Below are 55,417 nucleotides of genomic sequence, written 5' to 3' on the forward strand. Positions count from 1 at the left end.
TGCAGGCCCTTGAATTCATCGCAATCAACGAAGGGGACAGGATCGCCCGCAACCTTGGAAATCGATTTATCGTCGCGCTTGCTTATACGGACCGGCAAGTTTTCACACCAGACGACAGGTTCGGGGATACTGCTGACCTGCCGATGCTGATGACGGCTTGCGGCACCTACATGTTTCCAATCGGGGAAATCACCGACTTGAGCGGGCGTTTTTTGTTAGAAATCTTCGACGGGGACGGCGACCCTGCCGAAGAGGCGGCAGTCTTCGATCGGTACCTGCGCGGTTCTGGACTTTACTGACCCCTAAACGAAAAACGCCGCCCCCAAGGGAGCGGCGTTTCTAATTCGAACTGTCGTAAGCTTAGAAGCCCAGACCTTCGTATTTTTTCTTGAACTTGGAAACGCGGCCACCAGTGTCCATCAAGCGGGAGTTACCGCCTGTCCATGCGGGATGCACGGTTGGGTCAATGTCCAGCTGCATAGAGTCGCCTTCGGCGCCCCAAGTTGTTTTCATCTGGTACGGAGTACCGTCTGTCAGTTTGACTTCGACGATGTGGTAATCTGGGTGAATGTCTTTTTTCATCTCGATAATCCTTACGCGTCTGCGCCGCTGGAGAGCGGACGGTAGTTTGTCTTTTCAGCGATACGCGCGGACTTACCACGGCGCTCACGAAGGTAGTACAGCTTGGCGCGACGAACGCGGCCACGGCGGACGACTGTAATGCTGTCGATGTTGGTGGAGTGCAGCGGGAACACACGTTCTACGCCTTCACCAAAGGAAATTTTGCGAACAGTGAAAGAACCAGCGATGCCGGAACCGTTCTTACGGGCGATGCAGACGCCTTCGTAGTTCTGAACACGTGTACGAGTGCCCTCAGTAACACGGAAGCCAACACGGATTGTGTCACCGGCTTTAAAGTCTGGGATGTCTTTGCCCAGTTCGGCGATTTGTTCCGCCTCGAGTTGTGCGATCAGGTTCATTGACCGTCTCCTATTTTCGTCGCGGTTGATCCGCGGTGTGATCGGCGCCAGAGCTTCGGTCTTCATCGGGTCGATCAAAGTCGCCCACCGGAGATTTAACGGCCTCATAATGCTAATTGGCGGGTTCGCGGTGAAGAGGTCACGGCCATACCAAAAAGGTCCAACGACTCATTTGGGCCGTAGACTTGGGCCGTATAGGGGCATGCGCTGTTTATAGCAAGTGTTTGCGCTGTGGTTTGACGGGTATTGACGTGTGGCGTCTTTGGCCGAACACTTCCGTATAGGAGGCATCTCAAATGCGATCAGTTTTGACAGCACTTTTGTTGGTCCTGCTTAGTGCGGCACCCGCCATAAGCGAACAGTTCTTGGGCCGCACCGTGACAATATCGGATGGGCGTTCTGACAGGTCGGTTGCTGCGCCCGTGATCATTGCAATGCACGGTTTTCTGGGCACCTCTCGTAATATGCAGCGTAAGACGTCGTTCGACCAGTTGGCGAGGCAGAACGGGTTTGTTGTGGTTTACCCGAATGGCGAAGGGCGTAGATGGAATGATGGGCGTTCGCCAGACAATCCTGTGGATGACGTGGCCTACTTGTCCGCATTGATTGGATCACTGGTGTCTGATGGCCGCGCCGATCCGCAGCGGGTTTATCTAACGGGGCATTCAAATGGCGGCGGGATGGCTATGCGCATGGCCTGCGACCGGCCTGACCTGATCACCGCGATTTCCGTCGTCGCGACGAAGCTGCCGACGGCCTACACTTGTGCAAACGGTGCAGCGGTGCCCGCGATTTTCTTTCATGGCACAGAAGATCCGATCGCACCTCATGCGGGCAGACCGGAGGGGAGCCGCTTAGGGGCCACCCTTTCAGCGCAAGATACGCGAGCAGTTTGGGTACGTCGGAATGGATGTTCCGGTGCTGTTGCGACACAAGAGTTTGATCGCGCCAATGATGGAACCGAGGCGCAGATTTTTCAGTATGCGCCGTGTGCCGCGCCGCTGACTTATGTCCTGATCCATGGTCACGGCCATGACTGGCCCGGACTTGGCCAGCGCAGCACTCGCTTGCAAGGGCCCGCGACCAGAGAAGTCGATGCCGCTCAGCTTAGCTGGTGGTTTTTCAACGCGCTCTAGCCGCGTGTAACCGGATCAAAGAAAAGTGCTGCCCAGCAATACAATGCTGGTGACGATCCCCAATACTGGTACGACCATTGGAACCGAGAAATGATCCCCCGTCGAACTATCGCGTCGTTTGATCATGATCAGCGCGACATTCACAAAGACGAAGACGCCCAAAACGATCTGTGACGTCCATCCCGCAAGGCTTTCGATGGGGAGGAACAACGCCAAGCCCATGATCGCCAAAGCAACAAGTAGCGTGGCCACCCATGGGGTCTGTGTGCGGGGTGACAGGCGGGCAAGAGCGATCGGCAGCTGGCCGCGGTCCGCCATGCCGTACAATACGCGCGAGGCCATGATCATCTGGATCAGCACTCCGTTGACCGTTGCGACGACAGCAACCGCCGCAAACCCGACCTGAATACTGGAGGGCGCATTGGCAAACACCAGCGTCAACGGCTCGGTTGAAGCCGCAAGGTCATCGGTCGGAACAGCCATCAACACGGCGATAGAAACCGCGACATACAGGATCGTTGCGGCGATCAGCGTTAGGATAATCGCGCTTGGTATTGTGCGGCGCGGGTCAGCGACTTCTTCAGCGACGTTGACCATGTCCTCAAATCCGATGAAGGCGAAGAACGCCAGCAGCGAGGCAGCTGCGATGCCGCTCCAATGGGGACCTGTTAAGGGCGGGATAAGTTCGGCAGGCGTCACACCGCCATTCTCGGACATTCCGAAACCCCAAGAGATCACAAAGATCAGCCCGCAGATTTCAATGACGGTGATTAAGGCCGCGACGGTGACGGATTGCGTAATACCCCACCACGCCAAGACCCCCATAGACACGACAACTGCGATGATTAAGGCGGGTTGCGACACGGCAATGAGGCCCCCAAGATACCCCGCCGCGCCGACCGAAACAGCCGAAGCGGACACCATGCCCGAGGCCACGACCAACAGGCCCACCAGCCGCGCGAGGTTGGGGCTGGCAAACCCTGCTTCGACATAAGCAGCCTCACCGGCGCTGACAGGAAACCGCGTCGCGAGTTCTGCATATGAGAAGGCAGTAAAGGCCACAACGATAGCCGCCAGCAGGAAGGATACCCAAGCAAAAGCGCCCGCTTGGGCCACGGTTGTTCCGATCAACACATAAATGCCCGCGCCAACAGTCACGCCCAGCCCATAAAGGGTCAAAAGTGGGAGCGTTAATGTCCGACGAAGTGCCGGCGGGTCAGATGCACCCTGACCGCTGTGTTTGATATTCAATTTGGGACCTAACTTGCGTTGGTTTGCGGCACATGGCGTCTGTTCTTAGGCTAAAGTCTCACATGCATACTAACCATCCATGCGCTCGGCTACGCATTGATCAGGATCAAGAGCTATAGCGGATCTTCCGCTTCCGGCATTTGACGACGACGGATGATCTGCGTGATGTCTTTTATGTTTTGTCTTGCTTCGCCCATAAATCGGGCCGCCGTTCCTGCGTGATCTTCTCGGACATATCGCGCCGCCATTTCGCGACCTTTTTATGATCCCCCGACGTCAGAACCGGCGGAATTGTGCGGCCTTCCCATTCGGCGGGGCGGGTGTATTGCGGGTGTTCGAGCAGCCCGTTGGAATGGCTTTCTTCAACGGCGCTTTCTGCATTGCCCAAGACACCGGGCAGCAAGCGCACGCAGGCGTCGATCAGTGTCATCGCGGGCAGTTCGCCACCTGTCAAAACGTAGTCGCCCATGGAAACTTCCATGATCTCGTAGTGTTCTAGAACCCGTTCATCAACGCCTTCAAACCGGCCACACAACAGGGTCACGCCGTCCTGTTCGCTCAGGTCTTGGGCTATTTTTTGTGTGAACGGCACGCCGCGCGGGCTGAGATATAGCAACGGCATCCGGCCACGCGCCTTGCGGCGGGTGTCGCCGATCGCGTTGGCCACAACATCGGCCCGTAACACCATGCCCGCGCCACCACCCGATGGCGTGTCATCGACGTTGCGATGCTTGCCGACGCCATAACGCCGCAGATCAGTCGCCTGTAGCTGCCAAATCCCGTCTTTTAGCGCCTTTCCCGTCAGGCTTTCGCCCAACAACCCCGGAAAGGCGTCGGGGAACAATGTGATGACCTGCGCCGTCCACGCATTGGCAAGCTGGGGCTTGTCGGTCATCAACTCTTGTGGCTTGGCGCTGACCTGCACCGACTTGCGACCGATAGATTTGGTGGGTTTATCCGTCATCTTCTTGTGCCTTTCCAAGCAAATCCATCTTCGCCGCCTTCAGCGCCTCATCCGACAATGCGCTGCGGTTCAACGCAAGCAAATCATCTACTAGCTCATCATCGGGGCCCGCATTTTGAGCCGGATGGGGCGTTAATCGACGGCCTAGATGATCTGGTAACCCGATAAGGTCAATGAGAGGTTGGGCAGGCCCCAATTCCCCTGTGAGGTCTTTTAGATCGGCGACGTGAACCGCGCCCGTGATCGCCTGTTCAACATTCCGCGCCACTTTGCCTAAATCCGCCGCACCACCGTAAGTTGCCTTGTAATCGGCCTCATCCATCACCAATCGGGATGTACGCAAGTTGTGTTTGTACGAAGACCGAAGCCATGCGTCTGGCGCGCGGGTGGTGAACTGAAACACCACATCGGAGTCGGCGCCGAAAACATCGCGGATCACCTGTTCGGCGCGGGCCATGAGGGCAGGGGTTGAGCCGTAATCTGGCTGACCGTCTCGGCCGGGCATGCGACCCGAAAGATTTTCATCTGAAATAAGAACGGCGCGGTTCTTGACCTCGAGCGCGCTTAACACGTTGCGCAGGTCCTCTCCGAATTGATCCAGCAAAGCGTCCGTTCCAAACCGTGCGTAGCGCACGGCCATGCGGGCGGCACCTTTGCGCAATCGCCCCGGCAGCACGAGGGCGCACCGCGGATAAATGTGCTTGCCATTGGCGCGAAGGAAATCTTGCGCCGTCGTTGTGCCGGTTTTGTGAAAGCCAGCGTGGACGATCACGCGCGGCCCCTGCATCTAAGTGAACTCTGGCATTACTCGGCCGTGTCGTCTTCTGCGAACAACCCACGCGGCGGGTCGAGCACAATGCGCCCTGATGCCAGATCAACCGTCGGCACGACGGCCTTTGAAAACGGCACCAATACGGTGTCTTTGTCGCTTGGGCTGATAATTTCGAGCAGATCGTCTGCGCCGTTGCTCTGAACGGCCTTCACGCGGCCCAGTTCAGCGCCGCCAGTGTCATAGGTCATCAGGCCGACAAGGTCGGCGTGGTAAAATTCGTCGTCGGGTAGGGACGGCAGTTGTTCGCGCGTCGCAAACAGCTCCATGCCGCGCAGACCGTCGGCTTGTTCTTTGGTGGTGATGCCATCTACGCGGGCGATCAACGCGCCCTTGGTCTGGCCCTTTAGGACGATTGTCGTGATCAACTCGCCGTCGGCGCGCGTCAGCGGTGTGTAATCGGCCAGTGCCTCTGGGTCGGCACAGAATGATTTTAGGCGCACATCCCCATGGACCCCAAAAGATCCTGCGAGTGTTCCGACAGTGATGCGTTCGTCAGACATGGGCAAATCCTAGTGCGTCAATGTGGTGGGGCGATCCGTGTCGCCCCACCAAATAGCGTTAAAGCGGCGCTTATTCAGCTGCGGCTTCTTCTGCTGGCGCTTCCTCAGCAGGAGCTTCTTCTGCAGGTGCAGCAGCAGCTTCGGCAGCGGCTTCAGCCGCAGCAGTAACTTTAGCAGCTTTTTCTTCAGCGCGATCAACAGCTTTCTTGCCTGGCTCGCCTTTTTTCAGGTTTGCGCGTTCTTTCTTCTCAACAACACCAGCTGCTTCGAGGAAACGGGAAATACGGTCTGTTGGCTGTGCGCCTTCGCCCAACCAGTAGTTGACGCGTTCCATGTTCATCTGAACGCGGTTTTCGTCGTCTTTGGCCAGCAACGGGTTATATGTGCCGAGCTTTTCTACGTAACGACCGTCACGTGGCATGCGGGAGTCCGCAGCAACAATACGGTAAAACGGGCGCTTCTTGGAGCCACCGCGTGCGAGGCGAATTTTCATAGCCATGATGTTAGTTCCTTTAGGGTTTATCTTGATGATTTTTGTGGTGCTGAATGACTTCAGCGATGATGAAGTTGAGAAACTTCTTGGCGAATTCGGGGTCGAGTGACGCCCTGTCTGCCAAATCTTCTAGTCGTGCGATCTGCGCTTCTTCGCGGGCGGGATCGGACGGGGGAAGGTCGTGGCTGGCTTTGAGTTTCCCCACAGCCTGCGTGTGTTTGAACCGCTCGCCCAAGGTATAGACGAGGATCGCATCAAGGCGATCAATGCTGTCGCGGTGTTCTTTTAGAAGGTCCGCCGCGCGGATAACAGCGTCGGTCATGTCAGGCTCCCTTTGTGGTGGCGCCAAATGTTGACGAGTGGGCTGCCTTCGTCGTCGAAATCCCCACCTGGTGCATTGGCGATGCGGGTTTCTTCGGCATCAAACGTCGCGCCCAGTGCTTTTGCCACGGCGACAGAGGCATCGTTGCCTTCATCAATGTGGCTTTGCGCTGTGTCTGTACCAATCACGCCCCAAGCCCAAGGAATGACCGTGCGCATGGCTTCAGTGGCGTAACCGTTGCTCTCATAAGCCGCGTCATAAAGCGCCCAGCCGAATTCAGGTTCTTCGATATTCACAGGGTGAAAAATGCCAAACCCACCCAAAGGCGTTTCAGGATCAGACTTAAGCGCACCGATGAAATAGCCATAGCCACGCAGCATCCATTGACCAAGAAACCCTGCAAAGCTGCGTGCGGCATAGCCTTCGGCAACAGGTCCGCCAACGAATTTTGCGCGTTCCGACATCAAAAACGCCATGAACGCTTTCGCATCGGACAATTGCGGCGGACGCAGCACCAGACGCTCTGTTTCGAGTGTTGGAATAGTAACAGTAAGGGTCATGACGCGGCCCCCAACCTGAGTGTCATCAATTCGGGCGCATAGTGTGGACCTGCAACCATCTCGTCGTGTTTGTAGCCAAGACGATCTGCCACACGTAGGGAACGCGCATTTTCTGGCATAACATGAACTGTCAATTTCGGGCCTGCCCATGCGCTGAGCACGGCGCGGGCCGCTTCGGTCGCATAGCCCATGCCTTCGTGTGCGGCGTCCCATAGGCTCCACGTGAGTTCAATTGGGTCAGTTTCATCAATATGCATAACACCGACGTGGCCGATGGCTGTTCCATCTACGTCGATGGCATAGCGGCCGTAGCCCCGCAAAACCCATTGGCCGACCATAGCCATAAACCGTTCCACCACCACATAACGCGGCTTTGGTCCGCCGACACCACCGGTGCGGTCGCCTGTGTAATAGGCGACGTAGCCTTCGAGATCGGCGACCTCGAACTGGCGGAGCGTTAGGCGCTCTGTGGTTATGGTGGTGGGCAGGGTCATTTCTTTTTACCGAACCCAGATAGGCCGGGGGGCAGGGCAGAGCCGCCCAAACCAGGCAGTCCGCCTGCTGGCATATTCGCGCCCAATTGTTTTGCGGCTGCTTCCATTGCGGCTGGGTCGTTCATGTCCGGCATGCCGCCGCCTTTGCCCATCATGCCCTTCATGGCTTGCTTAAGCATGCCACCTTTACCCATCTTGCCCATCTTCTTCATCATGTCCGACATCTGACGGTGCATTTTGATCAGTTGGTTGAGTTCGCGCACCTCAAGGCCGGACCCGGCGGCGATGCGTTTCTTGCGGGATGCCTGCAAAAGCTGCGGGTTGGCGCGTTCTTTCTTGGTCATCGAATTGATCAGCGCGATCTGGCGTTTCAAAACGCTGTCGTCCATGCCGGATTCTTCGATCTGTTTGGCCGCCTTTTTCATGCCGGGCATCATACCCATCATGCCTTCCATGCCGCCCATTTTCATCATCTGGTCGAGCTGCATTTTCATGTCGTTCATGTTGAACCGGCCCTTTTGGAACCGTTTCATCATACGCTCGGCTTGCTCGGCCTCGATGGTTTCTTGGGCTTTCTCGACCAGCGACACGATATCGCCCATGCCAAGGATACGGCCCGCGACACGATCCGCGTGGAATTCTTCGATCGCGTCCATCTTTTCGCCAAGACCGACGTAGCGGATCGGTTTGCCAGTTACGGCACGCATGGACAGGGCTGCACCACCGCGACCGTCGCCGTCCATCCGTGTCAGGACAACGCCGGAAATGCCAATGCGTTCGTCAAAGTTTTCAGCGGTGTGAACGGCGTCCTGACCCGTCAGGCCATCAACCACCAGCAACGTCTCACGCGGGTTGGCGACATCGCGCACCGCTTCGACCTGTTGCATCAGTTCTTCGTCAATCGACAGGCGGCCCGCAGTATCGAGCATGTAGACGTCATAGCCACCAAGGCCAGCTTGGGTCTTGGCGCGCTTGGCGATCTGAACAGGGTTTTCACCCTTTACGATTGGCAGGGTGTCGACACCAATCTGCGCACCCAAAATCGCCAGCTGTTCCATCGCGGCAGGGCGGTTCACGTCAAGCGATGCCATCAACACGCGCTTGCCTTCACGCTCAAACATCCGCTTGGCAAGTTTCGCCGTCGTCGTTGTTTTACCAGAGCCCTGCAAGCCGACCATCAGGATCGGAGCAGGCGGGTTGTCGATCTTCAGTTTGCCGTCGCCACCGTCACCAGCCAGAACATGCACCAACTCGTCGTGTACGATCTTGACGACCTGCTGACCGGGTGTGACCGATTTCGTGACGGACTGGCCAGACGCCTTATCTTGGACGGCTTTGATGAAATCCCGCGCGACGGGTAGGGAAACGTCAGCCTCAAGCAAGGCAACGCGGACTTCGCGCAACGCTGTTTTGACGTCGTCTTCGCTCAGCGCACCTTGTTTGGTGAGGCGATCAAAGACGCCACCTAGGCGATCTGACAGTGACTCGAACATGGGCGCATCCTTTGCGGCGGTTTCGTCGGTGCCCCTGATATAGGGACGATTCAAAGCAGTTTTACCCCAGTGGGCGCAACGCGCTGACTGAGGGCGATCCTTACGAAAGCAAGGACCGGAGGTTTAAGACTCCGGATTTCCTGCTGCGTTTAGGGTGCAGAGGCCTCAGAGTCAACACGCGAACGCCATTCCTTCATCCAGTCGCTGACTCTGTTGGAGACATGCAAAGCGTCGCCTGCGCGAACAGGCAGGCGGGTCAGTTTATGACGGCCCTCATCCATGCCTTCTTTGACAAAAAGCGTAATGACACGGGTTGGGTCCTCGATGGCTGGGCCATGTCGCCGATCGCGGGTCACGCGGGTCGATTGCACCTCGCCGAGCGGCCAGTGGTGTCGGTGAAAACCCGAAATCGTGCGGTGACGCAGTTCGGCTTCGCCGGTTGCCGCATTAAGCACCAACATGGATTTTTCAGCGGAAAGAAGGGCGGCTCGCAATGTCCACACAACCGACAGGCACACCACCAAAAGGAAAATGAACCAGCCGCCATCAGGGACCCGCAATCCGAGCAAGGCAAGCCAAGAGAAAAAGAGCGTCGCAATGGAGAGGCACAGCGGGCGTTTCCAACGTGTAAACCGCACCACCAACAGGTCCGGCGTGTCGGTCGTCACTTTCATGCAGCGGCCTTTAGCCAAGCGTTCATTGTGTCGCGCAACTCAATCGCTCTTTCTCGCGGCAAGGGTGCAACGGCGATAAGATAGTTGCCGGCGTCCATGCCGCCCGTGATTACAAGATCCAACAAGTAGTCAGGGGCCGTTTCTGGCGTTCGGGCAGTTGTGAAGCGGGGGAGTGCAAAATCGACTCGCGCTACGTGGCCCAGATCAAAGGCGTGTCGCTGATAGCCCGCAATCGTCTTGTGACGGATTTCCACGCGGCGAGTCTTGCGATCAAACACGATCTGTTCCCGGCGTAACCCGAGAAACGCTATGAGCAATAAAATAGCCGCAAAGAACGTCAACAGGAGATACACCCAGATCGGATGCCGCTGCGGGATGGCGTAGATAATCAACCACACGAATCCTAGGCCAAGCGGCGCAAACAACAACGTCGCGCCCACTGTCCGTGCCCCTGCGACTAGGGCATCAGCGGTATTTGTTTTGATCTTCATGGATCGCAGTCAAACGCGACCCATGAAGCGGTGTCAATTAGGCGGCAAGCGGTGGAACAATATCTTTGGCCGCCACGAATTCGACGTCCGTAATGCCGATGAACCCAAGGAACACGCGCAGGTGTGACGATAGAAAGTCCATCTCACTCCCGACGGGGACACCACCACTCGCCACGGCGATGATGGCTTTCTTGCCCGTCAAAAGGCCTTCGGGGCCGTTTTCTGTGTAGCGAAACGTCACACGGGGCCGTGCGATCAGATCCATCCATGCCTTTAGCGATGCAGGGGCTGCGAAGTTGTAGATCGGTGCGCCAATAACAATGACATCTGCCGCAACAGCCTCGGCGACGATTTCGTCGGACAGGGTAAGGTGCGCGGCGTCTTCAGCGCTGCGGGCGTCGGGATCAGTCAATCGTGCGTCCGCCCAAGCACCGTCAATCTGTGGGAGGGGCGTTTCGGCAAGGTCACGGTAGGTAACTGTGCCACCAAGGTCTGCGACCAGTTTCGCCGATGCAGCGCGGCTGATGCTGGTGGTCGTATTCGCGGATGCGTCGATATGAAGGATATGTGTCATTTGGGACCTCATGAATGTGTGATGTCAGTCATATGGCCTTTGCGTTGGCGAACGCTATAATCCATTTTCAACAGTACGTGTTCATATTTGCACAGGAGCCATCATGGACAATTGGGACGAAATTCGCACCGCCTATCAGGTGGCTCAAATTGGCACCGTGAGTGGCGCTGCTGATGCGCTGGGCGTCCACCATGCAACGGTCATCCGCCACATCGATGCTTTGGAAGAACGGCTCGGCGTGAAACTGTTTCAGCGCCACGCGCGGGGCTATACGGCCACGGAAGCCGGCCAAGACTTGATGCAAGTCGCGACGGCCACCGACGATCAGTTTGCACAGTTAGAAGGCCGTATTCGCGGGCACGGCGAAGGGGTCTCGGGGGATTTGGTTGTCACATCGTTGGTGATGCTGTCGCCCGTGCTTACACCGGTTCTCGCTAGATTTAGGCAGGAAAACCCCGATTTGACCGTGCGGTTCCTGACGGGTGATCGCCTGTTCCGCCTTGAATACGGCGAGGCGCATGTTGCAATCCGTGCGGGCAAAGCGCCTGATCAGCCCGACAATGTGGTGCAACCGTTTCTGGCGCAAACCGTGCACCTCGTGGCGGCACCTTCTTATATTGAACGCAACGGGCTGCCATCCGATGAGGCCGACCTGCGCAATCACTGGTTTGTCGGCAACGACAGCATAGAGAGCCGCGCGCCGTTCTATAAATGGCTGGCCGCGAAGGTTCCACAGAACAACGTCGTCTTCCGGACGACCGACATTCGCACGACCATTGATGCAGTTTTGGCGGGTGCGGGCATCGGCTTTGTGACGTCGCTCGAACTCAAGGCCCATCCTGAGCTTGTAGAAGTCATTCCGTCCAAGCCGGATTGGTCAGGGCAGTTGTGGCTCGTGACCCATGTCGACCTGCACCGCACAACGAAGGTTCAGGCGTTTTTGTCCTTCCTAAAAGAAGAAGCAAAAAGCTGGGAGATTTAGCCATCCGACTGGACCGCGAGTGATTGCGCGATGACGCCGTAGAGGGCCGCGGGAACCGTGGCGTCAAAGGAATGTGTGGGCAGGGGGCCTGTATCGTTGACATCAAAGACGGCTTCGACGTGATGTGTCGGTTGGGCGCGATAACTGATCAGGGGAGTTTGGCCCGTGACACGAGGGTTCAGAAGACCGCCGCCCCGTGTTTGGATAACACCGACAACATGAACGGCTTGGGACATCGCGCCGTTGTGCACCGCAATCCGCCAAAGCGCCCAAATGTCAGCGGGCATAAGGTCCGGGTTCTTGGATCGGGTCAATCGATCAACATCAAAAACCACGGTTGGTCGTTTTTGATCGGGGATGCCTTCCTCGCATAACGTCATTTCTGGGATAAGGCTGATCAGAGCGCGCCCATAGGTCAGCGTTGTCGTTCCAGCAGGGCAAGTCGCGCCGTTGATCGGCAGGCGATACCGCTGCAAAATTTGGTTCGAGCCGCTGCTTAGGATCGCAACCTCGGCGGCGATCCCCTCATAAAGCATCAAAGAACAGGTTTCCGAACATCCGGACGCAGCATCGCGACCCATATCCAGTGATCGCCCGTCTTGCATCACTTTCAGTCCAATGACCCCATCAAGGGGCGGCGGTACGGGGGTGAGCGTGCTGTCATGGATGTGAATGGCCGACAGGTCGGGTGGATTAGGGCCGTGCTTTAGCCAATAATCGAGAGCACCAAAACTCAGCGCGCTGACAATCAATGCCGCGCCGCCAGCAATCACAGACGTCATCCGTCTGTTCAGGGCGCCATAGGCGATCCGCAATGGCAGCAGGAACGCCGCCAGCGGGACAGATGAAAACAAGATGGCCTGAACTGGCGCGCCAAGGGGCGTGCTGGACGTTCGAACCAATAAAGCGCCCCCAGTCGGCAAAAGGGTAAACGCGGCTAACAGGGCAACCGCGATCAAACCCCAGTCCCAAACGGGAAGGGCAAGAGGGCGAACGTCGCCTCGGGTGTTTGTGCCTTGGACGGTCATCCGCTGTCTTTGCCATCAAAGGTCGGCAAAAGTTCGGCGAAATCAGGCTTTGTCCGAGGCGCTATCTCCATCCGGCAGTTCTAACGCGAGGAACCTTTCAAAATCGTCAAGATTGACGGCCTCAAATTGCCCAAACCCCTGCATCCAAACAGAGGCTTCTTTCAGGGCGTCTGGTTCCAGCTTGCACCACTTCACACGCCCGCGTTTTTCTTGGCTGATGAGGCCGGCCGTGGTCAAAACTTGTAAGTGTTTGGAGATCGCAGCCAACGACATCTCGAACGGTTCGGCCACATCGGTCACAGCCATATCGTCCTCCAGCAGCATCGCAAGGATCGCGCGGCGGGTCGGGTCGCCAAGGGCGGCGAAGACGGTATCAAGTTTAAGAGTCGAGGGCGTGGCCATAGGTGTATTGAGCCTATGACAAGCTAAACGTCAACCAAATGGTTGAATGTCGCAAAACGCTGCGCGAAGGGAGCCTGCGTCAAAATGACCATCGATGCGTGAGAGTAAATACATAATTTTCAGCACCTTAAAGGCTAAATTCCTTCTGTTGACTCTAAGCCTAAGCAACCTTAGACCACCCGCAACCAAGGCAGGGGCCTCTAATGTCCGATCCGGCTGACCATGACGATCCATCGACACGCTTAAAGGCGCTGGAAGATCGGATCGCAGCAGCAAAGGGCGACGACAGGAAACCCCAGTCAGAAGAGCACTACAGCCAAGCCAATATGGCATGGCGCATGGTGATCGAATTGGTCGCCGGTCTAGGGATCGGGTTTGGCATCGGGTACGGGCTGGACGTAGTGTTCGGTACAATGCCCATCTTTATGGTGCTATTTATATTTTTCGGCCTCGCAGCCGGTGTGAAAACCATGATGCGAAGCGCCGCCGAGATGCAGAATGAAGCGTTGGCCAAACAGGCCGACAAACACGAGGACGAAGACTGATGGCAGACGAAGCACACGGCGAAGAAGCAGGCCTCGCGTTCCACCCTCTGGACCAGTTCGAAGTGCACCGCCTGTTCGGCGAAGGCCCGATCCACTGGTACACGATCACCAACGTAACAATGTGGATGGCGATTGCTGTTGTTTGCATCGTTCTCTTGTTGGTTATCGGCACACGCAAACGCGCTGTGGTTCCAAACCGCACACAGTCCATTGCTGAAACGCTCTACGGCTTTGTTTACACAATGGTCGAAGACGTGACGGGTAAAGACGGGATCAAGTACTTCCCGTATATCTTCACGCTGTTCATCTTCATCCTGATTTCGAACTTCCTTGGCTTGCTGCCAATGTCGTTCACAACAACTTCCCACATTGCAGTTACAGCGATCCTTGCTTTTGCTGTCTTCTTTACAGTCACAATCATTGGCTTTGTTAAGAACGGTGCAGGCTTCTTGGGTCTCTTCTGGGTGTCTTCTGCGCCATTGGCACTGCGCCCGATCCTCGCGATCATCGAAGTTATCTCTTACTTTGTTCGTCCGGTTAGCCACTCCATTCGTTTGGCTGGTAACCTGATGGCAGGCCACGCGGTTCTCAAGGTTTTCGCGGGCTTTGCACAAGTAGGCTTTATCATCGCACCAGTCGCCATCCTCGGCGTTGTCGCGATCTACGCTCTCGAAGTTCTGGTGTCCGCGATCCAGGCCTACGTATTCACAATCCTGACGTGCGTTTACCTAAAAGACGCGCTTCACCCGTCACACTAATTACTAAGAATGCTACCTCGGGGAAAAGCCTCGGGGTGCTAAACTTCCAATCGTAAGGAGATACATTATGGAAGGCGAACTCGCACACATCGGCGCTGGCTTGGCTGCAATTGGTTCCGGCGCTGCCGCAATCGGTGTTGGTCACGTAGCTGGCAACTTCCTCGCAGGCGCACTGCGTAACCCGTCAGCTGCTGCTGGCCAGACTGCTACGCTGTTTATCGGCATCGCATTCGCAGAAGCTTTGGGGATCTTCTCGTTCCTCGTAGCACTTCTGCTGATGTTCGCGGTCTAAGACACGACATTACGATCCTTACGCTTAGGGGGAAATCTAACGGTTTCCCCCTGAAGTAAGACCCCCGATATCGTCGCGTTCAGCGGCGGAATCAATTTAGATCATCGAGAGGGATGTGAAACATGGCTGATACAGCAGTCGAACATGGGGCCGAAGCTGGCGGGGCAGGAATGCCGCAGCTAGATTTCTCGACCTTCCCGAACCAGATTTTCTGGCTCGTGGTCACGTTGATCGTGATCTATTTCATCTTGTCCCGTGTGGCTCTGCCACGCATTGGCGCGGTCTTGGCCGAACGTCAGGGCACGATCACAAATGACATTGCCGCCGCCGAAGAGCTGAAGCAACGCGCACAGGAGGCCGAGGCCGCCTATGATAAAGCGCTTGTAGATGCCCGTGCGGAAGCTGGCAAAATCGTCGACACCGCCAAAGCGGACATCCAAGGCGAACTTGATGTTCAACTGGCAAAAGCCGACGCTGAAATTGCCGCTCAAACGGCTGAAAGCGAAAAAGCAATCGCCGAAATTCAGGCTGGTGCTGCGGACGCGGTGAAAGCCGTCGCCAAAGACACTGCCAAAGAAATCGTCGCTGCAATGGGTGGCAAGGCCGATGCGAAAGCAATCACCGCCGCTGTCACTGCACGGATGAAAGGGTAAGCCATGAAATATTCAGTAGCCGCCCTTTTGACACTTGCTGCATCGCCTGCTTTGGCGGCCAGCAAGAACCCGTTCTCTGCAGACTTCTGGTCGCTCAGCAACACGGACATGATCGTTCTGATCGCCTTCCTTCTTTTCGTAGGCGTTCTGATCAAGTTCAAAGTTCCAGGCATGATTTCCGGTCTTCTGGACAAACGTGCTGAAGGCATCAAATCCGATCTGGACGAAGCCAAAGCGCTTCGCGAAGAAGCGCAAACTCTGCTGGCCTCTTACGAGCGGAAGCAACGTGAAGTGCAGGAACAGGCCGACCGTATCGTTGCCAACGCCAAAGACGAAGCAAGCCGCGCTGCCGTCACTGCGAAAGAAGAAATCGCAGCGTCCGTGACGCGCCGTCTGGCCGCCGCAGAAGAGCAGATCGAAAGCGCGAAGTCGTCTGCAATCCGCGACGTTCGCAACCAAGCCGCGACTGTCGCAGTTGCTGCCGCTCAGGATGTGATCGCCAAGCAGACAACTGCTGCGGACGCGAACAAACTGATCGACGATGCGATTTCTGAGGTTGGTGCGAAGCTGCACTAAGCGAACATAATTTTTCTGAATGGGCCCGATGCTGAAACGCGTCGGGCCTTTTTCGTTCGGAACGGTTACTTCAAAGTGCGAAAGCTATGATTTCGTTGGATTTCCGCAAATGTCTGCTTTGATCCTTACTTGGCACCTTTCTGCAGAGCCGCTAACGTCAGCCATTAGGAGTTCCAATTTTGAAGAGTGTTTGGATCGGAGGACTTCTGATCGTTGTGTATGCGGTCTGGAAAGTCGGTTCTCCATACATGTTTTCGGACAAGTTTGAAGTCGTTGTGATTGAGCAGGCCGCATCCCGATCCTGCAACGAGGGCTGGGTACGAAGAATTGGCCGGACGCGATCAGAACGTCCTCAAAGCAATCTTTTTGGGTACTGCGGAGCAGTCATGACAGATCATGGCGCTTTTGACCTAGTGGAGAGCGGTTCCTTTCTCTTCGGTGCTGATAAGAGGGAGGGCATCTTTGACGCATTGCAACCAAATTGCACAGTGACGATTTTGGCCTCGGGTTTCGGTGCGAAGCCCCGCTTAGGGGATAGAGCCTCAACGGGGTCGCGTTGGACTATCCTTGCTACCGATAGCTCACCTCGTTGCTCTTGATGGTGCTGTCGACACAATGCGAAGCAAGAACAGCTTCGTCCGCATAGCAAACCTTCGAAAAATTCTTACCGCATCTAGCAAACGGCTTAGCGCTGCACTTCGTGATCGAGCCGTTTCCGTGCAATCGCCTCATTGCGGTCGGCTTTGTCCTGCCCCCAAAGGGCATCCTCGACAAACCCCAAGTGCGCCTCAACGGCGGCCCGTGCGCCGGCAGCATCCCGTGCCTGCAAGGCGTCGTTGATCGCGCGGTGTTGGTCCAGCAAAGCGTCCCGCGTGGTGCGTTGTTTGAACATGATCTGGCGGTTGTAAAACACCCCTTCACGCAGCAGTTGATACATAGAGCGCATCATATGAAGCATGATCACGTTATGGCTCGCCTCGATGATGCTGAGGTGGAAATCAGCGTCCAAACCAGCCTCTTCGGTTGGGTTGCGTTTGCTGTGGGCGGCTTCCATTTTCTTGAAGATCGTATCGACGACCTTCAGGTCCGTGTCGCTGCCCAGCGTCGCCGCGCGTTCTGCGGCCAACCCTTCCATGTCACGTCGAAACGCGATGTAGTCAAACACCGCTTCGTCGTGGTTCGCAAACAGGCGCACCAAGGTTTCCGAGAACGCCGACCCTAGTACATTGCCAACAAAGACGCCGGACCCTGCGTGGCTGACCAAAAGGCCGCTCACCTGTAACTCGGCCAAGGCTTCGCGCAGGGATGGGCGCGATACCCCAAGGCGTTCAGACAATTCCCGTTCCGAGGGCAGGCGCTCTCCGGGTTTCAGGATGCCGCGCAGGATCAATTGCTCGATCTGGCGCACCACCGATTGCGAAATCTTCTCGGGTTGAATGGGTTCGAATGGCATTATTGGCCCCTCACATAATTGGTCAAATGATATGACCAAACCTAGCCCCGCCGCAAACGAAAAGGGCCGCCTGCGATGTGCAGACGGCCCAAGAAAGTATGGTATCAAAGTTAGCCGTTTGGCGTGATGGTGATTTCCACACGGCGGTTCAATGCGCGGCCTTCTGGCGTCAGGTTGGATGCGATTGGGGCATCTTCACCACGACCGATGGACCGGATACGGCCCGGATTAACGCCGCTGCTGATCAGCGCGGATGACACAGCCTGTGCACGACGTGCCGACAGGTCTTGGTTGTAAGCGGCACCACCTGTGTTGTCGGCGTGACCGATCACGTTGATTGTTGTGTCAGGGTAGTTGTTGATGGATGCTGACAGTGCGGTGATGTCACTACGCAGGCCACCTGTCAGGGCTGCGCTGTCTGTCGCGAACAAGATGTCTTGTGGCAGGCTAACGATCAGCTGTTCACCCGTGTTGGTGATGGTCGCGTTGGACCCGAGCTGCTGGCGAAGTTCGGCTTCTTGTTGGTCCAGCAACACGCCAGCACCTGCACCCAGACCCGCGCCAAGAACAGCGCCAACGATTGCACTACGGTTGCGGGCGCCAGAATCGCCATCAGAACGTGCGGCGCCAATGATCGCACCAACACCTGCGCCAACAAGAGCGCCAGTCTGTGTGTTGCTGTTGGGGTTGTTCGGGTCAACTACTGAGTCACAGGCTGTCAGCACCATGACGCCAGACAAAGCGACGGCGAGGGACATTTTGGACAGGGTCATATTCTAAAATCCTATTTGGGCACCGGACGTGGTGCGTTTGATAGGCGTTATATCGATCAATCCCGCTTGTTATCCAATAACGCCCTGATGAGCGGCGGTGTTCCGCCGATGGTCATCGGTTTCAATGCCTTAACCCGCGTCCTCACGGGCACTTTCCCACGCCAACATCGCCCGTTTCACAGGAAGCCCCCAATGGTAACCGCCAAGGCCGCCGGATTTGCGCAGCGCACGATGACAGGGGATCAACCAACTCACCGGATTGCGGCCGACTGCGGTGCCCACGGCCCGCACCGCACGGGGCGTGCCGATCGCCTCGGCGATTTCAGAATACGTGGTGACGTGGCCTGACGGAATACTCAGAAGCGCCTCCCAAACCTTTAATTGAAACGGCGCGCCGATCATGTGCAGCTTGGTTTCGCCTTCCATGCTTAACGCGGCCTCCACCCAAGGGCGGATCGCCTCTGGGTCTTCGGTAAACGTCGCGTTTGGCCAACGTTTGGCAAGGTCCGCGTAGGTTTCGCCATCGCCTTCTTCGGCGGTGAAACCCATGCCGCAAATGCCACGATCTGTGGCCATGGCGATGACAGGCCCAAAGGCGCTGTCAAAGCGACCCCATCGTATCGTTAACCCCGCAGCCCCACGTGCGTAACGCCCCGGACTCATTGCCTCCCAACTCAGGAAGAGATCGTGTAGGCGGCCGGACCCTGACAGCCCCACTGCGTCTGCCGTCGCCAATGTGGTAAAGTTATTGGACAGCAGCGTCTTGGCGTGATCCAGCGCGAGGTATTGCTGATACCGTTTCGGCGATACCCCGACCCAACGCGAAAAGACCCGTTGAAAATGGGCGGGTGACATCTCCATGCGCGCGGCAAGCTCGTCGAGTGACAGCGTGCCCTCGGCGGCGTCGATCTCATCCAAGGCGCGGCGGATGACGTGATAATGATATCGATCTGAATGTTCCATGCCGGAAACGTAACGACCTAACGTGCCCCACGCGACCCGAATGTTGCGCCTTTGACTTGTTTGTAACGCGCAAGCTGGGCAAAAGGGATGCTATGGCCAAATTAACAAAACAGCTCGACTACAACACGATCCGTGAAATTTTCACGCGGTTTCGCGATGGTGACGCCGAACCTAAAGGCGAACTTGATCACGTTAACGCTTATACGTTGGTGGTCGCCGTGGCGCTGTCCGCGCAGGCCACGGACAAGGGCGTGAACAAGGCGACGGCTGAGCTATTCAAGGTCGCCGATACACCTCAAAAGATGCTCGATCTGGGGATTGATGCGGTAACCGATCATATCAAGACGATTGGCCTATTTCGCCAAAAGGCCAAGAACGTGATGAAGACCGCACAAATCCTTGTGGATGAATATGGTGGCGAAGTCCCGAATTCCCGCGCGGCGCTGCAATCTCTTCCGGGCGTGGGGCGCAAGACGGCGAATGTGGTTTTGAACATGTGGTGGGGGCAGCCCGCGCAGGCTGTGGATACGCATATTTTCCGGCTTGGTAATCGCAGTGGCATCGCGCCGGGCAAAGATGTAGGCGCCGTCGAGCGCGCGATCGAAGACAACATCCCAGCTGATTTTCAACTGCACGCACACCACTGGATGATCCTGCACGGGCGGTATATCTGCGTCGCGCGCAAACCAAAATGTCAGGCCTGTCACATCCGTGATCTGTGCCTTTACGAGGATAAAACGGAATGAACTACGACGTCATCGGTATCGGCAATGCAATTGTTGATGTGATCTCCCCCTCCAGCGACACGTTTCTTGACCAAATGGGGATCGAGAAGGGGATCATGCAATTGATCGAACGCGATCGTGCAGAACTTCTGTATGCATCAATGGACAGCCGCGTCGAAGCGCCCGGGGGGTCTGTAGGAAACACACTTGCCGGGATCGGTGAACTGGGCCTGCAAACGGCGTTTATCGGTAAGGTTAAGAGTGACGCATTGGGTAAGTTTTATGCGGATGCGCTGGCTGAGGCGGGCACCGCATTTCCACTGGCTCCCCAAGACGTTGACCTGCCGACATCCCGCTCGATGATCTTCGTGTCACCGGATGGCGAACGCTCGATGAACACCTACCTCGGGGCGGGCGCGGACATTTCCAGCGCTGATGTGCCAGATGTGTTTGGCACGGGGCTATTATTCCTCGAAGGCTATTTGTTTGACAAAGACGAAGGCAAAACGGCCTTTTCGGAAGCGGCTGGCAAAATGAAGGCCGCGGGCGGTCGTTCTGCAATCACCATTTCCGACCCGTTCTGCGCTGAACGCCACCGCGACGACTTCAAACGTCTGATTGCCGAAGACATGGATGTCGCCATCGGGAATGCGCAAGAATGGCTGACGCTGTATGAAACGGCCGACCTTGATGACGCGATCCGCCAAGCTGCCGAGGTCTGCGACATTGTGGCCTGCACGCGCTCTGGCGAAGCGGTCTGGGTCCAGCAAGGCGAGGTCCGCTACACCGCAGAGGTCACGCCGGTGACACCCGTGGACGCAACTGGGGCCGGCGATCAGTTTGCGGCTGGCTTCCTCTATGGTGTCGCGACGGGCCGCCCCTTGGACGTTGCCGCACAAATGGGCGTGCTCTGCGCGGCAGAGGTCATCGGCCACATGGGGCCACGTCCGGAAGCAAACATGGCAGAGATGTTTGCAAAACACGGATTGCTCTAAGAGGGCGCATGCCACCGATCACGTCGAGTGTGTCGCGAAGCAAGTGATGCCTCCGGCGGGGATATTTCTGAACCAAAGAAAACAAGGGCGCAGCTCAACCAAAGGTGCGCGGCCCTCCCGCAGTCACCAAGTGCATTGGTAAGGGCCGCGTCTTCTTCGGTTACGGCCGAGGGCATCCCTGCCTGTGCCGCACTGCTAAACTGGCGCATTAAGGTTAATTCTGGGTTACTCTGTCTTCTTTGGTTCTTAAGTATCCATAGCGCGACGCGGGATTTTGCGCCCGGTCGTCAAGAGGGCGAGGATCTTTGCGGATTTCGCAGAAATCCGCCCCCCGCTCGCCGCAGGCGCGACTGGGTGCGACTATGCGCCCAGTTTTGCGTGCACCTCGTCCAAATCGATCTCACCGATGGGCATCTTGTTGCCCGGGTTTTCAAAGTCGTATTTGAACAGGTTGAAGTCCTTCTTGTAGATTTCATAGACCAAGTGTTTTGACAGGTCGTCAAAGTAGTCTTCTACAGGATGGGCGCGTTTTGGCCCGTGGCCTTCGGATTCGTTGAAACGCGGTATTCCGGCCAGATCGACTTTGTTCTTGGTTTCGATTCCGTCCAGCACCTGTTGCATGCCGTCGTTGAACTGTTCGGTCCAGAAAATCTTATCGTAGCGCCCGCCGTTCACGATGAACGTGCTGATATGGCCCGACATTGCCGACCAGTGGATATCAGGGTCCATCGGGCGGCGGTATTTGATGGTGTCGCGGGCAAACAGCAAAAAGCGGCGGAAAGATTTGATCTGGTCAAACTCGAACCCGTCTTCCGGGCTGCCGACTTCGATGCCGTATTTCTGGATCAACAGCGGAACAAGGTTGCCACGATAGCGTCGTCCATTGCGCTGGATGCCGCAAATCTTGTCAAAGAAGGACGACAAGATGCGGGTGTAAGGGTTGCGAACACAGGTGAACGAATAGCTGCTGTGATTCTTGACGTTGTCTGTGATCAGTTGCTGACTGTCTTCCATGGCCCATTTATGCATGCCGCCTTCGGCATCGTGGATGTCACCGTCAAAGAATTCGCCGTGATCAGAATAATACATGATCTGGCCGATGGTCGAACAGGCGCATTTCGGGACCACGCGGTACACTACGCTCTCGGATTCAGTCATCCATGTTCCGGGGAAACCCATATGCTCGTCCTTGTTGGTTGTACTTGCCGCGCGCGTCAGCTTTGTTTTTTGCTAAAAAAGCAAATAATTCGTGTTTATTCAATCGGTCATCGCGTTTACACAAGAAAAACTAAACGAATACAATCTAACCCATAGGGGAAAATTGTTTCTAAAATGGCAAGAATTGCGTTCATCCTGCTGTGTCACAAAGACCCTGAAGCCATCGTGCAACAGGCCGAACAGCTGACGGCTGTTGGGGATTACATGTCGATCCATTTCGATGCCAGTGCCCCAAAAGAGGCATTTGCCTATATTGAAGACCATTTGGGCGGCAATCCTAACGTGACCTTCGCCAAGAAAAGGATCAAATGCGGTTGGGGCGAATGGTCCTTGGTGCAAGCGACGCTTCATGCTGTTGAAGCCGCCGTGGATGCGTTTCCTCGCGCCACGCATTTTTACATGGTGTCAGGCGATTGCATGGCGATCAAATCCGCGAGCCATGCCAAGGCGCTGCTGGACAGTGACGATTGCGATTACATCGAGAGTTTTGATTTCTTCGAGTCCGATTGGATCAAGACTGGCATGAAAGAAGAACGGTTGATCTACCGCCACTGGTTCAATGAACGCACCCACAAAACGCTGTTCTATAATTCGTGGTGGGCGCAGCGCAAATTGGGGCTGGAGCGGGAAATTCCGGCAGATTTGCAGATCATGATCGGATCCCAGTGGTGGTGTCTGCGCCGCCGTACGATTGAATGGATCATCGACATGACCCGCAATCGCCCAGACGTGATGAAATTCTTCCGCACGACGTGGATTCCAGATGAGACGTTCTTTCAGACACTGGTCCGCCATCTGGTGCCAGAACCCGAAATCCGCACCCGCACGCTGACGTTCTTGATGTTTACCGACTACGGAATGCCGGTGACGTTCTACAACGATCACTATGACCTTCTGTTGTCGCAAGATTTCCTGTTTGCGCGAAAAATCTCACCCGAGGCGACGTCGCTCAAGGAACGCCTTGGCCGCCTTTATGCCTCTGATCGCGATGATTTCAGTATTTCCGGTGAGGGTCAAAAGCTGTTTAGCTTCCTCACTGGGCGCGGCCGGATCGGGCGCAGATTTGCGCCGCGGTTCTGGGAAACCGAGACGTCACTTGGGCGCGAACGCGAACTTCTGATCGTTGCCTGTAAGAAATGGCATGTTGCAAAGCGCCTCGTCGGGTCGATTAAACACCACACGACCATCCCGTGCATTGATTATCTGTTTAACGAAGAAGATACGGATCTGCCGGATCTTGGCGGTATTCAATCCACGCTGAGTAAACGCACCCGCCACAGGCGTGCGCTGATGCGAATGTTGTTTGACTACTATGATACCGATCGGTTGATCATCTGTCTGGACACGGCGAACCTCGATCTGATGCAGGATTTCTTTAACGATCGTTCGACCACGCGGCTGTTGGAATTGGAGTGTGATTTCTCTGATGAATACCTGACAGGTCACGCCAAACGGGTCGGGCTTGCCGGAGAAGAGACTGCGGAAGAAACCATGCAGCAGTTGTTGCCGACGATCCGTTATGACGTTGTGTATGAGAGTGATCGTATTCGTGATGCGGGGTTTGAGAACCACCTTCGTGTACGCGAATCTGCCAGCCCTGACGAGAACACTCCGCCTATTGCTGAGTTCCTGAGCCTGTCCGATGACGTGGCGCGTGGAATTGCCCAAACCCCATATTTGTTCGCCGACTAAGGAGCACCGTGATGCAGTTTGACTACGACGATCAGAATATCTTTGCCAAGATTTTGCGCGGCGAGATCCCAAACAACACCGTTTTTGAAAGCGACCACGCGCTTGCGTTTCGCGATATTAACCCGCAGGCACCGGTGCATGTTTTGGTGATCCCAAAGGGGCCATACATGACGCTTGATCACTTTGCGCGGGATGCGAGCGCTGACGAACAGGTCGGGTTTATGGCCGCTGTCGCTGAGGTCTGCCGCCTTGAGGGGGTCGAACCTGGTTTCCGTGCTGTTGCGAATGCTCGTGAAGATGGGGTGCAAGACGTGCCGCATTATCATCTGCATATTCTGGCGGGACGTAATCTGGGGCCAATGCTGGCGCGTTAGAACGGTTTCGAATTTGCGTTGCAAATCCGACGAGCGCGCCTTCGGCGCGAAAGAGGGGGCCAGCCCCCATCGCCTGCGGCGAATCCCCCGAGGTATTTCAGAAACAAAGGCAAATGGGGCGGGTTAATCCCGTGTCAGGTTCAAGAACACATCTTCAAGGTGGGGGTCTTCGGTGCGAATGTCTTTGATCAAGACGCCAGCGCCGCGCAAGAGATCAAGGACTGCGTCGGCCCGTGTGTGTGAAGTCTTGTAGGTGAACGCCAATGTGCCATCCTCGCGGCGGGTGAGGTCGATGCCTGTCGGAAGGGCGGGGAGGGTCGCATCGCCGTCCGGTGTGATCACCAAGGTTTTGCTGTCCAATTGACCGAGCAGGTTTGAGGTCGTGTCGTTGGCGATGACCGATCCGTGATTGATGATGGCGATCTGATCGCACATGGCCTCGGCTTCTTCGAGGTAGTGGGTTGTGAGGATGACGGTCATGCCTTCATCATTCAGGCGGCGCACATGGGCCCAGAGTTGATTGCGCAGATCAATGTCGACGCCTGCTGTGGGTTCGTCCAGCACAAGAATTTGCGGTGAGTGGACCAGCGCTTTGCCCAGCAATAAACGGCGCCGCATGCCACCTGAGAGTGATCGTGCATAGGCCTCGGCCTTGTCCGTGAGGCCCGTGAGTTCAAGCAGTTCTTCGGTGCGGCGTTGGGATTTGGGCACGCCATATAGCCCCGCTTGTACATCCAATGACCCACGGGGCGTAAAGAAAGGGTCGAGGTTTGGTTCTTGCGGCATGATACCGATGGCAGCGCGGCTTTGGCGTGGATTTTCGTCTTGATCGAAGCCCCAGATTTTCACGGAACCTGCGGACTTTGTCACCAGACCAGCCAGAATATTGATGATCGTGGACTTGCCAGCTCCGTTCGGCCCGAGCAGCCCAAAGATCGATCCACGCGGCACGCACAGGTCAACGCCTGTCAGGGCTTCTTTGGCGGGGCTGCGTTTGGTGGATGCATAGGTCTTGTGCAGCCCCGTGATCTCTAACGCGTTCTCTGACATCTGGTGTTTCCCATCTTGATTGGTGCCCTGTTTGACGGCTATACAGCCTGCATGCAACGGCACGTTTTGTGCCCCCGACACAAAGGCCTGCCCATGACCCTTACCGCGCCAGAGACCAAGATCGTCAACCAACGACGCGTGGCCTGCGATGGTGGGACCGGTGGTTTGGGCCATCCACGTGTCTGGCTGCAGATTCCGCTGAAAGAGGGTTACGTCGAGTGCCCTTATTGCGATTGCAAATATGTCTATGGTGAAGACGCTGACGCGACCTGATTTCGGCAACGCATGATCTGGCTGAGGCGACTCCTTCGGGCCATCACTTGGGCGCTTGTTCCATTTCTTTTGTACTTTGGTTTGGCACTACTGGGTGCGTTTGCCCCACAAAACCCACGCGCAGATGTTGGTGATGCACCCGCGGACCGAGAGATCATCCTTGTCGCGGGACTGATCCACTACGATATCTTACTGCCTGTGGACGACGCGACGTTGACCAGTTTTGAGTTTTTGGAAGGCGCAGGCGTACCGCTGCGCCACCCTTTGGTGCGTTGGCTTGCGGTTGGATGGGGTAGCGAGGCCTTTTATACCACGACAGGCAACTATTCGAGCCTGTCTGCCAGCACCGTCATGAAGGCCGCGACGGGTGATGACGGCGTGATGAGGTTTGAAGTCACAGGGGCCTTGCCGGTTCACCCCAGATTGCTGCGAATCCGCGTGAGCGAGGCACAGCTCGCGGCTTTGCGGGCCAGCATCCTGTCCGATCTGGACGCTACACCGAGGGCTTTGCCTTTGTCCGGTTTTACGCCCACGGATGTCTTCTTTCCTGCTGCGGGGCGGTTCAATGCCCTGCGCACCTGCAATGTCTGGATCAGTGACAAGCTTTCGGATGCAGGCCTGACGTCTGGCGCATGGACCCCGACACCTTATGCGGTGACAGTATCACTGTGGTGGAACGGGCATTTGACGCGCTAGCGGCTTCCATGTCGGGGCCAACCGTGGCACATCGGACGGGTCCATATTTCGGGGGTTCGCAATGGCATTTGGCAAAGGTCACCATCTACATCTGATCGACGGGTCGGCATTTATCTTTCGTGCCTATCACGCGTTGCCACCGCTGACGCGCAAATCTGACGGGTTGCCGATTGGTGCTGTGTCCGGCTTCTGCAATATGTTGCAGCGCTATGTCGAGGGAAACCAAGGCGGCGACGTCACCCATGTTGCAGTGATCTTTGACAAAGGCAGCCACACGTTCCGCAATGATCTTTACGATCAATACAAAGCCAACCGTGATGCCATGCCCGAGGATCTGCGCCCGCAAATGCCGCTGACCCGCGATGCGACCCGCGCCTTCAACATTGCCTGCGAAGAAATCGAAGGTTTTGAGGCCGATGACATTATGGCGACCCTCGCCCGCCAAGCCCGCGAGGCAGGGGGGCGTTGCACGATCATTTCCAGCGACAAGGACCTGATGCAACTGGTCGGCGGCGGCGTCGTGATGATGGATGCCATGAAAGGCAACCGCGTGATCGACGTAGAAGGCGTAGAAGAAAAATTTGGCGTTGGGCCAGACCGTGTGATCGATGTGCAAGCCCTCGCTGGCGACAGCGTGGATAACGTTCCAGGTGCACCCGGTATCGGGATTAAGACAGCGGCGCTGTTGATCAATGAATATGGCGATCTGGAAACGCTTTTGGATCGCGCCGAAGAAATCAAACAACCCAAACGCCGCCAGACCTTGATCGACAATCGTGCACAAATCGAGCTGTCTAAGCAGCTCGTCACGTTGGACACTGAAATGGACCTGCCGTTCACTCTGGATGACCTCGAAGTGCGCGACCCTGAACCCGATGTCCTGTTGGAATTCCTTGCTCAGATGGAATTTCGCACCATCGTTAAACGCATCGCAGAAAAGCTGAACGTCGAGGCGCCAGTGATCGAAGACGCCGTGCAACAACCCACCGCTGAGGACGCGCCAGAGCTGCCGCCGTTTGACGCAGATAAATACGAATGGGTAAAGGACGCGACAGCGCTTCAAGCGTGGATCGACCGCATCTATGCCCGTGGCTATGTGGCCGTGGATACCGAAACGACGGGCCTAAACGAAATGGTCGTCGACCTTGTTGGCGTCTCTCTTTGTGTTGAAGCAGGTGAGGCCTGCTACATCCCGTTGACCCACAAGGGTGGCGCTGCAGATGATCTGTTTGGTGACGATGAATTGGCCAAAGATCAGATGGATTTTGAGGAATGCCTCGCAATCCTGAAACCGATGCTCGAAGATGATAGCATCCTCAAGATTTTCCAAAACGCCAAGTATGACTGCAAGATTTTCAAGCGCTTGCTGATCGACGTGGCCCCCATCGACGATACAATGTTGATGTCTTATGCGATGAATGCTGGCACGCACCGTCACAGCATGGACGTGCTGTCGGAAACGTACTTGGGCCATACGCCGATCCCGATCAAACCGCTGCTGGGCACTGGTAAATCGGCAATCACCTTTGATCGTGTGGATGTAGCTGAGGCCGTGAAATATGCTGCCGAAGACGCCGACATTACCTTACGACTTTGGCAGAGCCTTAAACCCCAACTGCACCGCGCTCGCGTTACTTCGGTTTACGAAACCATGGAACGCCCATTGGTTCCTGTGCTGGCTAAGATGGAAATGTCTGGGGTCAAAGTCGATCGGGATACGCTGTCGCGCATGTCTAATTCGTTCGCCCAGAAAATGGCAGGGCTCGAGGATGAGCTTTACGAACTGGCTGGTGAAAAATTTAACGTTGGTTCCCCCGCGCAGGTCGGTGAAATCCTGTTTGAAAAGATGGGGCTTGAGGGCGGAAAAAAAGGTAAAACGGGGAAATATTCCACCGGTGCCGATATCCTCGAAGACCTTGCTACGGAACATGAATTTCCGGCCCGTGTGCTGGACTGGCGGTCTTTGTCGAAGCTGAAATCGACCTACACGGACGCGTTGCAAACCCACATAAACGCCGAAACAGGGCGGGTGCACACGTCCTATTCTATTACGGGCGCCAACACTGGGCGGTTGTCGTCGACGGAACCAAACCTGCAAAACATCCCGATCCGCACAGAAGAAGGCCGCAAAATTCGCGAAGCTTTTGTCGCTGAAGAGGGCAAGACACTTGTAGCGCTCGACTATTCCCAGATCGAACTGCGCATTCTTGCCCATGTCGCCAATATCGAAACTTTGAAACAAGCCTTCCGTGACGGCCACGACATCCACGCGATGACCGCGAGCGAGATGTTCAATGTTCCGCTGGATGAAATGACGTCAGATGTGCGCCGTCAGGCCAAGGCGATCAACTTTGGTGTGATCTACGGCATCAGTGGCTTTGGCCTTGCGCGCAATCTTCGCATCCCACGTGCCGAAGCGCAGGGCTTTATTGACCGCTACTTTGAACGCTTCCCCGGCATCCGTACCTTCATGGATGACACGGTGGCCTTCGCCAAAGAACACAACCGCGTTGAAACCCTGTTCGGCCGTAAAATCCACACACCGGAAATCAATGCCAAAGGCCCCGGCGCAGGGTTCGCCAAACGTGCGGCGATCAACGCCCCGATCCAAGGCACCGCCGCCGACGTCATCCGCCGCGCCATGATCCGCATGGACGACGCGATTGCGCACTTACCCGCCAAAATGCTGTTGCAGGTTCACGACGAACTGGTGTTTGAAGTCGACAAAGACGCAGCCGATGATCTGATCGTGGTCGCCAAAAGTGTCATGGAAAATGCGGCCAACCCCGTGGTGAAATTCGACGTACCGCTGGTTGTCGATGCGGGGACGGGGGCGACGTGGGCGGAAGCGCACTAAGGATGAATGTCCGCTATGCGGGACTTTTCCGCCATTCAATTTTCTAAATTGAACGGCTGCTTTGGCGTTCTATCAGTTGTTATAATGATCCAGCTATTCTAACATTTAACGATGCGCGCATCTGACCAACCCAACTCTTTCGTGTCCTTGAGATCGTATTTATTGGTCGCGTTTGCCGCAATCTTGATTTCCTCATGCTCCCCACCTGAGGATTCGGCCTCGATAGTGTCGCCCTTGATGCTAAGCTCTTGCTCTGGAACCAAGGCCTATTCAAAAATCGTGTTTGATTTTGAAGAGCCCTGGATGGATGAATACACATTTTGGGTCGAGAAAATTGTGGCTCCTGATGCATCAGTGGAGATCGGTGGACTACGATTTGGAAGCGGTAATGATCAATCTGCATCGGTCAGAATGCTTGATCGAAGTGGCTCCTGCATTTTTCAGATCGAAGCATTTTCTCTTCGAGCAACGTCGGTGCAGCTGTTCGTCGAGACCTTTGAAGGAACAGGGGGGCCTGACCCGTCTATTTCAATGGCTTTTGATCTCGTCAATACGGCTGACTTTGAGTTTGATTTATCAGAGTTAGTGCTCGTCGGTGTCACCGTTCGTGAGAATGGTAAGGGGGCAACTCACTACACATTCGTTGTTGCTGGTGGTGAAATTCTCTCCGAGGAATGAACAAGGTCTGTGGTGCTGTCCCTGACGAAAGCGGACATTCGCCCAACGCGCAGCATCCGTCACTCTGGGCTCATTGCGGACATTCGCACTCTTGCGCTAAAGCACTACGGAAACTCAGGCACTTGAATAAGACTTGCTCGCGCTTAGCGCTGTGGCTCTACTGAAAACACCGCTTCAATCGCTTCAGCACGATCCATGCCTGCTTCTTCGAGTTCGCGGTCAGACATCTCAGCGACACGTGTCGCGGCCTGCGCCATGGATACTGCTTCGGCAAGGGTGCTCAGCGCATTGCCAATTGCAACGAATGGTCGCGCAAGAAATGGGCGGCCGTTCGGTGTATTAATAGTCGTGTTGGCATATGCCATTGGAGAACTCCGTTTTTCGTTCGGGTTTCTCCTCCCTGATCGTAGAATAGGCCGCCGCCTTACGAATGAGCACCCCCAAATCAGGGTGGCCAATATGTCTAAAATGCATGGCGGAAAAAATATAACGGGCGTGCTGAGGGAGGTCAGCACGCCCGTGTCGTCTTGGGAGGAGACGTTAGGTTCGTCGAATTGTTAAGAATGTGTCGCCAATCGCTGCCTCTCACCTTCGGTTTGAACGCGATTGGCGACCCGATTTCTTAATTAGTCGCAATTCAACGTGATTAGTTGACCTTGTCGCCTTCGATCACGTCTTGTTCGACCTTGGGGGCCGTCGCGATCTCGATGCGGCGCGGTTTCAGCGCTTCTGGCACTTCGCGGGTCAGGTCGATATGGAGCATGCCGTTTTCATGGGCTGCACCTGTGACCTTTACGTGGTCGGCCAGATGGAACCGTCGGCTAAACGCGCGGGTGGCGATGCCACGGTGCAAATAGGTCCGCTCAACCGTGTCTTCTTCGGCCTTCTTGGCAGAGACATGAAGGGCGTTCTGTTTCACTTCGACGTGCAGATCGGCCTCAGAAAAACCAGCAACGGCGATGGAAATGCGCCAGCTGTCATCTGCGGTTTTCTCGATGTTGTAGGGCGGGTAGCTTTGGCTGCCTTGGTCATTGCTCAGAATGCGGTCCATCATGTCTGTGATCTGGTCGAAACCGACAGTGGCACGGTGCAGTGGGGCTAAATCAAACGTACGCATAGTGTATCCTTTTCAAAGCGATAACGATGTAGTGTGCCGTCCCGAATGGGCACGACAGCGGTGGTTACGGGACCCATCATTGGCATCCCGATGTGTATTATTTGGGGGGCAGTTGTGCAGGTTTCAAGACCTGCGGACGCGCAACTAGGGGCGTACGAACAAAGCGCCTGTGTTGGCGCGTTCACCGGGGCGGATAACCCGCGCGCTGGCAGGGGGCGTCGAAAACAACCCGCGCCCTTCTTCCAAGGCCAGACGCAACACGGCAATCGGTTCCGCAAGGTCCATGCCCAACGCAACTTTGTCCCCGTCCATTTCCGCCATGGCTGAAACGACCGAAACCAGGCGCGGAACGCCGTCTTCGGATCGGAAGATCGGCGCGCCGGAACTGCCAAAATCCACATCGCAATCCATGATCAAAACACCGTCTTGTTGTCCCAATACATTGCAGACTTCTTGCAGGGACGGGGCATCGGAACGGTCTTGCGCATAAGACACAACGCCGACTTCAGTTCCGCGGCGCAAAGAGCTTGATATTTCGAACGGTTCCACGCGGCTTGTGCGGATCGGCTGCGACAACTGCAACAGCGCTACGTCATAGCGGACATGTTCGGGCCTTGCGTCGCCTGTGTGCTCATAAGACGGGTGCACAACTGCGCTACGTACTTGGCGCGTGGCCTCTGGGCGGCCACCACGAAGCCCCGCAAGGAATTCCACACGGGACGGATCAACAGGTGACCCTGTGCCTTTATCAAACATGCAGTGGGCCGCCGTCAGCACCAGATCAGGGGCAATCAGTGCCCCAGTGCAAAACCCTTTGCCATCAATGTCCAAACGTCCCACGGCTTCCCAACCACGAGCATCCACACCCGAAGAAAGCTCCTGAAGAGCGGTGGTCTGAGCCATGGCTGTAACGCTGGAAAAGGCCAGCATAGCCAAGGAAAGCAGGGTTTTTCGCATTGGGTGCCTCGGTTGATTTGCCCCGAAATACCCAGAGACTGCGGCACAAATGTGGCAACGTTTACCGTTTCTTAATGTCGCAAGGGCGCTTAGCGCAGGATTGGAACCGCTGACATTGTGTCACGGCCGGCACTCAGGGCAGGCGGTTTCGGCCCGCCCGTTGCCCAATCCAAAAGCTCAACCGTGTGCACGATAGGGACTTCGGTTCCTCCGCCGATCTGCATCATGCAGCCAATGTTACCTGCCGCGATAATGTCGGGATTCACGGCCTCCAACGTTTGCACCTTGCGGGTTTTGAGCTGCTTGGAAATCTCGGGTTGCATCAAGTTGTATGTTCCGGCCGATCCACAGCACAAATGGCTGTCTGCGGGTTCGGCCACCTTGAACCCCACGCGGCGCAACAGGTCCTTCGGGAAGGTCTTGATCTGCTGTCCATGCTGCAACGAACAGGCCGCATGATAGGCGACAGTCATATCAGGTGCGCCGCCTTCGGGCAGGCCCAGTTTCATCAAGATTTCGGACACATCCATCGCAATATCCGCGACCGCCTGTGCCTCGCTCGCAAGGTCGGATTCACGGAACATATGGCCGTAATCCTTGACGGTCGTGCCGCAGCCGGACGTGTTGATCACAATCGCGTCCAACCCACCGTCCTGCATTTCACGGGTCCACGCCTTAATGTTCTTTGCCGCCGCCGCGTGGCTCTCGTCTGCCTTGCCCATGTGGTGGGTCAACGCCCCACAACAGCCAGCACCCTTCGCCACGACAACCTCAGCGCCCATGCGCGTGAGCAACCGGATGGTGGCGTCGTTGATATCCGTGTTCAGCGCCTTTTGTGCGCACCCCGTCATCAACGCCACGCGCATCTTCTTTTGCGTGCTCGGGAAGGTTTGCGGATCATCGTTTCGCGACACAGGGGGGATGGTCTTGGGCGCCATCTCCAGCATCGCGCGCAACCGCGCATCGGGCATGAACCGCGCAAAAGGTCGCCCAATCTTAGCCCCAAGCAGCGCCACGCGGAACCGCGTTGGGTATGGCAAAATGCGCGCTAAAACCCAACGAAGTGCGCGATCACTCAGGGGGCGTTTGTAGTTGTTTTCAATGTATTCGCGGGCATGATCGACCAGATGCATGTAGTGCACGCCACTGGGGCACGTGCTCATGCAGGCAAGGCAGGACAGACACCGATCAATGTGTTTTACGGTCTTTTCATCGGGCACACGCTCGTTTTCCAGCATGTCCTTGATCAGATAGATCCGACCACGCGGGCTGTCCAATTCGTCGCCCAAAACCTGATAGGTCGGACAGGTCGCCGTGCAAAATCCGCAATGAACGCAAGCCCGCAAAATCTCGTTTGCCCGCGCGGTGCCTGCGTCTTTTAGCTGTTCATCGGTGAATGTGGTTTGCATGGATCAAGTTACTCCGAGCGAAATGAGATGGCCGTAGGTCACAGTAAACGTCGCGACCAATGCAGCCGACATTCGTGACCATGTGGACGTGGACGGACGCCACAGCAAAAGCGCGACCAACGCCAAAGCGCAGATCGCGACGCCCGACATGACCGAACTGCCATAGATGCGCAGCACTTCTGGCAAATGTGGTGCCAAGAACAGAAAGGCCAAGGCGCCACAGGCGGCTGCTGCTGCCAACCGCCAATCAAACAAGACAACCGCAACCGCAGAGGCGGAGATGCAGGGGATAAGGACAAAGGCCGTTGTCAGACCGCTCATCCCATCAATCCCGGGTTCAAGATGCCACGGGGATCGAATTTAGCGCGGATACCGTCTGACAGCGCAGTGATGGTCGGGTTTTCTGGTTGAAACACCGGCACGGCGGCACGGGTTTCGATTGGTGCTTTGATCAGCGTCGCATGTGCATTGATTTGCGCACAGCTGTCTTGGATCGCTTGATGGGCTACGGCTGCGGCATCATCCTGCATCATCCCGAACCACATCAATCCGCCACCCCAATCCAGCATAACATCCACGTTATGCTGCCCTGCAATTTTTACGCCCAGTGCAGGGGCCGCACTCGGTTTGACAGACACACGGGTGACCGCCGCATGGTCCGCAAAACCAGATACATCGGCAATACCACGCCACAACGAACCGCTCGCCTTATGTTCTATCTGGTCCACATCGCTATGTTTGCTCAGAAGTGCTGTAAGCTGCTCGGCCCGATACCGCACCGAGGCCTCAAACCCTTCGATGCGAATGCAAGTCTGCCCTTTGACTTTGCCAGCGCCTGTCACCTCAAAGGGGGAACCAAGTGCGGCAGACATTGCAGCAACGCTATTTTCAAGGGACAGGTCGTTCAGCACCAGCGTGGCCTCGGTCTCGGGCTTGGGCAGTACTTTCAACGAAACCTCGCTCAGAACGCCCAAAGTGCCATAGGATCCCGCTAACAGCTTCACCAAGTCATAGCCGGTGACGTTCTTCATCACGCGGCCACCGTTCTTGATCACGGTTCCAGCACCATCGACAAAACGAACGCCCAGCAGGTGATCACGGCACGCCCCTACCGCAATGCGGCGCGGTCCGCTGACATTCGCCGCGACCATGCCGCCAACCGTCGGCGTACCCTGCGTGCCTAGCAACGTGCGGTGGTCCATCGGTTCAAACGCAAGCCGCTGGTTTTCTGCATCCAGCGCCGCTTCAATCTCCGACACCGGCGTGCCCGCTTGCGCCACTATGGTCAAAGCGCCCGGTTCATATAGCGTAATGCCAGACAGCGCGGCGGTGCTCAGCGCGTCGCCTACAACCGGATTGCCCACATCGCGCGTGCCGCCACCGGTGATCCGCAGCGGCCCTTTGGCGCTCGCAATGGCCTCAGCCAAGTCGCGTTCAGTTGTCGGTTTCATCTTTGCATTTGCCTTTGTTTCATAAGTACCTCGGGGGAGCGAAGCGGGGGCAGAGCCCCCTTACTCCGCCGCAATCCGGCGTGTCTGTGACGACTCGAGCGGGAACACTTTTGCGGGGTTCAACAGCCACATGGGGTCAAACACATCCTTCACTGCCATCTGGATTTCTAAATCCTGCGGTTCAAACTGATGTGTCATCAGATCGCGTTTTTCGATGCCCACGCCGTGTTCGCCGGTCAAACACCCACCTGCATCCACGCAAAGCTTCAAGATCTCCGCGCCCATCGCTTCACACAGCTCAAGATCGCCTTCTTTGTTGGCATTATACAGGATCAGCGGGTGCATATTACCGTCGCCAGCGTGAAACACATTGCCCACCTGAAGCCCGTATTCCTCGCTTAGCTCACCAATACGGCGCAGAACCATTGGTAGGGATGACACAGGGATCGTGCCGTCCAGACACATGTAATCTGCGATCTGCCCAACTGCACCAAACGCCGACTTACGGCCAAGCCAGATGCGGGCGGCTTCTTCTGCAGACTTCGCCTCGCGCAGCTCAACAGGGTCATGTTTGCGGGCAATATCAAGGATCAGCGCCAACTGTTCGTCGATCTCCTCAGGGGCGCCTTCGACCTCAACGATCAACAGCGCCTCGCAATCGGGATAACCGGCCTTGGCGTAATTGTCGGTGGTCTCAATGCACAAACGATCCATGAACTCGATCGCAACAGGCAAGACACCTGCCTTGATGATATCGGCGACACAAGCGCCGGCAACTTCGTTGTCGTTAAACGCCATCAACACGGGCCGCGCGCCTTCGGGCTTGCGCAGGATTCGCAATGTGGCTTCCGTTACAACGCCAAGCTGCCCTTCGCTTCCGCAAATTAAACCCAACAGATCAAGGCCAGCGGCATCCAGATGCGTGCCACCAATCTCAGTCACTGTGCCATCCATCAGCACCATTTTGACGCCCATTAGGTTGTTCGTCGTTACCCCGTATTTCAGGCAGTGCGCCCCGCCGGAGTTCATCGCGATATTACCGGCAATTGCACAAGCTAACTGGCTGGACGGGTCAGGTGCATAAAAGAAATCCATCTCTTCCACGGCACCCGTGACGCTCAGGTTGGTGCGGCCAGACCCGACACGGATATAACGATCCTCATAATTGGTCTCGAGCACCGCATTCAGCCGTGCGGTGCCAAGGATCACGCAATCCGCCGTCGGCAAAGCACCCCCAGCCAAGGACGTGCCAGACCCACGCGGCACGACAGGCACACCCATCTCGTGACAGGCCTTCAAGACCGCTGAAACCTCATCCGTCGAGGCGGGCAACACTGCGCAAAGCGGCGGACATTTATAGGCGGTCAAGGCATCGCACTCATACGCGCGCACTTGGGCATCCGTATGAATCACCGCATCTTTGGGGAGAACCTTTTGTAATCTTTCGACAATCTGCGCCTTGCGGGACAGAATTGTTGGGTTTGGCTGTGGCATTTCCATGGGCGGCTCCTCCGATTGGTAAATAAATATAACCAATTTAGGCGCGTGTCTATCCCCCCGGTTCCGACTAGGGTGCGACATATGGATTTTGTAACTGACTTTGCCAGCCTTACATGGCTGGACGGCGGGTTTGTCGCGCTGATGATTGTGGTCTGGCTTGGGCTTGGCTGGTGGATCGAACATCCCTCAGTCAGCCGCCCTTCTGTCACGGTCCTCATGTCGGAATACCGCCGTGAATGGATGCGGGTGATGATTGATCGCCAGCCGCGTATCTTTGACGCGCAGATCATGGACAGCCTGCGCCAAGGCACGTCGTTCTTTGCGTCCACTTGTTTGCTGGCTGTCGGTGGTGTCTTGGCGTTGATCGGCAACGTTGATCCGCTGCGCGGTGTCGCAGAAGGCATCACAATGGCCCAAAGCCCCGCCGTGATCTGGCAGATCAAACTGGGCTTGGTACTTTTGTTCCTCAGCAATGGTTTTCTTAAATTCGTGTGGTCCAATCGTGTCTTCGGGTATTGCAGCGTCATGATGTCCGCAGTCCCCAACGATGTTGATGACCCGCGCACACGCCCCATGGCCGCCAAAGCCGCAGAACTGAACATTCGCGCCGCGATGAATTTCAACCGTGGCCTACGGTCTATGTATTTCGCGCTTGGATCAGTTGCTTGGATGGCTGGGCCTTGGCCGCTGTTGGTGGCGATTGTCCTTGTGGCATGGCTGGTCTGGAGCCGTGAATTCACGTCTATCCCGCGGGCAATTTTGCTGGACGAACGCGGCTACCCGAAAACGTGATTTTGCAACGGATGGGTTGGGCGTTATGCAAACCATATGAAACATGCTCTCGCTCTTATTCTTTTCGCTGCCCCTGCTTTTGCAGATGCGCCCGTTGTTGAAAACGTCACCTATTCAAATGGTCGGTTTGACGTCACGCTGTCCCACCCAGATACGGGCTGGGACCATTACGCTGACGGTTGGCGTGTAGAATTGGCGGACGGGACAGTGCTGGGAACCCGCGCATTGGCGCACCCGCATGTGGATGAGCAACCCTTTACGCGGTCCAGTTCAATTGCTGTTCCTGATGGTGTGAGCGAAGTGTTCATCCGCGCGTCTGACACATTGGACGGTTGGGCAGAAGAGCGGCACCAAATGATGCTACCTTAGCGGCGACCCTCGCGCAGCCACGCCCCGATCACCAACACCCCAGCCAGAAGCAACGCGAGCCAAGCTGGCAGCAATGGCGTCACGCTGACGTCTGCTGTGCGGTAGGCATCCCGTGGCGTGAGGCCAATCCAACCCCGCCCAAAGGCAGGGCGGCCCGCGCGTACGTCACGCAGCGATGGCTGCCCGTCACTCAGGGTCATAATCCCGCCATTTGTGCCCGCCACCACATCAGCCAGAACATCGCCCGTCGCGATCGTTTGTTCAAACTCGCGCGGGGCAGACGGGCCAAGCGCGATGACGGTTTCGGTTTCGCTGTCGCGCAGGCGGTACAGACCGATTTCGGGGGCTTCCCACAGCAGCTCATAGCGGCCTGGTGAAACTTCATCCAAGGTTACGATGGTTTCGGTGCCGTCGGGATGGATGATCGTCACCTCACCAGCGGCGTCATTCAACGTGCGTCGCACGATGCGCATGGTCAGCCCGTTAGGTTCGGCCCATAGGGTTTCTTCCTCAAGCTCCGGTTCTTTCATCATCCAGTGAGCGAGGCGGCGCAGCAATTCCAGCTGCGGGCCGCCGCCCTCAAACCCACGATCCCAAAGCCATGAATGATCCGACGCGATCAACGCAACACGGCCTTCTTCGATCCGTTCCAGCATCAACAATGGTTGCCCATCAATGCCAGACATTACCACATCCGCGTCAGGGCTTGGTATGACTTCGATTTGGCGGAACCAACGGCCCCAAGCGGGTGTGCCGTCCTCGTTCATGCCTGTGGCAAACGTCTCAAGCCCTTCGGTCACAGGGTGACGCTGGCCAAGGTCCGTGATCGCGGGGGTAAAGCCTTCTTCATAGACCCGCGCTGTCGGGCCGCCGGGCAAAACATCCCCCAACGGAGAGCGATAGATACTATCCGCAGAGGCATAATCCGGCCCCGCTGACACCAAAACCGCACCGCCATTTGTCACGTAGTCACGGATGCTTTCGATGTAGGCGGACGGCAAAATGCCACGCCGTTTGTAGCGGTCAAAAATGATCAAATCGAACTCGTCGATCTTTTCCAAGAACAATTCCCGCGTCGGAAACGCAATCAGGCTGAGTTCGTTAACAGGGACGCCGTCTTGCTTTTCTGGTGGGCGCAAAATCGTGAAATGTACCAAATCCACGGAACTGTCGGACTTGAGCAGGTTGCGCCACGTGCGTTCACCCGCATGGGGTTCGCCGCTCACCAAAAGAACGCGCAGACGGTCGCGCACGCCGTTGATCTGGATGACCGCTTCGTTGTTGCGATCCGTCAGTTCACCCTCGGCGACGGGGGTGGAAAACTGCATGACGTTCATGCCGCCATGGGGCAGATCGATGGGCAGTTCGATGTCCTCATTCACGGGCACTTGGAACGTCAACGGGGCACCGCCATCAATCGCGATGCTCAGCTGAATAAGTTGCGTATCTGGCGCGGCGCCTTGATCTTCGACCCGCAGTGTCAGCGATACAGGTTCACCCAGAATCGCAAATGCTGGGGCGTTGCGGACCACAAGGCGGCGGTCCCAATCATCGGGCTGACCTGTCAGCAATACATGCAGCGGCGCGGGCAGCGCAGCAGGGGCAGCAGGCATATCATGGGCGCGGCCATCCGTGATCATCACCATGCCCGCGATCCGCGCACGCGGTTCTTCTGCAAGGGCCTCGGAGAGGGCAGACATCAATTCAGTGCCCGCGTCCCCGTCACCATCACTTAATGGAACGACACGCAGTTCGGTATTCGCGCGTTGTGACACGTCGGCCTGTAATTGCGCCAAGGCTTCGGCGGTTTGTTGTTCACGTTCTCCGATACGCTGGCTTGCGCTTTCGTCGATCACGGCGATCACGATGTCAGATAATTCTGCACGGTCTTCTTGTTGTAGCGACGGATTGGCGATTGCGCCAAGGATCACAATTGCCGCTAACGCACGCAGGCCCCACCCTACAAGGCGGCGCCATATGGCGAACGCCAGACCCATGGCGGCCAAAGCGGCCAGCGCGTAAAGGACTGTCAGCGGAACAAGCGGATCGAGGATGATATTACCGATCATTGGCCCAACCGATCCAGCAATGCAGGCACATGCACCTGATCCGATTTATAATTGCCCGTCAGCACATGCATGATCAGGTTCACACCAAAACGCAGGGCGATTTCGCGTTGGCGTTCGCCCGCCAACCCACGCCCGATTGGAACCAGCGGCGTGCCTTGCCGATCCGTTGCCCAAGCCGAGGCCCAGTCATTGCCGCCGGCCACCACCGGCGTCACACCATCGTTGAGGTCGCGGAATGGCATGCCTTCGGCGGCTTGCGCGTTTGCGGCGGCGGCTTCGACCCAGATATCGCGGCTTGCATGGCGACCGGGGAAATCTTGCAGCAGATAAAACGTGCGGGTCAGAACATGGTCCTGGGGAATGGGTTCAAGCGCAGGAATATCAAGACCACGGGCAATCGCCTGCAATTTGCGTCCCTCTGGACTGGCCGATCCAAACCGCGCAAGGTCTGCATCACGTGTGTCAAACAAGATCATGCCACCGCTGCGCAGATAGCGGTTCAAGCGGGCGTAGGCCTCACGCGTTGGCAGTTGCTGGTCTGCGGTCACGGGCCAGTAAATAAACGGGAAAAACGCCAGCTCATCGGTCTCAAGGTCAATACCGACCGGAAAGGAAGGTTCAATAGATGTGCGCTGGAACAGGATGTTGGACAAGCCATAAAGCCCAGCGTCAGACATCTCATCGACCTGCGTGTCGCCTGTAATCACATAGGCCAGCACTACATCCGCCGTAGACGCGATCGCAAATTCATCATCCTGCGCATCGGCCCAATTGGGGGCGATCATCATCGCCATCAAAACCACTGCCGCAGATGTCGCCCGCGGCCCGCGCAAGCGGCCTGACAGCGCAAGTGACGCGATGATATCAATGCTCAGCAGCACCAATGCCGCCGCCAAGAGCCAGCCTTTCAACAAGGTTTCGCGCACGACGTTCAATCCTTCTACTGCGATACGAGCGGGCCATGTGGCAGCGGCCAAGACGTCCTCGGGGCCGGTTACGTTCAATGCAATACGGCGATCTTCGCCAGCATAAAGGCCGGGCAATAGATCGGCAGAGGCAACGGCCTCGGCCAAGTCTTCGCCAGCAACGCCGGGTAATGTATCGGCGCGCGACAGTTCCCCAAAGGCGTCCAACACATCCTCGGGTTGCCACGTAGTGCCGGCGAGGTCTTTAACACTGGGGGTTGCAGGGCGGGTCGAGATAGCCAAGCGTTCAAGCATCTGCACGAATAGCCCTGACAACGGCAAGGTGGACCATTCCGCATTCGCGGTAACGTGGAACAAAACAATGGATCCGTTGCCGCTGGATTTACGGGTGACCAAAGGCGTGCCATCGGCCAATTGCGCGATCACGCGATCAGCAAGTGTCGGGTCCGGCTGGGCCATGACCTGTGCGGTCACCGCCACATCGTCGGGGATCGGCAGGCCAAAAAACGGGCTATTGTCGGCAAAGGGGGCCAGTTCTTTGGGTTCGCCCCAAGACATCGCGCCGCCAATGGAGCGCCCGCCAACCCGCAAGCGCACGGGCATCAGCGGGTCTTCGTCGGTGCGGCTGATGTCGGATGCCGCAAGGCGCGGACCTGCAAAGCGCACAAGCAACCCGCCCGCATCGACCCAGTCCAACATGGCGTCGGCTTCGATCGCTGTCAGCGTAGCCACATCGGCAAGGATGATAACGTCAGGATTGGCCAGCAACACGTCTTCGAGGCTGCCTTCAATCAAATCAGCTGTCGGGATCAAGGCCTGTTCAAGGTAGTGCAAAGGCGACAACAGATCGAGCGCTTCGCGCTCGCTTGCCCCCGCCAAAAGCGCAACTTCGCGGCGTTTCAAGGCGTCATCCGCGAGGGTGATAACTCCGGCAGATCGAATGCCTTGTATTTCAAAACGGGTCACGCGGTTGCGCAGTTCTGGGGGCAGATCAAAGGTGGCCGTCGCCTCGAGGTCTGTCGCAGCAAAGGCCGCGGTGGCCGTTGAAAGGCGACGTTCAACACCCGCAGGGTCAAGGCCGACCGCAGTAACGGTGGTTTCGGTGTCATTGCCAGTTGCAGCCCGCAGGACCGTAACGCTCACGGCGTCGTCCACGAACTGAGCAGGGCGCAGCGCGAACACGGGGCGCGAAGATTCAAAGGCGGTGACGGTGCCATGGGTTTCAAGTGACGCCAGAAGATCGTCGCGGCTGTCCCGCGCAATACCGTCAGACAACCAGAAGGTATCAAATGCGCCAGTCAGACTATCTGCCCAAACGATGAGGGCTTCGGCGTCGGGTGCAAAAGGGCGTGGCATAACATTGGGGAGCCGTTGTTGCACGGCCTGCGCATCTTGGAACACGGGCGGTTCCGGCGGCAGGTCGGTGAGTGTGACGAGGGCAGCAGTGCGTCCATCGCGTGCGGCTTCGGCCAAGGCGGCGTCGACGCGGTCGATGCGGCGGGTCCAGTCACGGGCATCTGCCCATGTGCCATCCATAATAACCAAAAGCGGGCCGTTGCCAGCTGTTTCCTGTTTCGGGTTCAGCACAGGGCCCGCGAAAGCAGTGATGATCGCGGCGATGGCCAAAAGCCGCAGCAACAAAAGCCACCATGGGGTGCGATCCGATTGACTGTCATCATCCGACAAGCCCAACAAAAGCGCGACACCGGGAAAGCGGCGGCGGATCGGCGCAGGTGGCACCGCGCGCAGTAATAGCCATAAGATCGGCAGGATCAGCAGCCCGAGCAACAGCCACGGCGTGGCAAAGGCGATTGGGCCGAGTGTTAGCATGTTGTGTACTCAGTTTTGGCGAAACGCAGTAGGATGGTCATGGGCGGCGTTCCAGTGCCGAATAGGTCCAAAGCAGCGCTGACGAAGCGGCGGCGTCGGTGTGATGGGTGTGGAACTGCCAGCCAGAGGTGCGTGCCAAAATTGCGAGGCGGTCTTTGCGCTCTGCGAGGCGGTCGAGGTAGCGGTCACGCAAATCACGGGCTTTCAGGGTTTCATGAACCACAGCACCGGTCATGGATTCGAAAATTGTGCGCCCGTCAAAGGGGAAGGCTTCTTCTATGGGGTCGAGGATTTGCACCAATGCGCCGCGCACGTCGCGGTCGGCGGCTTTGGCCATGGCGGTTTCGATCCCTGTCAGATCGCCCAAGAAATCTGAGACGAAGAGAGCGCGGGAATGGGGGGCCATGCCGTCCGCAATGGGTGTCCCGAAATCGTCTGCGTGATCCTCAGACAAGAGGGCGGCCATTTGTGAGATTTGCATTTCACCCCGTCGAGGGGGCAGCAGGTTGCCAGTCAGCCCAACCCGTTCACCGCCGCGCAGTAAAAGGATCGCTGTGGCAAGTGCAAGCGTGCGCGCGCGCTGGGCTTTGGTGGTGCCATCTTTCAAGGATGTGAACGACATTGAGGCGGATTGATCGACCCAGAGTAGGATGCTTTGGGCGATTTGCCATTCTTTGTCTTGTACGAACTGGTTGTCAGATCGTGCTGAGCGACGCCAATCAATCGCGCGCATTTCATCGTGGTTTTGCGCTGGGCGGTATTGCCAGAATGTATCACCCGCACCCGCTCGGCGTCGACCATGATCGCCTACCATTACCGTTGCGGCAAGGTGTTCAGCCTCGGCCAATAAGGCCGGAAAGGGCGCGGCTAGATCTTCTGATCGTGACCGAAGTGAGAGGGGCGCGTCACTCATGCGGCAGCGGCGGTCGCTGTGATTTGGGTTGCGACTTGGTCGATCACATCAGCGAGGACCTCTCCGCGCGCACGGGCGGCAAAGGAAAGCGCCATACGGTGGGACAGCACAGGCGCGGCCATGGCGCGCACGTCGTCAATGGACGGCACGAGGCGTCCATCAAGCAAGGCGTTGGCGCGAACGGTCATCATCAAAGCCTGCGCCGCACGTGGGCCAGGGCCCCAGCTGACGCTGTTTTTCACGACGTCGGGTGCGGTTTCATCATCAGGGCGACAGGCGCGCACGAGGTCGAGGATCATCTCGACGATACCGTCGCCGACGGGCATGCGGCGCAGCAGTGTTTGCGCGGCCACAAGTTCATCGGCAGTAAAGACGGCAGATGCAGCACCTTCGTCGATCCCTGTCGTTGCGATCAGAATGTCGCGTTCGGTTTCGCGGGTCGGGTAGGGCACATCGATTTGCACAAGGAAACGGTCTAGCTGGGCTTCGGGCAGCGGGTAGGTGCCTTCTTGTTCCAGCGGGTTTTGCGTGGCGAGCACGTGGAACGGCACGCCAAGGGCGCGGTGTTCGCCTGCGATGGTCACTTCTTTTTCCTGCATCGCCTGCAGCAGCGCCGATTGGGTCCGTGGCGAGGCACGGTTGATTTCATCCGCCATCAGCAACTGACAAAACACAGGCCCCTCGATAAAGCGAAAATCGCGGCTGCCGTCAGCGGCGGTCTCGAGCACTTCGGAGCCAAGAATATCGGCAGGCATCAGGTCCGGTGTGAACTGAATGCGGTTGCCGTTCAGGCCCATCACGGTGGACAGCGTATCCACCAACATCGTCTTGCCCAAACCAGGGAGACCGATCAGCAGCGCGTGCCCTCCACACAAAAGGGACGTGAGTGTGAGATCAACAACCTTGTCCTGCCCGATAAACCGTTTGGCGATAGACGACCGCGCCTCTGCCAGTTTGCCACCAAGGGCTTCGATATCATTAACAAGTTGATCGTTACTCTGGTCGGGGCTGGGCATGGCAATCCGGTCCTTTAGGGGCATATAGTTGAATTAACAGAAGAACAGATAACGCGGATAAGCCCAATGGCAAAAACAAACCAAAGTGATGAGAAGGTTCAGGTTTCGGCGGAAAGTCTCGCATCATCTGCGCGTGCCGCGAACAAAGGGGGCGGTTTGCCCCCCGTAGACAAGTGGAATCCCCCGTTTTGTGGGGATTTGGACATGCGGATCGCGCGGGACGGGACGTGGTTTTATTTGGGCACACCTATTGGGCGGCCAGAACTTGTGCGGTTGTTTTCGAGCGTTATACGCCGTGACGGGGACGATTATTTTCTAGTGACGCCAGTTGAAAAGGTCGGAATCACTGTTGATGATGCGCCTTTTGTGGCTGTGGATTTTGAAACCGTCGACGGGGACCTGCGGTTTGAAACCAATGTCGGGGATTTTGCGACAGCAGGGCCAGAACACCCAATCCGCGTGGTACGGAACCCCGAAACAGGCGAGCCATCGCCCTACGTTTTGATCCGCCGCAACCTCGAGGCGCTGATTGATCGCAAGTCGTTCTACAGGCTTGTCGATATCGGAGAGACGGCACCGCACGACGGGGCCGATTGGTTTGGGGTGCGCTCTGGCGGTGTGTTTTTCCCGATCATCCCAGCAGCGGAGCTCGATGTCTGATGCCAAAGTTTTGCGCCAACTTATCGATGCTGTTCACTGAATACCCATTGCTGGAGCGTCCAATGGCAGCGGCCATGGCAGGATTCAAAGCGGTGGAAGTTCTGTTTCCCTATGACGAAAACGCAGCAGAATTTGGAACGGCGCTGGCTCGGGCGAAAATGCCTATGGCGTTGATCAATTGCCCGCCCCCCAATTACACGGACCCCAATGGCCCTCGTGGATTTGCCGCCATGCCAGAAGAACAAGCGCGGTTTCAGGGCGCGTTTCGCCGCACGGTTCGATACGCTGGCGCGCTGGGCGCTGAGTTTGTTCATATCATGGCGGGGGCGGCTGAAGGGCCGGACGCACGGGCCTGTTTTGTCGAGAATTTGAAATGGGCGGCCGCATTTGCGCCGAAACAAAAACTGACGATTGAGCCGATCAACCGTCACGACTTGCCCGGTTATTTCTTGGACGATTTCGATTTGGCGATGGAGGTTTTGGACGAGGTGAACGCGCCGAACCTGTATTTGCAGTTCGATGCCTATCACGCGGCGCGGATTACGGGCGATGTTTTGGGCACATGGGACAAGGTAAAAGCCCGAGTCGCCCATGTTCAGGTGGGCAGCGTGCCGGATCGCCATGAACCGTCACAGGGTGAGTTCGATTATGCCGCGTTCTTTAAAATGCTTGATAAACAAAAGTTTAAGGGCTGGGTGAGCGGTGAATATAACCCCGCCGGACGGACCGAGGAAAATCTTTCTTGGATCAGCTGACATGCTGCTGACATAATGCTGTCAGCAGGGGTATGTCAGAGAGGGCTCATCAACAAATCAGGAGATGAGAAATGACATACCAACCAATGACAGCATGGGTCGAAATTCCAGTGACGGACCTCGAGAAATCAATGGCGTACTATGACGAAGTGTTCGGCTGGACGTCACAGATGGTGACGGACATGGGGCCAAACCCGATCGCGGTTCTGAACGGGGGCGATACCGGCGGTGGCGGGCATCTTTATCCGGGTAAGCCACCTGCAACAGGCACAGGCGCGACGCTTCATTTGAGTGTCACTGGTAAGCTCGAAGATACCGCCGCGCGGGTCACCAAAGCGGGAGGCGAGGTGCTGGGCCCAATCGTCGATATTCCGGCGGGTCGTTTTCAGTACACGCTTGATCTTGATGGCAATTCCATCGGGCTTTTTGAACTCGGAAAGAAATAAACCATGAGACGCGCCGACCGCCTTTTCCAGATCGTACAATATCTGCGGGGTGGTCGGCTGCTTACGGCGCAAATGCTGGCTGAACGGCTCGAGGTCACAAAGCGGACTGTGTATCGTGATGTGGCGGATCTGATTGGCTCTGGCGTGCCGATTGAGGGCGAAGCGGGCGTCGGCTATGTGATGCGGGCAGGCTATGACCTGCCACCGCTGATGTTTAATTCAGAAGAAATTGTGGCCCTTGTGGCAGGTGCGCGGATGATCCGTGCTTGGGGTGGTGCATCAATGGCGGCTGCCGCCGAGGAAGCACTGGTCAAAATCGAGGCCGTGTTGCCCGATGATGCACGGGCCAAGGCCGCCAGCGTTCCGGTTCATGCGTTTACGATGCACAACATGACCGACGACATTCGTGCACGTATTGACCGGATTGAAACAGCGGCGGACGGGCGCATTAGGTTGGATCTGGATTATGCCGACCAACATGGCGCGTCTTCGCGGCGTGTCATTCGGCCTTTGGGCCTGTGGTTCTGGGGTAAGGTTTGGACGGTCGTTGGATGGTGCGAACTGCGCGATGATTTTCGCATGTTTCGTCTTGATCGCATCAAGGACATGGAAGAGGCGGGGCCGTTCAAGATCGAAAAGGGCCAGAGCCTGCGTGATTTTTATGCCTCGCCCGATCGTGGTGGCCCCCGTGGAGATCCGCGATAGAGCTGTGTGCCGAAGGCCCTTGTAGGAGCCTCCGGCGGGGATATTTAAGAACCAAAGAAGCGGTTAGTTGGACAGGGATTGCGCGAGGCGCATCAACTGGACCGCCTCGGTTCGGTAACCGAATTGGTCGGTGCCCCGGTTGGCGTTTGCCAGCGCAATGGCGTCATCCCAGCCCCAATCCCCAAGGTAGGTGTCATCGCGCAACAGCTGGCCAAAGCCTGCGATAGAAGCGGCGAACAGGGCTTCGGTGTCGGGCGCGCCAACCGTGGAGAACGGCGTTTCGATTAACTGGCTTACGTCTTCGCCCGGGGCTTTGTAACGCAGACGCAAGAAGCCGAGTTCGTCAGACGTCGCCGTGGTTTCGGCCGCTTGATAGCGCAACGGATCGCTCAGCTGTGCGGGCGAGCCGACGGGTGTGACTTCATAGATCGCCGTGACCGTATGGCCTGCGCCAAGTTCACCCGCATCTACTGCGTCGTTGTTGAAATCCTCGCGGGCAAGGGCGCGGGTTTCATAGCCGATTAGGCGGTATTCGGCGATGGTTGCAGGATTGAATTCGACCTGAATTTTCACGTCATTGGCGATGGGGAACAACGCGCCAGTAAGGTTATCGACCAGCACCTTTTGGGCCTCTGACAAGGTGTCGATATAGGCCGCAGTGCCGTTGCCGTTTTGCGCAAGGCTTTGCATGGTTGCGTCTTGCAGATTGCCACGACCGAAACCGAGGACGGACAGGTAAGTGCCGCTGTCGCGTTTATCTTCGATGTAGGCTTCCAGCCCCCGCGGGTCGGAGAGGCCGACGTTGAAATCACCATCCGTTGCAAGGATCACGCGAGACACATCGCCATCGTCTGTCATCTGTTCTGCCATTGCATAGGCGGCCTCAAGCCCGCCTTGACCGTTGGTTGATCCGCCAGCGCGCAGATCATTCAGAGCCTTGAGGATTTCTGTGCGTTCGGATGCTGCGGTTGGTTCCAGTGCGATGGATGTTGATCCCGCGTAGGTGACGATGGAAATCGCGTCTTCTGGGCGCAGGTTATCCAGCATCAGGCGGAACGACTGGCGCAGTAGCGGCAGTTTGTCCGTACTTTCCATGCTGCCGGACGTGTCTATCAGGAACACGAGGTTCAGTGGCGGGCGGTCCTCGACGGCTGGCATTTCGCCTTGGATGCCGATGTGGACCAGTTGGGTGTCCGCATTCCATGGGGTTTCAAAAACATTGACCGTGGGTTGGAACGGGTGCGGGCCTTCGGGGGTTGGATAGGCGTAGGGGAAGTAGTTGATCAGTTCTTCGATGCGGACGGCCTGTTCGGGCGGCAATTGGCCTGCGGTCAGTGAGGAGCGCACGACGGAATAGGCGGCGGTGTCCACGTCGATAGAGAATGTGGAAACAGGGTCATCGGAGGTGATCTTGAGTGGGTTGGGTGTGTCGTTGGCATAGGTTTCGGTGTTGGCGTCGGGCGGCGGAGCGATGGTGCCGACGTAACCCGCTGGGGCCATATCGCGGGCAATTGCGTCGCCCACAGCCATTTCACGGCTAAGTGCCAGTGGCGCGGCGGGTGAAATGCTGATGCTTTCTGCGCTTTGTTCAAGGAGGACAGCGCCCTCGGCTTCGGCGACGATCGCAGGCGCTGGTTCAACGCGGGCTCTGAGGTCGGCTTCTTCGTCAATGTCGTCGGCCTGTGCCGTGGCAACTGAAACAGACCCGATTGGGGTGGCTTCCGGCTGAACCAGCGTTTCTGGCGTTGCCACTTTTGTGGTTGGGTCGAGGTTCAAGATATCGCGCCCTTGAGGCGTGGTGATCATGACGCCGCAGGCAACGATGGCGGTGGTGACAGTCAGCCCGCCGCGGGATGTAAGTTTGTTCAGCATGTCTTTTACTCCAGTCCATTTTGTTGGTCTGGTGGTATGACGGGCCGCATCGCGCGATCCTTGGAGATCGGCGAAATTTTTTGCCGCCAGCGCGATATTTCGCGCCTTGGCCTCTGTATCAGGTGCAGGGGTTGCGGCATTCATTGCGGACTTGAGGTCGTCTAGATCAAAATCATCACTCATTTATACGCCCTCCTTTTCCTTAAGGGATTTAAGATGTTTACGGGCCTCTGACAGGCGCCAGCTGATGGTGCCCTCGGAGACGCCCAAGATTTCGCCAGCCTCGGCGTGGGTCATGTCATCAAGGATTAGGGCCAGCGTGTCGCGCAGATCGGGGGCGAGTTGGCCCATGGCCTCGGTGAGCCAATCGGCGCGGGTGGTGTTTTCTTCTATAACGGCTTGGCGGTTGAGTTCCCAATCGCCCCATCCATCAGCGGCACGTCCATGGGTGGCCTGTTTGCGGCGGCGATCATGGGCGGCGTTTACGGCCACGCGGTACAGCCATGTGGTGACTTTGGATTGGCGTTTGTAACTGGCGAGCTTCGCAGGCAGCGCGGCGCAGATGTCCTGCGTGAGGTCTTCGGCCTCGTGCTGGCTGCCGGTCAGGCGAAAACACAAACGATACAGGCGGTCGTACTGACGGGCGATCAGGCTGGCAAAGGCCTGTTCGTCCCCATTTGCGGCCGCCAAGGCCATGTCTTCGTCGCTTACTGTCATACGCATCACTAGGGTATGACGGGCGCTAAAGGTCAATCCTTGGAAAGAAATTCAAAAAAGTTTCAAAAGGGTTTTGTGACGACGACCCAGAGGATGGCGATGACGCCGAAGACGCTGATTTCGTTGAAGATACGCAGGTACATGTCGCTTTCAAGGAATTCGCCTTTTTTGGCACGTATGACCATGCCGCCCGTCATCATGTAGTGGATGAACAGCAGCGCGACGAGGCCGAGTTTCACCCAGACCCAAGGCGCAAAGGACCAGACGGCGGCGCCAAGCCAGATGCCAGTGATCAGTGCGATGACCATTAGGCCCGCCGAAAAGCGATAGAGGCGGTAGGTGAGATCCCCCAAGGGACCGAATTCACCCGTCTTAGCGAAATCACGTTTCCAATAAATCAGCGCCCGTGGGACCGCGAAGATTGAGGTCATCCACCCCATGACGCAGAGAATATGTATGATTTTCAGCCAATCCATGGGCGTTTAATGGCGGATGGAAGGGGCACGTGCAAGTGGCCCACGTCTTATTCCGCGCCATCGGCCCGAGGCAACCACTGCGGTTGACGGGCGGAGTGCTGCTGGTGTGTTTGCTGCAATTTACGGTGTGGGCGGTGCCGAGGGGGTGTTTTAGGCCCCCAAGGTCAATGCGCTGCGACCTGCTGGCCCCGTTTCGGGACCAGCCGGCTGCCACAAATGCCATGGCGCACGGGGTGATAATCCGCACGGGTTAACCATGGGTAAAGGTAAAACATGTGGATTACGGGAGCGTGAATGGGGCGTTCGGTGGTGTTGCGGAGGACCAGCGTGTTGGAAGCAAAGTCCGCTGTGCGGACAGTAAACCTATATTTCGTAACTGCGGCGAAGGTTCGGTATCCGCCCAAAGGAGACATCTATTGTGTCCCGAGGTGCAGCTTGCAGCGCCTCCAAAGCAGTCATTGTTTGAACGGCAGATCAGGGACGGGGTCCCGTTATGTCCGAGCGGCGTTCGTAAACAATGAGCGTTGCTTTCTCGTCATGTAAGTCCAAGCAATAAAACGACTGGTTTTCTGCCCCTGTGCCATTTCGACGACCCTAAAATCGGTGGCATTGGCTTTTCCTATGATCCGCTTGAGGGGCTGGAGGTTATCTTTTTTCGAGACCAACGAGGTAAACCAAAGGCATTGATCGGCGAATTCTACGCTCTGGTTAACCATATTTGCGATGAACTTTATCTCCCCACCAGGGCACCAAAGCTCGGCATTTTGGCCGCCAAAGTTCAGCATATTTGACCGTCCTTTGCCCAGGTTCGACCACTTACGTTGAGTGCCTTTGTTCGCCTGTTCCTTAGATGCATGAAAAGGCGGGTTACACATGGTGACGTGAAAAGCATCATCGGACCGGAACACACCGCGAAAGATATTCTCAGGCCGATCTTGTCGTCTGAGGGAGATGTTCATGTTGTTGAACTCACAAATTTTGCCCGCAGATTTGAGTGCGGCTGCGTCGATATCAGTTCCAGTAAAGTGCCAACCATATTCGCTCTGGCCGACAATGGGATAGACCAAGCTCGCGCCTGTACCGATATCTAGCACCTTGATGTCGCGCCCACGTGGGATTTCTTGATTGTTGCTGCCAGCCAGCAAGTCCGCCAGATAATGGATGTAGTCGACACGGCCAGGAATTGGGGGGCACAAGTAACCTTCGGGAATATCCCAAGAACGGATGCCGTAGTGCGTCCTCAACAACGCTCGGTTAAGCATTCGGACGGCCAGAGAATTCTGAAAATCAATTGTTGCCTGACCGACTGGATTGCTAATCGTAAAAGCGTCAAGTTCCGGTGTATCAGCCACCAAGCGCACAAAATCATAGCCTGCCGAGTGCTGATTGCGGGGGTGCAGCTTTGTTTTGGTGGCCATGAAGGCGCCTTCCATACAGTTGGGTGGACGTCGCTCGCCAGACGGTTGGGCGTTTCTAAGCTCTTATAGATAAATAGTGAAATAGGTAGCGTGGCACATCTTCAGCTGACGTCTAACAGGGTGCGTCCGTCAAACACGGCCCCTTCCGGACTTTGACCTGCCATCGCATGTCGCGCTGCTGCTTCCCGAAAGCAGACATTAACTGGTTTTAAGTTTTTCCATCCGCAAGCGGCTCTCTATGCGCAGTTGCACGACCCGCACACTGCATGTTAGCCGCTCTATAGCCATTCCTGTGTATGCTGCTCAGGTGTCGGTTAGGGCTGGCTCGGTGATTGCACACCTTGCCAGCCCGAACAGTGACGGCCCATAACGGACACTGGTAGGTGGCGTTTATACCGCGGTGCGGCTTCCCTTAGCGGACATCGACAAAAGTCCACAGCAATTGCCGGGTGGAAAAGCCTGTTGTTCTGACTACGTGTGGATTTGATGCATCTGCGCGCCTGAGAACAGCTTGCCACAGAGTTCTGAGCGGCATAACCGCTCAGAATCTGCGCCGGCGGGCTCTTAGTGTTCGGGCAAGCACAGCCAGACGTTACGTGAAGCGGGCGAAGCTCTCAAAAACCGGCCGCTGTTGTAGCAAGAGTTTGATTTCGTGCGTCAACGCGCTGTTGGACCGCTGCGCAGGCCACGATGTTTCCCTCCAAACAAGCGGCATCGAGCTGCTGGCTGGCTGATATTTCTGCGGGTGAATCACATGCGCTTAGGCCAAGCACTGCAAGAATTATGTATCTTTTCATTGATGTTCTTTCTCTTCTTCTGGTTCCGTGCTGGTTAAACAGCACTGGATATGGACAAGACCCTTGGCGCCGCAGGACTGCCGCGAAGCCAAATGTTTTGGTTTCAGTTGTGTGTTCGTAAGTGGTGGTTCAGTTTGTTCTTTCCTGATCTGTATCAATAGATCTGGTGTCGCCCAGCGGTTCGCTTATGTCGTCCAATCCGACACGCTGAGACATTTTTTTTCTGTAACTCGATGGCGTCTGGCCAGTCACTCGCTTGAAAGCATTGTAAAAAGAAGACCGGGCGTTAAAGCCGACATCATAAGTAATGTTCAAAACAGATTCATTGGTGGTCGAAAGCAAATTTTTTGCTTCGGCGATCCGGTAGCCATTCACGAAGTCGAAAAAACTCTCACCGATCATCTCGTTCAACGTTTGAGAGATGTAATTCGACGACGCGCCCGTGTGTTTAGCCAAAGCCCAAAGGGATAGATTTGGGTCCCGATGCAAATGCTCCACTTCCATCGCAGCGCGAAGTTTGCGACTCAGGCGTTCGGAGGCTTCCGGGTTGAGCGCAGACTTTTCGTACTTACCAGTTATTTGCGCTTCGCTCGGTGGTGGGTCGTCACCATCATCCGGCTCCAACGGGGGGCTCTGTCGCAAGCCCCAGAGTGTCAGTGCCACAACAAGAGCAAAGCCGGCCAGGCTTGCGATAACCATTGCGGCACGCACATCTCCTGTGTTCGCGGCAATAAACAAGAGAAGAGCTTGTGCCAGCCAAAACAATATTCCCAGACCTCCAATCACGTAAATCCAGCGCTGTTCATATTGTTCAGTGCTTGCATAAAAGTCCCGCAACTGTAGCCGAAATCTCAACAACCGGCGCAGGATCAGATAAAGGTAAAGGGCGATCTGAGGGAAAACGGCAAGTTGGCAGAGGACCAAAAGACCCATGAGCGTCATTGGCCATGCTCCTCTTATATCGTCCCCTCCTGCATACAATGTTTCACGTACTTCGACTGGCAATGCCAAAACCAAAAGTGCGATGACAGCTGTTGTGGCTGGCAAAACGAAATGGCGTTTTAGCTTGGGTGGGAGTTGCTGGTTCTGCGAGGTCAAAACGGACACATAAATCCAGAACAGCGGCGTCAGCAAAAACGAGCTCGGCCAAGTGACAAAACTAAAGATCGAAGCAGACCCCCGCGGCAAGATTTCGATCAGCTGTGAAAATGCTTCTGGTAGATTGTTCACAGCGATAGCCGCGAGGAGAGTTGCAAAGCTTCTACGGAGTTGGGGAAACCGTGTTTGCATAAGGCAGAAAATGGCCCCGAACACCGCGATTGCAAATGTTCCGATGCTTGTCATTTCAATTATGATGCTGTCCATGGCGAAAGATCATCCTAATTTCTTTATGCGGCAAACTGGCCTAGCCATACCAAGACATGGGCCATTACGGCCCTGCCATGTTATTGTGAAAGAAGCCGATGTGCATAGCTGTCTATTGCGCCGTTTCTATTGGTAATGGCTGCCCGAACCTGTCCTGTGGAAAGCTCTGCTGCCACAATTGAGTCGTACCCATAGTTGCGTCCTTCGTGCCAAATCATCCGCCCTGGTGAGACGAAAACACCTAAGCCTGCCTGCTGTTTAACGGGCGTGATCATACGTTCGGCCAGTCCCGCTGGCAAAATGGCATGACGTGTGCGGTTTAGGGAACTGAGGATTGCTTGAAATATTCTCGCCAAGTCAGAAGCCGTCGCCCAAAGCCCAGCGGCCGCGCTCTCCGGATGACGCATGAAACCTCCTTCGACGGGTTGTCCATTCTCGAAAGATCCAAGCGCGAAGGCATTGGTTGGCGTGATCGCAAACGTCGCTTTGGATGCGCCAACGGGGCCCAGCACGTTCTTGGACACATACTCCGCAAAAGTCTCACCGGCTTTGTCTTCTATCAAGGCCTGCAAAACCATTGTGCCCCCCCCACTATATCTAAACTGGCAAAATAGCCTGTGGCGCGCCCGAATTGCCCCAGAATTTGCGCGCCCACTCCCATTCAGGACGTCAAGTATGTCAGGAAGGTCATCGTTGGGGCCGTAACCCTCAAACCCATGAACTGTTGTTCCAGCGGTATGAGACAAAAGCTCTGAAATTGTTACCGTCGCCCCGCGCGGGCCGGGCAACTGCCAACGGGTCAGATATCGGTTTACTGGGGTATCGAGGTCAATGTGGCCGTCACGGACCAACGTCAAAACAGCGAGCGCCGTAACAGTTTTGGAGCACGAAGCCACCTGAAAGAGCGTGTCATCATCGACCGCAACATCTTGGCGTGCCATGCCATCATGGTTGGCCGTCAGTAGACCATTGTTGATACTTGCAAATTGATAGCCGGTGACGTTTCGGGCAGCATGTTGTGCCAAAGTCAGGTGTGGTAGCTGCGAAAAAATCGCAGCCAAGCTCATTGCATTGAATGTTCGTCGGTTCATAGATTTGGCCTTTCAACCTCTGTTCGCGGCAAGGAATCTTAGCCCGCCGGCAGAGCATTGAACCTGAACCTCCACAACGTCGCCTTTGCCTATAGGTTTGGACAAAAAGGAAAGGTCGATATCGAAACAAAGCTGACCTTAATGGCTGGCCTTGCTGGGATGGTAGGCCTTCCTGGGCTAGAATGACCCCATCCAACGATCTGCAGATTAATGCGTGCAGGTTCAGCGAAAGTCCGGTTTCCGCCCTTAGTGCACGGTTCTTGAAGCAAAACCAGTACTCTCAAAACGGGGGCTATTCAGGCGTGAGTTGCTGATGGCTATTGACCTCGCTTCTTAGCCAGTCTGGTACGACAACGGCAACCGCCGCCGCACCACGTTGCGAGCTGACTACCCCGACTATTTCCCATGCACCGTCTGCTGTTTGATTAAGCAGAGGAGATCCAGAATTTCCGTTGATCACTCGGCAACCGACTTGATACAACCCAATGCCAAAATCAGTAACCGGACAATCAAAATCTCCACTTAGAAGATGCGGCGTTTGGCGATGGTAACCAAGTAGTGCGAGGTTTGTTCCGGCGAACGTTTTATCGCTATATTCACCCAGCGGGATTGGGCTTACGTCAAGGATAGGGTCTTGCAGTATGATGAGTGCTATGTCGTTTCGGGGAGAATGCATGCCATTCAGCGCGTATGCAGGATGGCGGATCTCGTACTTGGTTTCACGCGATGCAATGTATTCGCCTCGAGACCACCCAGCAACGAAGACACGTTGAGACGTGCCGTTGGAGGAGGCGCAATGGGCGGCTGTGACGACCAAATCAGGGGCAACTAGAGTAGCAGTGCAACCTTGCCGTACACGAAACCCAGCCTGACCTAATCGACCAATGGCTGTGAATTCCGCTGCAACATCATCCGCCAATGGCGGAAGAGCCATTTCTTGTGCATCAACCGGCAATGTCACGATACACAAGCCGAAAATCGCATGCCGGACAATCTGATTGAAGCCTTTAACTTTCACC

61 protein-coding genes (1 of these 61 cut by a window edge) are annotated in these 55,417 nt (G+C 56.4%); 22 read left to right on the top strand and 39 right to left on the bottom strand.

Annotated elements, in window-relative coordinates:
- Positions 1-299, top strand: the 3' portion of a protein-coding gene (locus KO486_RS13750) for a hypothetical protein (protein WP_216037849.1). 241 nt of this gene lie to the left of the window's left edge; only the last 299 of its 540 coding nucleotides appear in the window; its start codon lies off the left edge, out of view; its stop codon occupies positions 297-299.
- Positions 300-360: 61 nt separating this feature from the next.
- Here KO486_RS13750 and rpmE read toward each other — a convergent pair whose 3' ends face one another.
- Both rpmE and rplS read right to left on the bottom strand, forming a co-directional pair.
- Positions 361-582: a 50S ribosomal protein L31 gene (gene rpmE / locus KO486_RS13755; protein ID WP_216037850.1), complete on the bottom strand. Its 222-nt coding sequence runs from the start codon at positions 580-582 to the stop codon at positions 361-363.
- Positions 583-593: 11 nt separating this feature from the next.
- Positions 594-980: a 50S ribosomal protein L19 gene (gene rplS / locus KO486_RS13760; RefSeq protein WP_216038358.1), complete on the bottom strand. Its 387-nt coding sequence runs from the start codon at positions 978-980 to the stop codon at positions 594-596.
- 296 nt (positions 981-1,276) lie between these two features.
- Between rplS and KO486_RS13765 the strand changes: the two genes are divergently transcribed.
- Entirely contained in the window at positions 1,277-2,116 is an 840-nt protein-coding gene (locus KO486_RS13765; protein WP_216037851.1) for an alpha/beta fold hydrolase, read from the top strand.
- Between the two features lie 15 nt (positions 2,117-2,131).
- Here the strand turns inward: KO486_RS13765 and KO486_RS13770 are convergent, their stop codons facing one another.
- The 12 genes from KO486_RS13770 to KO486_RS13825 form a co-directional block, all read right to left on the bottom strand.
- Positions 2,132-3,367: an APC family permease gene (locus tag KO486_RS13770; protein ID WP_216037852.1), complete on the bottom strand. Its 1,236-nt coding sequence runs from the start codon at positions 3,365-3,367 to the stop codon at positions 2,132-2,134.
- Between the two features lie 172 nt (positions 3,368-3,539).
- Positions 3,540-4,331 (bottom strand): tRNA (guanosine(37)-N1)-methyltransferase TrmD, encoded by a 792-nt coding sequence (gene trmD, locus KO486_RS13775; protein ID WP_216037853.1) that lies wholly within the window; start codon positions 4,329-4,331, stop codon positions 3,540-3,542.
- The gene (locus KO486_RS13780; protein WP_216037854.1) at positions 4,321-5,103 is read right to left on the bottom strand and encodes a hypothetical protein; all 783 of its coding nucleotides are present in this window, start codon (positions 5,101-5,103) and stop codon (positions 4,321-4,323) included. The genes trmD and KO486_RS13780 overlap by 11 nt, the downstream gene beginning before the upstream one ends.
- Positions 5,104-5,135: 32 nt before the next feature.
- The gene (gene rimM / locus KO486_RS13785; protein ID WP_216037855.1) at positions 5,136-5,663 is read right to left on the bottom strand and encodes a ribosome maturation factor RimM; all 528 of its coding nucleotides are present in this window, start codon (positions 5,661-5,663) and stop codon (positions 5,136-5,138) included.
- Positions 5,664-5,733: 70 nt separating this feature from the next.
- Complete coding sequence (rpsP, locus tag KO486_RS13790) at positions 5,734-6,162, bottom strand: 30S ribosomal protein S16 (RefSeq protein WP_216037856.1); 429 nt, start codon at positions 6,160-6,162, stop codon at positions 5,734-5,736.
- Between the two features lie 13 nt (positions 6,163-6,175).
- The gene (locus KO486_RS13795) at positions 6,176-6,478 is read right to left on the bottom strand and encodes a chorismate mutase (RefSeq protein ID WP_216037857.1); all 303 of its coding nucleotides are present in this window, start codon (positions 6,476-6,478) and stop codon (positions 6,176-6,178) included.
- The gene (locus KO486_RS13800; RefSeq protein WP_216037858.1) at positions 6,475-7,038 is read right to left on the bottom strand and encodes a GNAT family protein; all 564 of its coding nucleotides are present in this window, start codon (positions 7,036-7,038) and stop codon (positions 6,475-6,477) included. The genes KO486_RS13795 and KO486_RS13800 overlap by 4 nt, the downstream gene beginning before the upstream one ends.
- Complete coding sequence (locus KO486_RS13805; RefSeq protein WP_216037859.1) at positions 7,035-7,532, bottom strand: GNAT family N-acetyltransferase; 498 nt, start codon at positions 7,530-7,532, stop codon at positions 7,035-7,037. Before KO486_RS13805 ends, KO486_RS13800 begins: the two co-directional genes overlap by 4 nt.
- Positions 7,529-9,025, bottom strand: coding sequence for a signal recognition particle protein (gene ffh / locus KO486_RS13810; protein WP_216037860.1), 1,497 nt, complete (start codon positions 9,023-9,025; stop codon positions 7,529-7,531). Before ffh ends, KO486_RS13805 begins: the two co-directional genes overlap by 4 nt.
- Positions 9,026-9,174: 149 nt before the next feature.
- A complete protein-coding gene (locus KO486_RS13815; RefSeq protein WP_216037861.1) occupies positions 9,175-9,699 on the bottom strand; it encodes a hypothetical protein in 525 nt (174 codons plus the stop codon).
- Positions 9,696-10,190 (bottom strand): hypothetical protein, encoded by a 495-nt coding sequence (locus KO486_RS13820; protein ID WP_216037862.1) that lies wholly within the window; start codon positions 10,188-10,190, stop codon positions 9,696-9,698. The genes KO486_RS13815 and KO486_RS13820 overlap by 4 nt, the downstream gene beginning before the upstream one ends.
- Before the next feature lie 37 nt (positions 10,191-10,227).
- Complete coding sequence (locus tag KO486_RS13825; protein WP_216037863.1) at positions 10,228-10,764, bottom strand: NAD(P)H-dependent oxidoreductase; 537 nt, start codon at positions 10,762-10,764, stop codon at positions 10,228-10,230.
- A 103-nt stretch (positions 10,765-10,867) separates the two neighbouring features.
- On the opposite strand from KO486_RS13825, the gene KO486_RS13830 reads away from it, so the two are divergent.
- Complete coding sequence (locus KO486_RS13830; protein ID WP_216037864.1) at positions 10,868-11,746, top strand: LysR family transcriptional regulator; 879 nt, start codon at positions 10,868-10,870, stop codon at positions 11,744-11,746.
- Here the strand turns inward: KO486_RS13830 and KO486_RS13835 are convergent.
- Together KO486_RS13835 and KO486_RS13840 are read right to left on the bottom strand one after the other, a co-directional pair.
- Positions 11,743-12,774, bottom strand: coding sequence for a hypothetical protein (locus tag KO486_RS13835; protein WP_216037865.1), 1,032 nt, complete (start codon positions 12,772-12,774; stop codon positions 11,743-11,745). The two genes, KO486_RS13830 and KO486_RS13835, sit on opposite strands and share 4 nt — an antisense overlap.
- A gap of 42 nt (positions 12,775-12,816) precedes the next feature.
- Complete coding sequence (locus KO486_RS13840) at positions 12,817-13,176, bottom strand: metalloregulator ArsR/SmtB family transcription factor (RefSeq protein WP_216037866.1); 360 nt, start codon at positions 13,174-13,176, stop codon at positions 12,817-12,819.
- Positions 13,177-13,379: 203 nt separating this feature from the next.
- On the opposite strand from KO486_RS13840, the gene KO486_RS13845 reads away from it, so the two are divergent.
- The 5 genes from KO486_RS13845 (at position 13,380) to KO486_RS13865 (ending at position 16,000) form a co-directional block, all read left to right on the top strand.
- Entirely contained in the window at positions 13,380-13,721 is a 342-nt protein-coding gene (locus tag KO486_RS13845) for an AtpZ/AtpI family protein (protein WP_216037867.1), read from the top strand.
- Positions 13,721-14,479 (top strand): F0F1 ATP synthase subunit A, encoded by a 759-nt coding sequence (locus tag KO486_RS13850; RefSeq protein ID WP_216037868.1) that lies wholly within the window; start codon positions 13,721-13,723, stop codon positions 14,477-14,479. The genes KO486_RS13845 and KO486_RS13850 overlap by 1 nt, the downstream gene beginning before the upstream one ends.
- A 67-nt stretch (positions 14,480-14,546) precedes the next feature.
- Complete coding sequence (locus tag KO486_RS13855) at positions 14,547-14,771, top strand: F0F1 ATP synthase subunit C (protein ID WP_015496525.1); 225 nt, start codon at positions 14,547-14,549, stop codon at positions 14,769-14,771.
- A 122-nt stretch (positions 14,772-14,893) separates the two neighbouring features.
- On the top strand, positions 14,894-15,424 hold the full coding sequence (locus KO486_RS13860; RefSeq protein ID WP_216037869.1) for a F0F1 ATP synthase subunit B': 531 nt from the start codon (positions 14,894-14,896) through the stop codon (positions 15,422-15,424).
- 3 nt (positions 15,425-15,427) lie between these two features.
- A complete protein-coding gene (locus KO486_RS13865; RefSeq protein ID WP_216037870.1) occupies positions 15,428-16,000 on the top strand; it encodes a F0F1 ATP synthase subunit B in 573 nt (190 codons plus the stop codon).
- Between the two features lie 685 nt (positions 16,001-16,685).
- Here KO486_RS13865 and KO486_RS13870 read toward each other — a convergent pair.
- The 3 genes from KO486_RS13870 to KO486_RS13880 form a co-directional block, all read right to left on the bottom strand.
- The gene (locus KO486_RS13870) at positions 16,686-17,453 is read right to left on the bottom strand and encodes an FCD domain-containing protein (protein ID WP_216037871.1); all 768 of its coding nucleotides are present in this window, start codon (positions 17,451-17,453) and stop codon (positions 16,686-16,688) included.
- Between the two features lie 110 nt (positions 17,454-17,563).
- Complete coding sequence (locus KO486_RS13875) at positions 17,564-18,226, bottom strand: OmpA family protein (protein ID WP_216037872.1); 663 nt, start codon at positions 18,224-18,226, stop codon at positions 17,564-17,566.
- A gap of 129 nt (positions 18,227-18,355) precedes the next feature.
- Entirely contained in the window at positions 18,356-19,189 is an 834-nt protein-coding gene (locus tag KO486_RS13880) for a bifunctional helix-turn-helix domain-containing protein/methylated-DNA--[protein]-cysteine S-methyltransferase (protein ID WP_216037873.1), read from the bottom strand.
- Between the two features lie 92 nt (positions 19,190-19,281).
- Between KO486_RS13880 and nth the strand changes: the two genes are divergently transcribed.
- Both nth and KO486_RS13890 read left to right on the top strand, forming a co-directional pair.
- Positions 19,282-19,935, top strand: a complete 654-nt coding sequence (gene nth, locus KO486_RS13885; RefSeq protein WP_216037874.1) for an endonuclease III — start codon at positions 19,282-19,284, stop codon at positions 19,933-19,935.
- Positions 19,932-20,909: an adenosine kinase gene (locus KO486_RS13890; RefSeq protein ID WP_216037875.1), complete on the top strand. Its 978-nt coding sequence runs from the start codon at positions 19,932-19,934 to the stop codon at positions 20,907-20,909. Before nth ends, KO486_RS13890 begins: the two co-directional genes overlap by 4 nt.
- 360 nt (positions 20,910-21,269) lie before the next feature.
- Here the strand turns inward: KO486_RS13890 and KO486_RS13895 are convergent, their stop codons facing one another.
- A complete protein-coding gene (locus KO486_RS13895; RefSeq protein WP_216037876.1) occupies positions 21,270-22,088 on the bottom strand; it encodes a sulfotransferase family protein in 819 nt (272 codons plus the stop codon).
- 153 nt (positions 22,089-22,241) lie between these two features.
- Here KO486_RS13895 and KO486_RS13900 point away from each other — a divergent pair, with 153 nt between their 5' ends.
- Positions 22,242-23,819, top strand: coding sequence for a DUF5928 domain-containing protein (locus KO486_RS13900; protein WP_216037877.1), 1,578 nt, complete (start codon positions 22,242-22,244; stop codon positions 23,817-23,819).
- 11 nt (positions 23,820-23,830) lie between these two features.
- Positions 23,831-24,193 (top strand): histidine triad nucleotide-binding protein, encoded by a 363-nt coding sequence (locus tag KO486_RS13905; protein WP_216037878.1) that lies wholly within the window; start codon positions 23,831-23,833, stop codon positions 24,191-24,193.
- A gap of 123 nt (positions 24,194-24,316) precedes the next feature.
- On the opposite strand, the gene KO486_RS13910 is transcribed toward KO486_RS13905, so the two are convergent.
- On the bottom strand, positions 24,317-25,243 hold the full coding sequence (locus KO486_RS13910) for an ABC transporter ATP-binding protein (RefSeq protein WP_216037879.1): 927 nt from the start codon (positions 25,241-25,243) through the stop codon (positions 24,317-24,319).
- Between the two features lie 93 nt (positions 25,244-25,336).
- Here KO486_RS13910 and KO486_RS13915 point away from each other — a divergent pair, with 93 nt between their 5' ends.
- The 4 genes from KO486_RS13915 to KO486_RS13930 all read left to right on the top strand — a co-directional run bounded on the left by KO486_RS13915 (position 25,337) and on the right by KO486_RS13930 (position 29,747).
- Positions 25,337-25,516: a zinc-finger domain-containing protein gene (locus KO486_RS13915; protein WP_216037880.1), complete on the top strand. Its 180-nt coding sequence runs from the start codon at positions 25,337-25,339 to the stop codon at positions 25,514-25,516.
- A 12-nt stretch (positions 25,517-25,528) separates the two neighbouring features.
- A complete protein-coding gene (locus tag KO486_RS13920; RefSeq protein WP_216037881.1) occupies positions 25,529-26,212 on the top strand; it encodes a TIGR02117 family protein in 684 nt (227 codons plus the stop codon).
- Positions 26,213-26,273: 61 nt separating this feature from the next.
- Positions 26,274-29,069: a DNA polymerase I gene (gene polA, locus KO486_RS13925; RefSeq protein WP_216037882.1), complete on the top strand. Its 2,796-nt coding sequence runs from the start codon at positions 26,274-26,276 to the stop codon at positions 29,067-29,069.
- A gap of 279 nt (positions 29,070-29,348) precedes the next feature.
- Positions 29,349-29,747, top strand: a complete 399-nt coding sequence (locus KO486_RS13930) for a hypothetical protein (protein WP_216037883.1) — start codon at positions 29,349-29,351, stop codon at positions 29,745-29,747.
- Positions 29,748-29,890: 143 nt separating this feature from the next.
- Here KO486_RS13930 and KO486_RS13935 read toward each other — a convergent pair whose 3' ends face one another.
- The 7 genes from KO486_RS13935 to KO486_RS13965 form a co-directional block, all read right to left on the bottom strand.
- The gene (locus tag KO486_RS13935; RefSeq protein WP_216037884.1) at positions 29,891-30,112 is read right to left on the bottom strand and encodes a hypothetical protein; all 222 of its coding nucleotides are present in this window, start codon (positions 30,110-30,112) and stop codon (positions 29,891-29,893) included.
- 281 nt (positions 30,113-30,393) lie between these two features.
- Positions 30,394-30,864, bottom strand: a complete 471-nt coding sequence (locus KO486_RS13940; protein ID WP_216037885.1) for an Hsp20 family protein — start codon at positions 30,862-30,864, stop codon at positions 30,394-30,396.
- A 144-nt stretch (positions 30,865-31,008) separates the two neighbouring features.
- Entirely contained in the window at positions 31,009-31,821 is an 813-nt protein-coding gene (locus KO486_RS13945) for a trypsin-like peptidase domain-containing protein (RefSeq protein ID WP_216037886.1), read from the bottom strand.
- A gap of 89 nt (positions 31,822-31,910) precedes the next feature.
- The gene (glcF, locus tag KO486_RS13950) at positions 31,911-33,230 is read right to left on the bottom strand and encodes a glycolate oxidase subunit GlcF (protein ID WP_216037887.1); all 1,320 of its coding nucleotides are present in this window, start codon (positions 33,228-33,230) and stop codon (positions 31,911-31,913) included.
- A 3-nt stretch (positions 33,231-33,233) separates the two neighbouring features.
- Positions 33,234-33,551, bottom strand: a complete 318-nt coding sequence (locus KO486_RS13955) for a hypothetical protein (protein ID WP_216037888.1) — start codon at positions 33,549-33,551, stop codon at positions 33,234-33,236.
- Positions 33,548-34,681 (bottom strand): FAD-binding protein, encoded by a 1,134-nt coding sequence (locus KO486_RS13960; RefSeq protein ID WP_216037889.1) that lies wholly within the window; start codon positions 34,679-34,681, stop codon positions 33,548-33,550. Before KO486_RS13960 ends, KO486_RS13955 begins: the two co-directional genes overlap by 4 nt.
- A gap of 60 nt (positions 34,682-34,741) precedes the next feature.
- Positions 34,742-36,181 (bottom strand): FAD-linked oxidase C-terminal domain-containing protein, encoded by a 1,440-nt coding sequence (locus tag KO486_RS13965; protein ID WP_216037890.1) that lies wholly within the window; start codon positions 36,179-36,181, stop codon positions 34,742-34,744.
- 81 nt (positions 36,182-36,262) lie between these two features.
- On the opposite strand from KO486_RS13965, the gene KO486_RS13970 reads away from it, so the two are divergent.
- Together KO486_RS13970 and KO486_RS13975 are read left to right on the top strand one after the other, a co-directional pair.
- Positions 36,263-36,973, top strand: coding sequence for a DUF599 domain-containing protein (locus tag KO486_RS13970; protein ID WP_216037891.1), 711 nt, complete (start codon positions 36,263-36,265; stop codon positions 36,971-36,973).
- A 36-nt stretch (positions 36,974-37,009) separates the two neighbouring features.
- Complete coding sequence (locus tag KO486_RS13975; RefSeq protein WP_216037892.1) at positions 37,010-37,342, top strand: hypothetical protein; 333 nt, start codon at positions 37,010-37,012, stop codon at positions 37,340-37,342.
- Here KO486_RS13975 and KO486_RS13980 read toward each other — a convergent pair.
- From KO486_RS13980 to KO486_RS13995, 4 genes are read right to left on the bottom strand one after another with little or no spacing between them, the layout of a single operon-like run.
- Positions 37,339-39,411 (bottom strand): hypothetical protein, encoded by a 2,073-nt coding sequence (locus KO486_RS13980; protein ID WP_216037893.1) that lies wholly within the window; start codon positions 39,409-39,411, stop codon positions 37,339-37,341. The genes KO486_RS13975 and KO486_RS13980 overlap by 4 nt on opposite strands.
- Complete coding sequence (locus tag KO486_RS13985; RefSeq protein ID WP_216037894.1) at positions 39,408-42,167, bottom strand: DUF4159 domain-containing protein; 2,760 nt, start codon at positions 42,165-42,167, stop codon at positions 39,408-39,410. Before KO486_RS13985 ends, KO486_RS13980 begins: the two co-directional genes overlap by 4 nt.
- 37 nt (positions 42,168-42,204) lie before the next feature.
- Entirely contained in the window at positions 42,205-43,080 is an 876-nt protein-coding gene (locus KO486_RS13990) for a DUF58 domain-containing protein (protein ID WP_216037895.1), read from the bottom strand.
- Entirely contained in the window at positions 43,077-44,096 is a 1,020-nt protein-coding gene (locus tag KO486_RS13995) for a MoxR family ATPase (protein WP_216037896.1), read from the bottom strand. The genes KO486_RS13990 and KO486_RS13995 overlap by 4 nt, the downstream gene beginning before the upstream one ends.
- Positions 44,097-44,162: 66 nt before the next feature.
- Between KO486_RS13995 and KO486_RS14000 the strand changes: the two genes are divergently transcribed.
- From KO486_RS14000 to KO486_RS14015, 4 genes are all read left to right on the top strand, one after another.
- Positions 44,163-44,756 carry a DUF1285 domain-containing protein gene (locus KO486_RS14000; protein WP_216037897.1) on the top strand — a complete coding sequence of 198 codons (594 nt, stop codon included), beginning with the start codon at positions 44,163-44,165 and terminating at the stop codon, positions 44,754-44,756.
- Positions 44,756-45,511: a TIM barrel protein gene (locus tag KO486_RS14005; RefSeq protein WP_216037898.1), complete on the top strand. Its 756-nt coding sequence runs from the start codon at positions 44,756-44,758 to the stop codon at positions 45,509-45,511. Before KO486_RS14000 ends, KO486_RS14005 begins: the two co-directional genes overlap by 1 nt.
- 71 nt (positions 45,512-45,582) lie before the next feature.
- Complete coding sequence (locus KO486_RS14010) at positions 45,583-45,957, top strand: VOC family protein (protein ID WP_216037899.1); 375 nt, start codon at positions 45,583-45,585, stop codon at positions 45,955-45,957.
- Between the two features lie 3 nt (positions 45,958-45,960).
- On the top strand, positions 45,961-46,662 hold the full coding sequence (locus KO486_RS14015; protein WP_216037900.1) for a YafY family protein: 702 nt from the start codon (positions 45,961-45,963) through the stop codon (positions 46,660-46,662).
- 63 nt (positions 46,663-46,725) lie between these two features.
- Here KO486_RS14015 and KO486_RS14020 read toward each other — a convergent pair whose 3' ends face one another.
- The 7 genes from KO486_RS14020 to KO486_RS14050 all read right to left on the bottom strand — a co-directional run bounded on the left by KO486_RS14020 (position 46,726) and on the right by KO486_RS14050 (position 55,416).
- Positions 46,726-48,717 (bottom strand): VWA domain-containing protein, encoded by a 1,992-nt coding sequence (locus tag KO486_RS14020; RefSeq protein ID WP_216037901.1) that lies wholly within the window; start codon positions 48,715-48,717, stop codon positions 46,726-46,728.
- The gene (locus KO486_RS14025; protein WP_216037902.1) at positions 48,718-49,251 is read right to left on the bottom strand and encodes an RNA polymerase sigma factor; all 534 of its coding nucleotides are present in this window, start codon (positions 49,249-49,251) and stop codon (positions 48,718-48,720) included. It lies immediately after the preceding gene.
- A gap of 62 nt (positions 49,252-49,313) precedes the next feature.
- A complete protein-coding gene (locus KO486_RS14030) occupies positions 49,314-49,727 on the bottom strand; it encodes a CopD family protein (RefSeq protein WP_216037903.1) in 414 nt (137 codons plus the stop codon).
- A gap of 491 nt (positions 49,728-50,218) precedes the next feature.
- Entirely contained in the window at positions 50,219-51,145 is a 927-nt protein-coding gene (gene rlmF / locus KO486_RS14035; protein WP_216037904.1) for a 23S rRNA (adenine(1618)-N(6))-methyltransferase RlmF, read from the bottom strand.
- 926 nt (positions 51,146-52,071) lie between these two features.
- The gene (locus tag KO486_RS14040) at positions 52,072-53,307 is read right to left on the bottom strand and encodes a helix-turn-helix domain-containing protein (protein ID WP_216037905.1); all 1,236 of its coding nucleotides are present in this window, start codon (positions 53,305-53,307) and stop codon (positions 52,072-52,074) included.
- Positions 53,308-53,387: 80 nt separating this feature from the next.
- Positions 53,388-54,398, bottom strand: coding sequence for a serine hydrolase domain-containing protein (locus KO486_RS14045; RefSeq protein WP_216037906.1), 1,011 nt, complete (start codon positions 54,396-54,398; stop codon positions 53,388-53,390).
- A gap of 292 nt (positions 54,399-54,690) precedes the next feature.
- Entirely contained in the window at positions 54,691-55,416 is a 726-nt protein-coding gene (locus tag KO486_RS14050; protein ID WP_216037907.1) for a trypsin-like serine protease, read from the bottom strand.
- Position 55,417: the final 1 nt, after the last annotated feature.

This window comes from Octadecabacter sp. B2R22, from assembly GCF_018861045.1.
Classification (GTDB): Bacteria; Pseudomonadota; Alphaproteobacteria; order Rhodobacterales; family Rhodobacteraceae; genus Octadecabacter.

Excerpts from the sequence above, each read along its gene's own strand:
- rpmE (WP_216037850.1), bottom strand. The coding sequence starts at position 582 with ATGAAAAAAGACATTCACCCAGATTACCACATCGTCGAAGTCAAACTG.
- rplS (WP_216038358.1), bottom strand. The coding sequence starts at position 980 with ATGAACCTGATCGCACAACTCGAGGCGGAACAAATCGCCGAACTGGGC.
- KO486_RS13765 (WP_216037851.1), top strand. The coding sequence starts at position 1,277 with ATGCGATCAGTTTTGACAGCACTTTTGTTGGTCCTGCTTAGTGCGGCA.
- trmD (WP_216037853.1), bottom strand. The coding sequence starts at position 4,331 with ATGACGGATAAACCCACCAAATCTATCGGTCGCAAGTCGGTGCAGGTC.
- rimM (WP_216037855.1), bottom strand. The coding sequence starts at position 5,663 with ATGTCTGACGAACGCATCACTGTCGGAACACTCGCAGGATCTTTTGGG.
- rpsP (WP_216037856.1), bottom strand. The coding sequence starts at position 6,162 with ATGGCTATGAAAATTCGCCTCGCACGCGGTGGCTCCAAGAAGCGCCCG.
- KO486_RS13795 (WP_216037857.1), bottom strand. The coding sequence starts at position 6,478 with ATGACCGACGCTGTTATCCGCGCGGCGGACCTTCTAAAAGAACACCGC.
- KO486_RS13800 (WP_216037858.1), bottom strand. The coding sequence starts at position 7,038 with ATGACCCTTACTGTTACTATTCCAACACTCGAAACAGAGCGTCTGGTG.
- KO486_RS13805 (WP_216037859.1), bottom strand. The coding sequence starts at position 7,532 with ATGACCCTGCCCACCACCATAACCACAGAGCGCCTAACGCTCCGCCAG.
- ffh (WP_216037860.1), bottom strand. The coding sequence starts at position 9,025 with ATGTTCGAGTCACTGTCAGATCGCCTAGGTGGCGTCTTTGATCGCCTC.
- KO486_RS13815 (WP_216037861.1), bottom strand. The coding sequence starts at position 9,699 with ATGAAAGTGACGACCGACACGCCGGACCTGTTGGTGGTGCGGTTTACA.
- KO486_RS13820 (WP_216037862.1), bottom strand. The coding sequence starts at position 10,190 with ATGAAGATCAAAACAAATACCGCTGATGCCCTAGTCGCAGGGGCACGG.
- KO486_RS13825 (WP_216037863.1), bottom strand. The coding sequence starts at position 10,764 with ATGACACATATCCTTCATATCGACGCATCCGCGAATACGACCACCAGC.
- KO486_RS13830 (WP_216037864.1), top strand. The coding sequence starts at position 10,868 with ATGGACAATTGGGACGAAATTCGCACCGCCTATCAGGTGGCTCAAATT.
- KO486_RS13835 (WP_216037865.1), bottom strand. The coding sequence starts at position 12,774 with ATGACCGTCCAAGGCACAAACACCCGAGGCGACGTTCGCCCTCTTGCC.
- KO486_RS13840 (WP_216037866.1), bottom strand. The coding sequence starts at position 13,176 with ATGGCCACGCCCTCGACTCTTAAACTTGATACCGTCTTCGCCGCCCTT.
- KO486_RS13845 (WP_216037867.1), top strand. The coding sequence starts at position 13,380 with ATGTCCGATCCGGCTGACCATGACGATCCATCGACACGCTTAAAGGCG.
- KO486_RS13850 (WP_216037868.1), top strand. The coding sequence starts at position 13,721 with ATGGCAGACGAAGCACACGGCGAAGAAGCAGGCCTCGCGTTCCACCCT.
- KO486_RS13855 (WP_015496525.1), top strand. The coding sequence starts at position 14,547 with ATGGAAGGCGAACTCGCACACATCGGCGCTGGCTTGGCTGCAATTGGT.
- KO486_RS13860 (WP_216037869.1), top strand. The coding sequence starts at position 14,894 with ATGGCTGATACAGCAGTCGAACATGGGGCCGAAGCTGGCGGGGCAGGA.
- KO486_RS13865 (WP_216037870.1), top strand. The coding sequence starts at position 15,428 with ATGAAATATTCAGTAGCCGCCCTTTTGACACTTGCTGCATCGCCTGCT.
- KO486_RS13870 (WP_216037871.1), bottom strand. The coding sequence starts at position 17,453 with ATGCCATTCGAACCCATTCAACCCGAGAAGATTTCGCAATCGGTGGTG.
- KO486_RS13875 (WP_216037872.1), bottom strand. The coding sequence starts at position 18,226 with ATGACCCTGTCCAAAATGTCCCTCGCCGTCGCTTTGTCTGGCGTCATG.
- KO486_RS13880 (WP_216037873.1), bottom strand. The coding sequence starts at position 19,189 with ATGGAACATTCAGATCGATATCATTATCACGTCATCCGCCGCGCCTTG.
- nth (WP_216037874.1), top strand. The coding sequence starts at position 19,282 with ATGGCCAAATTAACAAAACAGCTCGACTACAACACGATCCGTGAAATT.
- KO486_RS13890 (WP_216037875.1), top strand. The coding sequence starts at position 19,932 with ATGAACTACGACGTCATCGGTATCGGCAATGCAATTGTTGATGTGATC.
- KO486_RS13895 (WP_216037876.1), bottom strand. The coding sequence starts at position 22,088 with ATGGGTTTCCCCGGAACATGGATGACTGAATCCGAGAGCGTAGTGTAC.
- KO486_RS13900 (WP_216037877.1), top strand. The coding sequence starts at position 22,242 with ATGGCAAGAATTGCGTTCATCCTGCTGTGTCACAAAGACCCTGAAGCC.
- KO486_RS13905 (WP_216037878.1), top strand. The coding sequence starts at position 23,831 with ATGCAGTTTGACTACGACGATCAGAATATCTTTGCCAAGATTTTGCGC.
- KO486_RS13910 (WP_216037879.1), bottom strand. The coding sequence starts at position 25,243 with ATGTCAGAGAACGCGTTAGAGATCACGGGGCTGCACAAGACCTATGCA.
- KO486_RS13915 (WP_216037880.1), top strand. The coding sequence starts at position 25,337 with ATGACCCTTACCGCGCCAGAGACCAAGATCGTCAACCAACGACGCGTG.
- KO486_RS13920 (WP_216037881.1), top strand. The coding sequence starts at position 25,529 with ATGATCTGGCTGAGGCGACTCCTTCGGGCCATCACTTGGGCGCTTGTT.
- polA (WP_216037882.1), top strand. The coding sequence starts at position 26,274 with ATGGCATTTGGCAAAGGTCACCATCTACATCTGATCGACGGGTCGGCA.
- KO486_RS13935 (WP_216037884.1), bottom strand. The coding sequence starts at position 30,112 with ATGGCATATGCCAACACGACTATTAATACACCGAACGGCCGCCCATTT.
- KO486_RS13940 (WP_216037885.1), bottom strand. The coding sequence starts at position 30,864 with ATGCGTACGTTTGATTTAGCCCCACTGCACCGTGCCACTGTCGGTTTC.
- KO486_RS13945 (WP_216037886.1), bottom strand. The coding sequence starts at position 31,821 with ATGCGAAAAACCCTGCTTTCCTTGGCTATGCTGGCCTTTTCCAGCGTT.
- glcF (WP_216037887.1), bottom strand. The coding sequence starts at position 33,230 with ATGCAAACCACATTCACCGATGAACAGCTAAAAGACGCAGGCACCGCG.
- KO486_RS13955 (WP_216037888.1), bottom strand. The coding sequence starts at position 33,551 with ATGAGCGGTCTGACAACGGCCTTTGTCCTTATCCCCTGCATCTCCGCC.
- KO486_RS13960 (WP_216037889.1), bottom strand. The coding sequence starts at position 34,681 with ATGAAACCGACAACTGAACGCGACTTGGCTGAGGCCATTGCGAGCGCC.
- KO486_RS13965 (WP_216037890.1), bottom strand. The coding sequence starts at position 36,181 with ATGGAAATGCCACAGCCAAACCCAACAATTCTGTCCCGCAAGGCGCAG.
- KO486_RS13970 (WP_216037891.1), top strand. The coding sequence starts at position 36,263 with ATGGATTTTGTAACTGACTTTGCCAGCCTTACATGGCTGGACGGCGGG.
- KO486_RS13975 (WP_216037892.1), top strand. The coding sequence starts at position 37,010 with ATGAAACATGCTCTCGCTCTTATTCTTTTCGCTGCCCCTGCTTTTGCA.
- KO486_RS13980 (WP_216037893.1), bottom strand. The coding sequence starts at position 39,411 with ATGATCGGTAATATCATCCTCGATCCGCTTGTTCCGCTGACAGTCCTT.
- KO486_RS13985 (WP_216037894.1), bottom strand. The coding sequence starts at position 42,167 with ATGCTAACACTCGGCCCAATCGCCTTTGCCACGCCGTGGCTGTTGCTC.
- KO486_RS13990 (WP_216037895.1), bottom strand. The coding sequence starts at position 43,080 with ATGAGTGACGCGCCCCTCTCACTTCGGTCACGATCAGAAGATCTAGCC.
- KO486_RS13995 (WP_216037896.1), bottom strand. The coding sequence starts at position 44,096 with ATGCCCAGCCCCGACCAGAGTAACGATCAACTTGTTAATGATATCGAA.
- KO486_RS14000 (WP_216037897.1), top strand. The coding sequence starts at position 44,163 with ATGGCAAAAACAAACCAAAGTGATGAGAAGGTTCAGGTTTCGGCGGAA.
- KO486_RS14005 (WP_216037898.1), top strand. The coding sequence starts at position 44,756 with ATGCCAAAGTTTTGCGCCAACTTATCGATGCTGTTCACTGAATACCCA.
- KO486_RS14010 (WP_216037899.1), top strand. The coding sequence starts at position 45,583 with ATGACATACCAACCAATGACAGCATGGGTCGAAATTCCAGTGACGGAC.
- KO486_RS14015 (WP_216037900.1), top strand. The coding sequence starts at position 45,961 with ATGAGACGCGCCGACCGCCTTTTCCAGATCGTACAATATCTGCGGGGT.
- KO486_RS14020 (WP_216037901.1), bottom strand. The coding sequence starts at position 48,717 with ATGAGTGATGATTTTGATCTAGACGACCTCAAGTCCGCAATGAATGCC.
- KO486_RS14025 (WP_216037902.1), bottom strand. The coding sequence starts at position 49,251 with ATGACAGTAAGCGACGAAGACATGGCCTTGGCGGCCGCAAATGGGGAC.
- KO486_RS14030 (WP_216037903.1), bottom strand. The coding sequence starts at position 49,727 with ATGGATTGGCTGAAAATCATACATATTCTCTGCGTCATGGGGTGGATG.
- rlmF (WP_216037904.1), bottom strand. The coding sequence starts at position 51,145 with ATGGCCACCAAAACAAAGCTGCACCCCCGCAATCAGCACTCGGCAGGC.
- KO486_RS14040 (WP_216037905.1), bottom strand. The coding sequence starts at position 53,307 with ATGGACAGCATCATAATTGAAATGACAAGCATCGGAACATTTGCAATC.
- KO486_RS14045 (WP_216037906.1), bottom strand. The coding sequence starts at position 54,398 with ATGAACCGACGAACATTCAATGCAATGAGCTTGGCTGCGATTTTTTCG.